At 63.8% G+C, this 57671-nt stretch carries 48 protein-coding genes and 1 pseudogene (2 of these 49 cut by a window edge); 34 read left to right on the top strand and 15 right to left on the bottom strand.

All coding sequences use genetic code 11. The features are described 5' to 3' along the window. The 4 genes and pseudogenes from LU682_RS03105 to LU682_RS29910 all read left to right on the top strand — a co-directional run. Positions 1 to 243, top strand: the 3' portion of a protein-coding gene (locus LU682_RS03105; RefSeq protein ID WP_010951858.1) for a heavy metal translocating P-type ATPase. The gene continues 2157 nt to the left of window position 1, outside the view; only the last 243 of its 2400 coding nucleotides appear in the window; its start codon lies beyond the left edge, outside the window; the stop codon is at positions 241 to 243. Then, entirely contained in the window at positions 240 to 650 is a 411-nt protein-coding gene (gene cueR / locus LU682_RS03100) for a Cu(I)-responsive transcriptional regulator (protein ID WP_004576995.1), read from the top strand. Before LU682_RS03105 ends, cueR begins: the two co-directional genes overlap by 4 nt. 167 nt (positions 651 to 817) lie before the next feature. Continuing rightward, positions 818 to 1855: pseudogene (locus LU682_RS29915) on the top strand (cache domain-containing protein); the annotation flags it as partial. 138 nt (positions 1856 to 1993) lie between these two features. Further along, positions 1994 to 2761: a methyl-accepting chemotaxis protein gene (locus LU682_RS29910; RefSeq protein ID WP_370688781.1), complete on the top strand. Its 768-nt coding sequence runs from the start codon at positions 1994 to 1996 to the stop codon at positions 2759 to 2761. Between the two features lie 68 nt (positions 2762 to 2829). On the opposite strand, the gene LU682_RS03090 is transcribed toward LU682_RS29910, so the two are convergent. Together LU682_RS03090 and LU682_RS03085 are read right to left on the bottom strand one after the other, a co-directional pair. Then, a complete protein-coding gene (locus tag LU682_RS03090; protein ID WP_010951856.1) occupies positions 2830 to 3609 on the bottom strand; it encodes an AraC family transcriptional regulator in 780 nt (259 codons plus the stop codon). 89 nt (positions 3610 to 3698) lie between these two features. Further along, positions 3699 to 4976, bottom strand: a complete 1278-nt coding sequence (locus LU682_RS03085) for an acetyl-CoA C-acetyltransferase (RefSeq protein ID WP_010951855.1) — start codon at positions 4974 to 4976, stop codon at positions 3699 to 3701. Positions 4977 to 5093: 117 nt separating this feature from the next. Between LU682_RS03085 and LU682_RS03080 the strand changes: the two genes are divergently transcribed. The 8 genes from LU682_RS03080 (at position 5094) to LU682_RS03045 (ending at position 11347) form a co-directional block, all read left to right on the top strand. Further along, positions 5094 to 6446, top strand: a complete 1353-nt coding sequence (locus tag LU682_RS03080; RefSeq protein ID WP_049587208.1) for a 3-oxoacyl-ACP reductase — start codon at positions 5094 to 5096, stop codon at positions 6444 to 6446. Positions 6447 to 6448: 2 nt separating this feature from the next. Beyond that, a complete protein-coding gene (locus LU682_RS03075; protein WP_060489223.1) occupies positions 6449 to 7300 on the top strand; it encodes a MaoC family dehydratase in 852 nt (283 codons plus the stop codon). A 77-nt stretch (positions 7301 to 7377) separates the two neighbouring features. Beyond that, complete coding sequence (locus tag LU682_RS03070; RefSeq protein ID WP_003255298.1) at positions 7378 to 7683, top strand: MazG-like family protein; 306 nt, start codon at positions 7378 to 7380, stop codon at positions 7681 to 7683. Further along, positions 7680 to 8429: a methyltransferase domain-containing protein gene (locus LU682_RS03065; RefSeq protein WP_010951851.1), complete on the top strand. Its 750-nt coding sequence runs from the start codon at positions 7680 to 7682 to the stop codon at positions 8427 to 8429. Before LU682_RS03070 ends, LU682_RS03065 begins: the two co-directional genes overlap by 4 nt. A gap of 22 nt (positions 8430 to 8451) precedes the next feature. Next, on the top strand, positions 8452 to 9087 hold the full coding sequence (locus tag LU682_RS03060; protein WP_049587205.1) for a DUF4136 domain-containing protein: 636 nt from the start codon (positions 8452 to 8454) through the stop codon (positions 9085 to 9087). A 19-nt stretch (positions 9088 to 9106) separates the two neighbouring features. Next, entirely contained in the window at positions 9107 to 9676 is a 570-nt protein-coding gene (locus LU682_RS03055) for a DUF4136 domain-containing protein (protein ID WP_010951849.1), read from the top strand. A gap of 305 nt (positions 9677 to 9981) precedes the next feature. Continuing rightward, complete coding sequence (locus tag LU682_RS03050) at positions 9982 to 10452, top strand: A24 family peptidase (protein ID WP_010951848.1); 471 nt, start codon at positions 9982 to 9984, stop codon at positions 10450 to 10452. Between the two features lie 118 nt (positions 10453 to 10570). Further along, on the top strand, positions 10571 to 11347 hold the full coding sequence (locus tag LU682_RS03045; protein WP_010951847.1) for a response regulator transcription factor: 777 nt from the start codon (positions 10571 to 10573) through the stop codon (positions 11345 to 11347). Between the two features lie 72 nt (positions 11348 to 11419). Here LU682_RS03045 and LU682_RS03040 read toward each other — a convergent pair whose 3' ends face one another. Continuing rightward, positions 11420 to 13084: a ShlB/FhaC/HecB family hemolysin secretion/activation protein gene (locus LU682_RS03040; RefSeq protein WP_049587202.1), complete on the bottom strand. Its 1665-nt coding sequence runs from the start codon at positions 13082 to 13084 to the stop codon at positions 11420 to 11422. A gap of 92 nt (positions 13085 to 13176) precedes the next feature. After that, complete coding sequence (gene pbpC, locus LU682_RS03035; RefSeq protein WP_010951845.1) at positions 13177 to 15531, bottom strand: peptidoglycan glycosyltransferase PbpC; 2355 nt, start codon at positions 15529 to 15531, stop codon at positions 13177 to 13179. 77 nt (positions 15532 to 15608) lie between these two features. On the opposite strand from pbpC, the gene LU682_RS03030 reads away from it, so the two are divergent. Further along, complete coding sequence (locus LU682_RS03030) at positions 15609 to 15902, top strand: hypothetical protein (protein WP_004577004.1); 294 nt, start codon at positions 15609 to 15611, stop codon at positions 15900 to 15902. A gap of 151 nt (positions 15903 to 16053) precedes the next feature. On the opposite strand, the gene LU682_RS03025 is transcribed toward LU682_RS03030, so the two are convergent. Beyond that, positions 16054 to 20955 carry an alpha-2-macroglobulin family protein gene (locus LU682_RS03025; RefSeq protein WP_010951843.1) on the bottom strand — a complete coding sequence of 1634 codons (4902 nt, stop codon included), beginning with the start codon at positions 20953 to 20955 and terminating at the stop codon, positions 16054 to 16056. Positions 20956 to 21135: 180 nt separating this feature from the next. On the opposite strand from LU682_RS03025, the gene LU682_RS03020 reads away from it, so the two are divergent. Then, positions 21136 to 22473 carry an MATE family efflux transporter gene (locus LU682_RS03020; protein ID WP_010951842.1) on the top strand — a complete coding sequence of 446 codons (1338 nt, stop codon included), beginning with the start codon at positions 21136 to 21138 and terminating at the stop codon, positions 22471 to 22473. Positions 22474 to 22599: 126 nt separating this feature from the next. Here the strand turns inward: LU682_RS03020 and LU682_RS03015 are convergent, their stop codons facing one another. From LU682_RS03015 to LU682_RS02995, 5 genes are all read right to left on the bottom strand, one after another. Next, positions 22600 to 23055, bottom strand: coding sequence for an REP-associated tyrosine transposase (locus tag LU682_RS03015; protein WP_010951841.1), 456 nt, complete (start codon positions 23053 to 23055; stop codon positions 22600 to 22602). A gap of 166 nt (positions 23056 to 23221) precedes the next feature. Beyond that, positions 23222 to 25135: an arginine decarboxylase gene (gene speA / locus LU682_RS03010; protein WP_010951840.1), complete on the bottom strand. Its 1914-nt coding sequence runs from the start codon at positions 25133 to 25135 to the stop codon at positions 23222 to 23224. A 150-nt stretch (positions 25136 to 25285) separates the two neighbouring features. Then, on the bottom strand, positions 25286 to 25657 hold the full coding sequence (locus tag LU682_RS03005) for a translation initiation factor Sui1 (protein ID WP_003255318.1): 372 nt from the start codon (positions 25655 to 25657) through the stop codon (positions 25286 to 25288). 239 nt (positions 25658 to 25896) lie between these two features. Next, complete coding sequence (locus tag LU682_RS03000; RefSeq protein WP_010951839.1) at positions 25897 to 26430, bottom strand: NUDIX hydrolase; 534 nt, start codon at positions 26428 to 26430, stop codon at positions 25897 to 25899. A gap of 2 nt (positions 26431 to 26432) precedes the next feature. Continuing rightward, positions 26433 to 27500, bottom strand: a complete 1068-nt coding sequence (locus LU682_RS02995) for a DUF2333 family protein (protein WP_049587200.1) — start codon at positions 27498 to 27500, stop codon at positions 26433 to 26435. A 247-nt stretch (positions 27501 to 27747) separates the two neighbouring features. On the opposite strand from LU682_RS02995, the gene LU682_RS02990 reads away from it, so the two are divergent. The 6 genes from LU682_RS02990 to accC all read left to right on the top strand — a co-directional run bounded on the left by LU682_RS02990 (position 27748) and on the right by accC (position 35768). Further along, positions 27748 to 29103: a diguanylate cyclase gene (locus LU682_RS02990; RefSeq protein WP_010951837.1), complete on the top strand. Its 1356-nt coding sequence runs from the start codon at positions 27748 to 27750 to the stop codon at positions 29101 to 29103. A gap of 244 nt (positions 29104 to 29347) precedes the next feature. Continuing rightward, positions 29348 to 31309, top strand: coding sequence for a methyl-accepting chemotaxis protein (locus LU682_RS02985; RefSeq protein ID WP_010951836.1), 1962 nt, complete (start codon positions 29348 to 29350; stop codon positions 31307 to 31309). 117 nt (positions 31310 to 31426) lie between these two features. Continuing rightward, positions 31427 to 33199, top strand: coding sequence for a protein-disulfide reductase DsbD (locus tag LU682_RS02980; protein WP_010951835.1), 1773 nt, complete (start codon positions 31427 to 31429; stop codon positions 33197 to 33199). Between the two features lie 179 nt (positions 33200 to 33378). Next, entirely contained in the window at positions 33379 to 33834 is a 456-nt protein-coding gene (aroQ, locus tag LU682_RS02975; RefSeq protein ID WP_010951834.1) for a type II 3-dehydroquinate dehydratase, read from the top strand. A gap of 99 nt (positions 33835 to 33933) precedes the next feature. Continuing rightward, positions 33934 to 34395, top strand: coding sequence for an acetyl-CoA carboxylase biotin carboxyl carrier protein (gene accB / locus LU682_RS02970; RefSeq protein ID WP_010951833.1), 462 nt, complete (start codon positions 33934 to 33936; stop codon positions 34393 to 34395). Positions 34396 to 34412: 17 nt separating this feature from the next. Next, positions 34413 to 35768, top strand: a complete 1356-nt coding sequence (accC, locus tag LU682_RS02965) for an acetyl-CoA carboxylase biotin carboxylase subunit (RefSeq protein ID WP_003255333.1) — start codon at positions 34413 to 34415, stop codon at positions 35766 to 35768. Between the two features lie 90 nt (positions 35769 to 35858). On the opposite strand, the gene LU682_RS02960 is transcribed toward accC, so the two are convergent. After that, the gene (locus tag LU682_RS02960) at positions 35859 to 37712 is read right to left on the bottom strand and encodes a sigma-54-dependent Fis family transcriptional regulator (RefSeq protein WP_010951832.1); all 1854 of its coding nucleotides are present in this window, start codon (positions 37710 to 37712) and stop codon (positions 35859 to 35861) included. Positions 37713 to 37995: 283 nt separating this feature from the next. Between LU682_RS02960 and LU682_RS02955 the strand changes: the two genes are divergently transcribed. The 7 genes from LU682_RS02955 (at position 37996) to LU682_RS02925 (ending at position 45946) form a co-directional block, all read left to right on the top strand. After that, on the top strand, positions 37996 to 39051 hold the full coding sequence (locus LU682_RS02955; protein WP_010951831.1) for an ATP-NAD kinase family protein: 1056 nt from the start codon (positions 37996 to 37998) through the stop codon (positions 39049 to 39051). Positions 39052 to 39073: 22 nt separating this feature from the next. Then, positions 39074 to 40051, top strand: a complete 978-nt coding sequence (locus tag LU682_RS02950; protein WP_010951830.1) for a thiamine pyrophosphate-dependent dehydrogenase E1 component subunit alpha — start codon at positions 39074 to 39076, stop codon at positions 40049 to 40051. 33 nt (positions 40052 to 40084) lie between these two features. Beyond that, positions 40085 to 41107, top strand: a complete 1023-nt coding sequence (locus LU682_RS02945) for an alpha-ketoacid dehydrogenase subunit beta (protein WP_010951829.1) — start codon at positions 40085 to 40087, stop codon at positions 41105 to 41107. Further along, positions 41104 to 42210: an acetoin dehydrogenase dihydrolipoyllysine-residue acetyltransferase subunit gene (locus LU682_RS02940; protein ID WP_010951828.1), complete on the top strand. Its 1107-nt coding sequence runs from the start codon at positions 41104 to 41106 to the stop codon at positions 42208 to 42210. The genes LU682_RS02945 and LU682_RS02940 overlap by 4 nt, the downstream gene beginning before the upstream one ends. 52 nt (positions 42211 to 42262) lie before the next feature. Further along, positions 42263 to 43327 (top strand): 2,3-butanediol dehydrogenase, encoded by a 1065-nt coding sequence (locus LU682_RS02935; RefSeq protein ID WP_232014146.1) that lies wholly within the window; start codon positions 42263 to 42265, stop codon positions 43325 to 43327. A gap of 213 nt (positions 43328 to 43540) precedes the next feature. Then, positions 43541 to 45274, top strand: a complete 1734-nt coding sequence (locus LU682_RS02930; protein ID WP_049587194.1) for a C13 family peptidase — start codon at positions 43541 to 43543, stop codon at positions 45272 to 45274. 27 nt (positions 45275 to 45301) lie between these two features. Further along, complete coding sequence (locus tag LU682_RS02925) at positions 45302 to 45946, top strand: oxidoreductase (protein WP_010951825.1); 645 nt, start codon at positions 45302 to 45304, stop codon at positions 45944 to 45946. A 107-nt stretch (positions 45947 to 46053) separates the two neighbouring features. Here the strand turns inward: LU682_RS02925 and LU682_RS02920 are convergent, their stop codons facing one another. From LU682_RS02920 to LU682_RS02905, 4 genes are all read right to left on the bottom strand, one after another. Then, positions 46054 to 46341 (bottom strand): YceK/YidQ family lipoprotein, encoded by a 288-nt coding sequence (locus LU682_RS02920; protein WP_003255347.1) that lies wholly within the window; start codon positions 46339 to 46341, stop codon positions 46054 to 46056. Further along, a complete protein-coding gene (ubiX, locus tag LU682_RS02915; protein ID WP_003255348.1) occupies positions 46338 to 46967 on the bottom strand; it encodes a flavin prenyltransferase UbiX in 630 nt (209 codons plus the stop codon). Before ubiX ends, LU682_RS02920 begins: the two co-directional genes overlap by 4 nt. Further along, entirely contained in the window at positions 46964 to 48313 is a 1350-nt protein-coding gene (gene mpl, locus LU682_RS02910; RefSeq protein WP_010951824.1) for a UDP-N-acetylmuramate:L-alanyl-gamma-D-glutamyl-meso-diaminopimelate ligase, read from the bottom strand. The genes ubiX and mpl overlap by 4 nt, the downstream gene beginning before the upstream one ends. 66 nt (positions 48314 to 48379) lie before the next feature. Continuing rightward, positions 48380 to 50395 carry a sigma-54-dependent Fis family transcriptional regulator gene (locus LU682_RS02905; RefSeq protein ID WP_049587192.1) on the bottom strand — a complete coding sequence of 672 codons (2016 nt, stop codon included), beginning with the start codon at positions 50393 to 50395 and terminating at the stop codon, positions 48380 to 48382. Positions 50396 to 50649: 254 nt separating this feature from the next. Between LU682_RS02905 and exaC the strand changes: the two genes are divergently transcribed. The 7 genes from exaC to LU682_RS02870 form a co-directional block, all read left to right on the top strand. Beyond that, on the top strand, positions 50650 to 52170 hold the full coding sequence (gene exaC / locus LU682_RS02900; protein ID WP_010951822.1) for an acetaldehyde dehydrogenase ExaC: 1521 nt from the start codon (positions 50650 to 50652) through the stop codon (positions 52168 to 52170). A gap of 227 nt (positions 52171 to 52397) precedes the next feature. Next, positions 52398 to 53846, top strand: coding sequence for an ethanolamine permease (gene eat, locus LU682_RS02895; RefSeq protein WP_060489218.1), 1449 nt, complete (start codon positions 52398 to 52400; stop codon positions 53844 to 53846). A gap of 46 nt (positions 53847 to 53892) precedes the next feature. Continuing rightward, on the top strand, positions 53893 to 55287 hold the full coding sequence (locus LU682_RS02890; RefSeq protein WP_010951821.1) for an ethanolamine ammonia-lyase subunit EutB: 1395 nt from the start codon (positions 53893 to 53895) through the stop codon (positions 55285 to 55287). A gap of 8 nt (positions 55288 to 55295) precedes the next feature. Continuing rightward, positions 55296 to 56114, top strand: a complete 819-nt coding sequence (gene eutC / locus LU682_RS02885; protein ID WP_010951820.1) for an ethanolamine ammonia-lyase subunit EutC — start codon at positions 55296 to 55298, stop codon at positions 56112 to 56114. 107 nt (positions 56115 to 56221) lie between these two features. Further along, entirely contained in the window at positions 56222 to 56680 is a 459-nt protein-coding gene (locus LU682_RS02880) for a GNAT family N-acetyltransferase (protein ID WP_003255360.1), read from the top strand. 217 nt (positions 56681 to 56897) lie between these two features. Continuing rightward, the gene (locus LU682_RS02875) at positions 56898 to 57545 is read left to right on the top strand and encodes a DedA family protein (protein WP_003255361.1); all 648 of its coding nucleotides are present in this window, start codon (positions 56898 to 56900) and stop codon (positions 57543 to 57545) included. Positions 57546 to 57565: 20 nt separating this feature from the next. Beyond that, a protein-coding gene (locus LU682_RS02870) for a M90 family metallopeptidase (protein ID WP_010951819.1) crosses the window boundary here: on the top strand, positions 57566 to 57671 show its start. It continues 710 nt past the right edge of the window; 106 of the gene's 816 nt are visible here — the first part of the coding sequence; the start codon lies at positions 57566 to 57568; its stop codon lies off the right edge, out of view.

The raw sequence follows: 57671 nt of genomic DNA, 5'->3' as shown, positions 1-57671 counted from the left end.
CGTGGCGACCCGCGCCTGGTGCCCGCCGCGCTGGAAATCAGCCGCAAGACCTACGCGAAGATCCGCCAGAACCTGTTCTGGGCCTTCATCTACAACCTGATCGGCATTCCGCTCGCCGCGCTGGGTTACCTCAACCCGGTACTGGCAGGAGCCGCCATGGCCCTGTCCAGTGTCAGCGTCGTCAGCAATGCACTGTGGCTTAAAACGTGGAAACCCACCAGCAGCACCCAGGAGGCGCCATGAACATCGGCCAGGCCGCCCGCCGCAGCGGGCTCAGCACCAAGATGATCCGTTACTACGAATCCATCGGCCTGCTCAAACCCGCCACTCGCAGCGACAGCGGCTACCGCCTGTACCAGGCGCAAGACTTGCACAACCTGGCCTTCATCAAGCGCTCCCGCGACCTGGGCTTTTCCCTCGAGGAGGTCGGCAAGTTGCTGACCTTGTGGCAGGACCGCCAACGTGCCAGCGCCGATGTGAAGGCGCTGGCCATGCACCACATCGATGAACTGAACCGGCGCATCGAGGAGCTGGTGAGCCTGCGCGACACCCTCGGCGAGCTGGTTTCGCACTGTCAGGGTGACGACCGCCCGGACTGCCCGATCCTCAAAGACCTGGCCAATGGCGCTGCAGGTAGCTGCTGTCACTGAGCTGCCACGCGCCTTTGGCATGCCATAAATGTCCAAACACGACCGAATAGTCACCAACCACGACTTTATCCAATAAATACGGGCGTTTTGGCTTCATAAAACCCGGATGCTGCCGATGCAGTTGCTACCTGCCTCGTGTGTCGAAAACAAAAATTCCGGGAGCGTCGATGAGCATCAAACAGAAATTGACCTGGGCATTCGCGGTCATCGCCGGCTTGCCCATCGTTCTGGTGGCCACCCTGGTGGTCATCAACCTGCGCGGCGAAGCCCGCGACGGATTCCTCGACAGCAGCAGCCGGGAAATCCGCCAGGTCAGCAATGCGATGAACATCTTCTTCCAGGGGATCAACCAGAACGTCGAGTACATGGCTTCCCAGCCAATGGTTGCCGCCACGGGCAGCGAGCTGAACAAGTACATGAGCGCAACCCCGTCCTACGAACTGGGCGAGCAGGCCAGCAAAATTCTCGACTTCATGACTCGCCTGGCCAACTCACATCCCGCCTACGCCTACCTGTCCTACGGGGTGAATGACGGCGGCTACACCGGCTGGCCGGCCGGCCAGAAGTTTGTCAATTATGACCCACGCACGCGCCCCTGGTACCAACTTGCCATGGCCAACCCTGGCAAGACGATGCGTACCGGCGCCTACTACTGGGCCGCCGACGATGCAGTGCTGGTCAGTACCGTGCGCACCGTGGCCAACCAGCTGGGCAACCCCGGCGGCGTGGTCAACATCGACGTGTCGCTCAAGGGCCTGACCGAGATCGTCAAGCAGATCAAACTGGGCGAAAGCGGCTACCTGATGCTGGTGGAAAGCAACGGCAACGTGATGGTCGACCCGCGCGACGCCACCCACAATTTCAAGCAGCTGGGAAGCTTTGGCGACGGTTATGCCAAGCTGGCCAAAGCCGGCAAAGGCCTGGTCGAGGTCGAACTCAATGGCGTGCACTACATGGCCAACGTCTACCCCGACCAGCAGCTGGGCTGGACCTTCATCGGCCTGATCGAACAAAGCGAAGTGATGCAGACCACCACCCGGCTCACCTGGCTGATCGGTGTCATCGCTGTGGTGTTGGCCGCGCTGTTCGCGGTGGTCGGTGCGGCCTTCGCCAAACTGATCGTGCGCCCGATCAACAGCGTCACCAATGGCCTGGAAGACATTGCCCAAGGTGAGGGTGACCTGACCCGCAACCTGGAAATCCGCGGCCGCGACGAAACCGCGCAACTGGCCAACTGGTTCAACCAGTTCCTCGGTGCCATTCGCAGCCTGATCCAGCACATCGGCACTGCTGCCAGCAAGATCCTCAGCACGTCCAGCAGCTCGACCCGCGTCTCCAGTGACATGGCCGAGGCGGCCGGCCGCCAGCGCGAAGCCGTGGACATGGTTTCCACCGCATTCCACGAAATGGTCGCCACCGCCAATGAAGTGGCACGGTCCTGCAGCCAGGCGGCGCAGTCGGCCGATAGCGGCCAGCAGCAGGCCCGCGAAGGGCAGCAGCAGATCGATGCGGCGGTACACAGCGTTGATCGCCTTAGCCACGAAATCGAGCAATCGGCCCAGTCGATCCAACAGCTGGAGCGTGACAGCAACGCCATTCAGTCGATCCTCGGCACCATCCGTTCGATTGCCGAACAGACCAACCTGCTGGCCCTGAACGCCGCCATCGAAGCGGCCCGTGCCGGTGAGCAGGGCCGCGGCTTTGCCGTGGTGGCCGACGAAGTGCGGGCGCTGGCCAAGCGTACTGCCGACTCCACCGCCGAAATCGACGGTTTGCTGGGCAACCTGGCCAGCCGTACTGCCGAAGTGGCCGAGCAGATGCACGCCAGCCTGGAAGTGTCGCAGCAGTCGGTCAGCCGCATTGGCCTGGCCCGCGACAGCTTCGGGCAGATCCGTGAGTCGGTGGACGTGATCCGCGACATGAACACCCAGATCGCCACGGCAGCCGAAGAACAGCATCAGGTGGCTGAGGACATCAACCGGCACATCAGCCAGATTCACGGGGATGCGCAGTTGGTGGCCGAGCTGGCCCAGGCGGCGCGCCAGGACTCCGAGAGCCTGGCCGGGCTGTCCAATGAGCTGGATACGCTGGTGCGCAGGTTCCGCACCTGATGATGCATGGCCTGTGCCGGCCCTTTCGCGGATAACCCCGCGAAAGGGCCGGCACAGGAAACCGAAAATCAGAGCTTCAATTCCCCCGGTGTCGCGCCAAATAGCTGCTTGAATGCCGCAATGTAGGCCGAGGTGGAGTCATACCCACACCCCAGCGCCGCCTCGGTCACATTCTCCCCCGCCTCCAGCAACGCCAGCGACGACAACAGCCGCATGCGCTGGCGCCAATTACGAAAGCTCAACCCGGTCTCCCGTTGAAACAACCGCATCAGCGTCTTTTCCGAACACCCCAGCTCCCGCGCCCACTGCTGCAAGGTCTGCGGCTGGTCTGGTGCAGCGATCAAGCCATTGCACAGCGCCAGCAAACCAGGGTGGCGGGGCAACGGCAGCGAAAAACCGACTTCCGGCAAGCTGCGCAACTGATCGAGCAGCACCGCTACCAGTCGCGCCTCGGCGCTGTCGTCCTCTGGGTAATCCGCCGGGAACAGGCAGAACTGCTTGATCAGCTCGCGCGCCAGCGGCGTCACTTCCAGCACCCGGCATTGTTCCGGCGCCCATGGGCAGGCATCGCGGCGCACGTACAGGCTGCGCATCTCGGCTTGCATCGAGGTGACCACTTCATGCTCGGCATCGGCGGGGATCCACACCCCCCACTGCGGTGGGGCAAAGTAACTGCCGTCGCGTGTGTACACGCCGAGTACGCCGCTGATGGCGTAGGAGAATTGCACCCAGTCGTGCTGGTGGCGAGTGGTCCACGATCCGGCGCCAAGGCTTTCGGCACGGGCGTAGAGGGGTCTGGGCAGGTGTTCCAGCGCGGGGATAGCGCGGGGGTGTCCGATGATCGGCATGGTATTTTCTTTTAGTTCTGACCAGACAAGCCTAACAGCTGGATCATGATCGAGGCACTCGCCGCCTCTGCCGTTACCCTGGAGGTACTTCAGCGCTCGACGATAACGGTCACCCCCTGCCCGCCTGCCGCACAGATCGAAATCAGCCCGCGCCCCTTACCCGCCGTTGCCAACAGCTTGGCCAGGTTGGCCAATATCCGCCCACCGGTTGCCGCAAACGGGTGCCCGGCCGCCAGCGAACTGCCCCTGACATTGAGTTTGCTGCGGTCGATCGCGCCAAGCGGCGCCTCCAGGCCCAACCGTTCACGGCAGTAATCGGCATCTTCCCAGGCCTTGAGCGTGCACAGCACCTGGGCCGCAAAGGCTTCGTGGATTTCGTAGTAGTCAAAGTCCTGCAGCGTCAGGCCATTGCGTGCCAGCAAGCGCGGCACGGCATACACCGGCGCCATCAACAACCCTTCGCGCCCCGTGACAAAATCCACCGCAGCGGTTTCGCCATCGACCAGATAGGCAAGCACCTGCAACCCCTGCTGCTGCGCCCACGCCTCGCTGCCCAACAGCACCAGCGAAGCACCATCGGTCAACGGCGTGGAATTACCCGCCGTCAACGTGCCCTGCCCGCTGCGGTCAAAGGCTGGTTTGAGTCTGGCCAACTGTTCAAGACTCAGGTCGGGGCGCAGGTTGTTGTCCCGTGCCAGCGAAAGAAACGGCGTCAACAGGTCGTCCTGCCAACCCTCGGCATAGGCAGCGGCCAGCTTCTGGTGGCTAAGCAGCGCCAATTCGTCCTGCTCGGCGCGGCCAACGCGCCAGGTGTGGGCCATGCGCTCGCAATGCTCGCCCATCGACAACCCCGTACGCGGCTCGCTATTGCGTGGCAGCTCGGGTTTCAGGTGATGAGGCCGCAGCTTGAGGAAGGGCTTTAACCGTTCGCCAAGGCTTTTGCCACGGTTGGCCTGCAGCAATATATGGCGCAAGCCTTCGTTGACGGCGATCGGCGCATCGGAGGTGCTATCGACACCGCCTGCAATACCGCAGTCGATCTGCCCCAGGGCAATCTTGTTGGCTACCAGCAGCGCAGCCTCCAGCCCGGTACCGCAGGCCTGCTGGATGTCATAGGCCGGGGTCTGCGGTGACAGGCGCGAACCCAAGACGCACTCGCGGGTCAGGTTCATGTCGCGCGAGTGCTTGAGCACGGCACCGGCCACCACCTCGCCCAACCGCAGCCCGTGCAGGCGATAGCGTTCGATCAAGCCTTCAAGCGCGGCCGTGAGCATCGCCTGGTTGCTGGCCGTAGCGTAGGCGCCATTGGAGCGGGCGAAAGGGATCCGGTTGCCGCCCAGGATTGCGACCCGGCGAGTTGAACGCATGCGCGTGTTCCTCCTGAAACAATTTGTTCGGTACAGCCTAGGTGTTTTTACCGCATTCGAACGACCCTGCCGCAAAGTTGGTCCACACTTTCAAGCTTGCCTTTCGGGAGACCCCTCATGAGCGATCGCTACCTCGGTTTTGCCAACTCCAATCTCGGCCGCCGCCTCGTGGATGCCCTTGGCCTGCCACGCCCGGCGCCACTGGAGCGCTGGCAGGCTGGCCGCCTGCGGCCGGTGGAAGGTGCCCTGGTACTGGGTGGCGGGCCACTGGCGAAGCAGGTCGAAGCCATCGCCCCGCGCCTCACGGACGAGGTATACAGCTTCAATGCCGACAACCTGCAGGCTGAAGCCTGGGTGGCCGGCCTGGGGCCGAAAATCAAGGCCGTGGTATTCGATGCCAGTCACTTGTCCGACAGCGATGCACTGAAGCAGTTGCGTGAATTTTTCCAGCCGCTGTTACGCAGCCTGGCCCCATGCGCCCATGTACTGGTGCTGGGCCGTGCACCGGAAGGCCTCGACGACCCACTGGCCAGCGTTGCACAGCGTGCCCTTGAGGGCTTCAGCCGCTCACTGGCCAAGGAACTGCGCAATGGCGCTACTGCCCAGCTGCTGTATGTCGCCCCCGGTGCCGAAGATCAGCTGGAAGGCGCCCTGCGCTTCTTCCTCTCGCCAAAGAGTGCCTTCATCTCTGGCCAGGTACTGCGCCTGCAAGGCTGCACCAGCCAGGTGGAGGACTGGACCCGCCCACTAGGCGGCCGCCGTGCGCTGGTCACGGGGGCTGCTCGCGGTATCGGCGCCGCCATTGCGGAAACCTTGGCACGAGACGGCGCCGATGTGCTGCTGCTGGATGTACCGCAGGCCAGCAAGGACCTCGACGCCCTCGCTGCACGCCTCGGCGGCAAGGCACTGCCACTGGACATATGCGCGAGCGATGCGGCAACGCAACTGCTCGCGGCCCTGCCCGACGGCATCGATATCGTGGTGCACAACGCCGGTATCACCCGCGACAAGACGCTGGTCAACATGACGCCGGAATACTGGGACGCCGTGCTGGCCGTGAACCTCAAGGCACCGCAAGTGCTCACCCAGGCGTTGTATGACAACGGTGCGCTGGGGGAAAACGCGCGCATCACCCTGCTGGCCTCGGTCAGCGGCATTGCCGGCAACCGCGGGCAGGCCAACTATGCCGCGAGCAAGGCCGGGCTGATCGGTTTGGCCCAGGCCTGGGCGCCACGGCTCGCCGAGCGCGGTGGCAGCATCAACGCCATCGCTCCCGGTTTCATCGAAACCCACATGACTGCAGCCATGCCCATGGGCCTGCGCGAGGCGGGCCGGCGCCTGAGTTCACTGGGCCAGGGGGGGAGCCCGCAGGATGTCGCCGAAGCCATTGCGTGGCTCAGCCAGCCAGGCTCCGGGTCGGTCAACGGCCAGGTGCTGCGGGTGTGCGGCCAGGCACTGATGGGGGCTTGAACATGAGCCGACAATGGCACGACCTGCACAACCCTGCCGCCCGCGCCAGCCTGTACCTGCGCGCAGCCAGCAAACGCTCCATCAGCGGCGAACGGCTGCCGGACGATGGCCTGCGCTGTTTCATTCGGGTCCAGCCGGGCAATCTGGGTGCCTACCGAAGGCTTTGCCACTTTCCCGATGATGGCCGCCTGCCGGGGACCTATCCACATGTGATGGCGTTCGCCCTGCAATTGCAGCTGATGACGGCCGATGATTTCCCCTTCCCGCTGCTTGGCCTGGTACACCTGCACAACCGCATCGAAGTGCTGCGCCCGCTTGGTGCTGTCGAAGGACTGCGCTTTGCGGTGTACACGCACAACCTGCAGCGCCATGCCAAAGGTGGCACCTTCGACCTGGTCACCGAGGCTGAAGATGGTATCGGCCTGCTCTGGCGCGAAACCAGCCGCATGTTGGTGCGTGGCTTGGCCCTGGAAGGCGAGGCAAGTGAGCCCGCCGACCCTGAGCCTGATCCGTTGGCCGAGGCCACCCGCTGGTACGCCGACAGTGATATCGGCCGGCGTTATGCCAAGGTGTGCGGGGATTACAACCCTATCCATCTCAGTGCCGTCAGTGCGCGGTTGTTCGGCTTTCCCACGGCCATTGCCCATGGCATGTGGACCAAGGCCATGGCCTTGGCCGCGCTGCGCGGGCACTTGCCGCACAGTGGCTATGCCTTTGAGGTGGACTTCCGCAAGCAGGTGAGGTTGCCTTCGGAGGTGGTGCTCAGTGCCAGTGAAGCGGGCCCTTCGGGCCAACTGCGCCTGGACGGGCACGGGGACGTGCTGCATATGGTCGGCCGTTGGGAGAGCCTGTAGGGCCGGGCCTGTCCTGGCGGATACGCTTGCTTTGCATCGGGCCTGGGCAGAAGCTATGCAGCAATAGGAGACCCCCGATGAACCTGCAAGAACTCACCCAACGCCTGCATCAGATCCGCGATACCAATGACTGGCGCGGCTTCCACAGCCCGAAGAACCTGGCCATGGCCGCCAGCGTCGAAATGGCCGAACTGGTAGAAATCTTCCAGTGGCTGAGCGAGGACGAATCGCGCCAGCTGCCTGCCGACAAACTCGCCCACGCCGGCCAGGAGATCGGTGACGTGGTGCTCTACCTGTTGCTGCTGTGCAGCGAACTGGGTCTGGACATGGACCAGGTGGTGCGTGCCAAGCTGGCCGACAGCGAGAGGCGCTTCGCCCGATGAACGACCGTCATTTCGATGAGCTGGCCACCCGCTTTGCCGAAAAGATCTATGGCGGCGCCAAGGGTGCGATCCGCCTGGCCGTGCTGCAGGCCGACCTGGCCGAAGCGCTACCCGACCGCCCGCTACGCATCCTCGACATCGGCGCCGGGTTGGGCCACATGGCCTTGTGGCTGGCCGAGCGCGGCCACCAGCTGACCCTGGCCGAACCTGCGGCGCCCATGCTCGACGGCGCCAGGGCACGCTTTGCCGAAGCCGGCCAGACCGCGACTTTCATCCAGGCGCCCTGGCAAGACCTCCTCGGCCAACTGACCGAGCGCTACGACCTGGTGCTCTGCCACGCCGTGCTCGAATGGCTGGCCGAACCCGAGAGCATCCTGCCGGTGCTGCACCAGCTCACGGCCCCCGGCGGTTGGTTATCGCTGGCCTTCTACAACCGCGACGCCCTGGTCTATCGCAACCTGCTCAAGGGCCATTTCCGCAAGTTGCGCAGCAACCGGCTGGAAGGTGAAAAGCAGAGCCTGACCCCTCAGAAACCGCTTGATCCACGCGAACTCAAGGCGCAACTTGAGCCTATGTGGCTGGTTGAAAGCGAAAGCGGCGTGCGGGTGTTTCACGACTATATGCCCAAGGAATTCCAGGGCAAGGCCGAGCTGCTCGACCTGCTGGAAATGGAACTGGCCCACCGTCGCCACCCCACCTTCGCCGGGCTTGGCCGCTACCTGCACTGGGTTTGCCGCCCCCGCTAATCCGCCGCGCCGGGAGAAATACATGCCGTACCGTCTGTTGTGCCTGGCCCTGCTGCCCATTGCCCTGGCTGGCTGCCAGGGCAGCAACCCGTATGTGGCCAGCAGCCGCCCGTTACCACCGGCCCCCGCCCAGGCGGCCACCACCTTCGACGCCAGTGCTTACCCTGCGCCCGCTCGTGATTATGGGCACTACCGCAGCTGGAGCTGGCGCAACGGCCAGTTGCCCAGCGGCACTGTCGATGCCGACCCGGCGCAACTGGCCGATGCCGTCAGCGGTGCGCTCGACCAGCATGGCCTGCGCCCCTCTCGCGCAGGCCCTGGCGACTTGCTGGTGAGCGCCGATATGCGCCTGGAAAAACGCTTGCGCCAAGTGCGTGACTACGACACCTACGACCCCTACTACGGGCCGTACCCCTATGGAGGTGTCGGCTATGGCGGCTACCGCCACGGTTATGGAGGCTATGCCAGCGTGCCCATCGTGCGTACCTACGAGGTCGAAGTCCTGGTGGTGCGCATCGACCTGTACGACGCCCGCAGCGGCCAGCCGGTCTGGAGCGCCAGCGCCGAAAGCAGCAGCAACAAGGACTCGCCCCGCGAACGCGAAAGTGCCTTGCGCGACTCTGTGCACAAGGCGCTCAGCGGCTATCCTCCCAGTTAATAGCTAACGGAGAACCATCATGTTGCGCCGTCTCGTTCTACTGTCATTCGCGTTGTTGCTCGCTGCCTGCTCCAGCAACAACGTCCAGCAGGATTTCGATGCCAGCCGCGATTTTGCCGCCTACCGTAGCTGGGCATGGCAGGAGCCAGGCCTGCAGTACCGCCCGGATGACCCACGGATCAAGAGCGACCTCACCGAGCAGCGCATTCGCCAGGCGGTGGCAGACCAACTCGACCAGCGCGGCCTGCGCCCGGTACAAGGCGGAGCGCGGCCCGACCTGACAGTACGCACATACCTGATCGTGGAGCAGCGCCAACAACAGATCACCACCAACTACGGCGGTGGCTGGGGTGGCTACTGGGGCGGCTACTGGGGTGGCCCGATGTACAACGAAACCCGCAGTGTCGACTACAAGGTCGCCACCATCCAGGTCGACATGTTCGATGGGCGTGACGGCAAGCTGGTATGGCGCGGCAGTGCCGAGCAGATCATGAACAACTACCCGCCAAGCCCGGAAGAACGCAACAGCGCAATCCGCAATACCGTGGCCAAGGTGCTGGGCAACTACCCACCGGGCAGCAAAAAATAGCGTTGGAACGCGGCTTTTGCATGCACCGTGGCCCGGCGGGAGCGGGTTTACCCGCGAAGCAATTGGCCCGGTGCATGGCACCGGCTTCGCGGATGTTCGCGGGTGACCCCACGCCTACATAGATGGCGATTACGAGTACGACTGCGTCACCGGCCTGGCCTGTGTCAGCTACGACAAAATCCATTCCACGCACGCCTTTTTTCCGATGCCAACCGCACTCCCCCGCACGTTCCCGTCTATCTTCTTTTAAGGAAACCTGACTGACCGGGTAGAAGTGTTCAACATTTGGGAAAGGCGACCTGCCAATGCAAAGCATTGTTCTCCTGCTGTGGCTTGCCTTGTGCTCCGAACAGGATGTGCGTCAACGCCAGATATCCAACGTGCTGACCCTGGGGGCGGCTGGCTGCGCCCTGGCCTGGCTGTTCAGCACTGGTCACAGCTGGATAGGCGCCGAAGCCAGCGAGGCCGGTTGGGCGCTGGCCATCGTCATGCTGCTGACCCTGCCAGGCTACATGCTCGGCCGCTTCGGCGCCGACGACGTCAAGCTGATGGGCGCCCTGGCCCTGGCCACCAGCCCGCAATATGTGCTCGGCACCTTCATTGGCGCGGGTGTCACTGTACTGGTCTGGCTACTGACCCGCCGCCGCCTGTGGACTCTGCTCAACCCCAAGGTAAAGAAGCGTTTGCAGGCCCTGACCGAAGAAATGGGCGACAAGCAGGCGTTCGTCCCCTATGTGTTATCAGGTTTTCTTCTAACGGCCGTATGGATCCAATAACCCTTCCAGTAGTCCGATGACTTGTACAGACCTTGTACATATTCGCTGAGTGCGACTACTTTTAAGCTGTCAGAGCGTCTGGCACGGGAGCAGGGCGTATAAGAACAGGGAGTTGATCGTGTCCAGATCAGTGAGTGAAGTAAAGGTGTTGGTGGTTGATGACCAACCGGTCATTGTCGAACAGCTGAGTGAATTCCTCGAAACCAAGGGCTATGCCTGCGTTACAGCCCTCTCAACCGACGAAGCCATCGAGCACTATGTGGCAGACCCGACCATCGGCTTGCTCATCTGTGACCTGCACATGCCCGATCGGGATGGCATCGAGCTGGTGCGCGCCTTGAAGGAAATCAACGGCAGCCAGCGCACGTTCGAAGCCATCATGTTGACAGGGCGTGCCGAGAAACAGGACTTGATCCGGGCGATACGCGAAGGTTTTGCCGATTACTACCAGAAGCCGATGGACCTTGATGAACTGCTGGCAGGCGTCCGTCGGCAAGAAGCGGCTTTGCTGGAGCGCCAGCGCAACCTCCGTGATCTGGGTGGGTTGAACCAGCGCTTGCAGGAACTGGCCGAGTCGGTGGACGAACTGTATCAGGACCTGGAAAAAGCCCGTGGCCAAGGCACCCACCGGCGTGCCAGTGATGCAGAAGAAAGCGAAAGCGAGCTGCCAGCAGCGTTCGAGAAACTGTCTCCACGCCAGCTGGAAGTGGCGCGCCTGGTAGGCAAGGGCAAGACCAATTACCAGATCGCCTGCGAACTGGGCATTACCGAAAACACCGTGAAGCTCTATGTGTCTCAGGTATTGCGTTTGACGCATATGCACAACCGCACCCAGCTGGCTCTGGCGCTGACCCCCAGCTCGTCACCCGTGCACCAGCGGTTCACGACCCATTGAGTGAAGGCTCGGCTTACCATCTGGAGCGGCCTCGTGCTGCAAAGGCTGCTCCTGCAAGCCCATAGTTGCCTGCTACAACTGGATCGCCAGGTTCAACGACAGCCGAGGCCCACGGTCCAGGCTATCCAGCGCCACATCCGCCAACGGCTTGGCCACTTCCAGCGCCACATTGAACACATGCCCACCCCCTAACCGAACACCCAGCGCCAGCGAAGCCAGATGGGCGTCCTCCACCGGTCCCCGGTTATGCCAGGCCTGAGCGGTATCCACCACCGCATAGGGTTGAACCTGCGCAAGCCATCTACTGCGCACGCTGTAGTTGAGCTCGTAAGCCACACCCCAGCCCTTGTCACCGTCCGCCTGATCGCGCGGGTAACCGCGCCCGAAATTCTGCCCGCCAAACCCCGCACGCTCGCTGTCGGGCAAGCGATCATCACTCCAGTACAACGCCCCGGACACCACCCCCTGCCAGTTATCCAGCAGCGTGTCGCTCTGCAAACCGGAAAGCCGCAAGCGCAGGAAGTCGAGATCGTAGTCAGCATCGCTGCGTGCCCCCAGGTAGTCCAGACCCTGATGGACCCCGGCACTGACGATACGCAAACGCCCCTGCTCCACCTTGCGCCAGTCACCTTCGAATGACAGCGCCCGCACATAGGTGTCGTATTTGCGAGACGTTGGCTGCTCGGCCATCCGGTCTTCATCATGCTCACTGACCGAGTACAGGTGGCCCTGCACCGCCAGCCACTCATTCGGCCTGACAACCACCGGCTGACGCAGGCCGATCGCATAGCGCTCACTGTCGTGCTCGCGGGTGATATCGCGGCCATCGTCCAAACGTATGCGCGTGCCGGGCTCGCTGCGGTAGCGCGACGCCGACAGCAGCAGTTGGCTACCGGCGGCGTCCAGGTACTGGCTGTAATCGAGGCGCTGGTAATAGACCCGGTCATTGCCAGGGGGCAGCAGCCAGCTGGCCGTGACGCGTTCGCCATGGCGGGTCTGGGCATTGCTGGCTACGGTGATCAGGGCCTGTGCAGCATCACGGCTGGAGTCGGCCACGGTCACAGCGGCGCTGAGCTGCTTGCGCCGCGCATGCACGGTCAGCTGGGCGACACCATCGGCAGCCCGTGCCATTGCCAGTTCGGCCTCTACCACGACCCCTGGCATGCGCGTAGCCAGGCCCAGATAGCGCTCCAGCGTTTCGCGGCTCAGTGGGCGCTCGGCCTCAATGCGCGCCAGCAACTGCTGCAAATACTCATTGGCCGGTCCAATATCGCCTTCCACGTGGTAATCACGTACGTAACCTTCGACCAGCACCACGTCGACCCTGCCATCGGCCACATCCTGAGGAGGCAGGTAGGCATACGACAGCAAGTAGCCCTTCTGCCGGTAGCGTTGGGTCAGGCGCTGGGTGTATTGCTGCAATTCACCCAACGTGGTTTCGCGCCCGATCAGCGGCTGATAGTGTTCGCGCAGGTCGCCCAAGGGGAACACCGTGCCGCCCTCGAAGCGCACTTTTTGCAGCACCAGCCGGGTGTTGGCCGGGGCCCAGTCGGGGTTGTCGATAGCCGCCCCTGCCAACCGTATGCGGGGGCTCACAGGGGCGTAGTCCGTCATCGGCAGGTTGGCGCTGGGCAGACGCCGCTCGTATTCATGGCTGTCGAGAAACCCCGGCAACGGGTCGGCGTGGGCAGCAAGTGCCCAAAGCAGCAACATCAGGGGCACGACCAGAGGACGCATAGGGCACTCCATGTTCCCATGGGTTGCGGGGCACCAGCCGGTCACACCCGTCACTTGCAAGCGTAGGTGCTGGCCCGGCTGTCGTCGAACACCTACTCACTGACCTGGAACGCCACCCGCGCCGTCTGACCGCTTTCGTCCAGCGCGCTGAGTTCGGCCTGCCCGACCTGTGGCAAACGCAGCAACAAGCTGTCCTGCCCCTGGGTTTCACCCAACGGCTGGCCGTTGAGGAACCACCAGCGCCGTCCACCACCACCCAAGGCAGATACCTGCAATTGCAACGGCTCAGTGCTGGTGGCCGGGCGGCGCAGATTGTCGCCTGGGCGCACGCCGACGATCGACAGCGGTGGTGCACTGGCCGGCGCCTGCGGCGGGCAGGCCGGGTCGATGGCCGGCAAACGCGCCATGCGCCGCTCGACACGGGGTAGCCAAGGCTCCAGCGGCGCCGGCCACAGGGCGATGTCACGCGCCTTGGCGCCCGGGCAGCTGCCATCGACCCGCAAGCCCCGCTCGTTGACCCATACTTGTTCGCGCAAACCCAGGCCCAGCGGCTGGTCGGCTGCCTGCAAGGTTGGCGGCGTGGTGCCGTCCAGGGTCCATGCAAAGCGCTGACGCCGACAGTTGGTGTCCTGCTTGCTCATCGGCTGACCCAGCGGCCAACAGATCGCTGCAACGCCGATATTCGCAGGTACCGGCGCTACCGGGACGCTGATGCCGCGTTGGCTGTCGCGATTGCTCAACAGATCGTGCACCTGCAACATCAGCGGCGCCGCCGACGCCAGGCCGAACTGCCCAGGCACCGGTGTACCGTCGGGGCGGCCAATCCATACGCCGATCAGGTAGCGCGGCCCCACGCCAATCGACCAGGCATCGCGAAAGCCGTAGCTGGTGCCGGTTTTCCAGGCCAGTAGCGGGCGCTGCACCAGTTCGGCGTGCGGGTCGCGGTCCGGGCGCGCCTGGCCGCTGAGAATACGCCGGATGATCCACGCCGCCCCCGGTGACAGCAACCGGTGCTCCACCAGGGGGGCCTGTGGCTGCAAGCGCACCTGCGCACTGTTGCCACCCCGCGCCAGCGCCGCGTAGCCGCCGACCAGGTCCTCCAGCCGGCTGCCGGCACCGCCCAGGATCAACGACAGGTTGGGCTCGGCAAGGGGGGGCAGTATCAACGGCATGCCCGCCATGCGCAGTTGTGCGGCAAAGCGTTTCGGGCCGTAGGCCTCCAGCAATTGCACGGCGGGCAGGTTGAGCGACAGGGCCAGCGCCGAGCTGGCCGACACCGGCCCGCTGAACCCCATGGAGAAGTTGCCAGGGCGATAGTCGCCATAGCGTCGTGGAACATCCTGCAACAGCGATTCGGAATGGATCAGGCCATCGTCCAGCGCCATGCCGTAAAGAAACGGCTTGAGGGTGGAGCCGGGCGAACGTAACGAGCGCACCATGTCGACATGGCCAAAGCGGCGCTCATCAGACAAATCTATCGAGCCCAGGTACGCGCGCACCGCCATGCTCTGCGCCTCGACCACCAGAATGGCGGCCGAGGTACGCTCCGGCAGCCGTGCGCGCCAGCCCAGCAGCAAGTCTTCGAGGCGCCGCTGAAGCGCAGCGTCAAGCGTGGTACGGATCAGCGGCGGACTGTCAGCGCTGTTCAGGCGCCGGGCCAACAATGGCGCCAGGGCCGGCTCCTGGCGTGGCGCCAACACCAGCGGCTCCTCGGCCGCCTCGCGAATTTGCTGGGCCGGCCATACCTGGTACTCAGCCAGGCGCTGCAGCACCTTGTCCCGGGCACGCTGGGCACGCTCGGGGTGGCGGTCCGGGCGCAGCCGGCTGGGTGCCTGGGGCAGCACGGCCAGCAGTGCCGCTTCGGCAGGTGTCAGGTGCAGGGGCGACTTGCCCAGGTACGCCCAGCTGGCTGCCGCCACGCCCTGAAGCGTGCCGCCGAAAGGTGCGCGGTTCAGGTAGATCTGCAGGATGTCGCGCTTGGACAAGTGCCATTCCAGCTGCAAGGTGCGCCATAGCTGGCGCAGTTTGCCGACCAGGGTACGGTCGTGCGGGTCGAGCAGCCGTGCCACCTGCATCGACAATGTGCTGCCGCCCGACACAACACGCCCGCCGCGCAGGTTCAGCCAGGCCGCCCGGGCCAATGCCAGCGGGTTGACCCCTGGGTGGTTGTAGAACCAACGGTCCTCGTAAGTCAGCAAAGCCTGCAGGTAAAGCGGCGAAACCTCTTCAGGGCTTACGGGGTAGCGCCACACGCCATCAGCATCGGCAAAGCGCCACAACGGCGTGCCGTCTTCGGCCAGCACTACCCGGGCCAGGTCGTCACCCGGCAGCGGCAACGGCCAGACACGGTCAGCCAGCCAGAACAGGCCGCCGAGCACCAGCAGACTGATCAGCGTGGCACGCAACAACCTGCCCGCTCGGCAGCGTGGTCGCGCTAAGCTTGGCATCGGGAACCGACCTGGCCAGGTAATGGCCAAAGGCTTTGGGACGACAACCTCGCCGATTTTTTCATCAGGAAGCAACTATGCATGTAGAAGGTTTTTTCGAGTGGCTGGGCCAGGCACTGGGGTCGTTGATCCGCTTCATCGTCGACGCATTGAGCGGGTTGTTCAACCTGCTGGCCAATGCCGGTGGCAACTTCATCGATGGCCTGTCGCGCACCTTGGGCATGGACACTTCGCTGCTGAGCATCCTGGCCCTGATCATCGGCCTGATGCTGCTGTACTCGGCAATCCGCGCATTCATGCGCGCCTCGATCATCCTCGGAATCATCTGGCTGGTGCTGGGGCTGTGGGTGATGAGCTGGGTGATCCACTGATCTGCGCGGTCTTTGTGGGAGCGGCCTTGCGTCGCGACAGGGCTGCACAGCAGCCCCAGGCTTTCAGCTTCGCCGCTTGAATTGTCGGGGCCGCTTTGCGGCCCTATCGCGACGCAAGGCCGCTCCCACACTTTCCGCGTAGAGCGGGTCTCTAGCGGGCTTTCACCGTCATCTCCCCTTGCCCATCGCCCACGGCCTGCAGGTTCGGCCGGTACATCGATTCGACCTGCGGCGGCGGCACGCGGTAGGTGCCCGGGGTCACTGCTCGCGCCAGGTACAGCAGGTGGGTGGTGCCATAGCCGTCAAGCTTGAGCGCGGCAACATAACGGTCATCACGGTACTCCTGATGCACCACGCTGGCGTTCTGCATCGACTCGCGCCACGCCTTCACTGCACTGCTGGCGTTGTCCAGGCTGGCGGCGCTTTGAGCCAGGTTCTGGTTTTCCAGCTCCAGGCCGGCCGGCAGCAGGTCCACCACCAACGCATCCGGCACGCGGTCCTCAGCCTTGAGCGCCAGGTGCACGAGCACAAGGTCGCCACTGCGCAGGTTGTGCAGGTCCAGCGGCTGGCCATTCATACCCAGGTACTCTCTGTGAATCTGCATGCCATTGCCGCCTGCCGCAGGTGCCTGGCGCGGGTAGCCGGACAAGGTCAGCTGCTGATAGAGCGTCTCACTGCCTTGGTTCTGCACGCTCAGCGGTGAAGCCAGCAACGGGCCCTCAAGCTTCATACCGGCCTCGGCATTGTTCAACTCGCGCACTTCACCCGCGCTGTCCAGGCGTGCCTGCCACTGGCCTTCCGGCTTGCCCAGCAGGCCACGGCCAGCGAGGAACAGTGCATTGCGCTCTTGGGTCGACAGCCAACGGTTGGCTGCCAGTTCATCCGACAAGGCGAACAGGCGCTGATCGACCTGGCTGCTGGCCAGGTTGCTTTCCTGCAGCAGCGCCAGGATCAGTGCCTGGTCACGCAGGGCGCTGCCATAATCGGCCAGCCAGCCTTTGCCACGGCTAATGCCCAGGCCCGCCTGCAAGGCTTGCTCGGCACGCGGTTTGTCGCCCATTTTGTCCAGCGCCACTGCCAGTTGTACCAGCGGCAGACCGGAGCGGGCATCGGCGCGACGTTCGAACAGCCCGCGCAGGGCACCCAACGGCGCCTGCTGGCTGCGCGACAGCACCAGCGCCGCGTAGGCCTGCACCGCAAAGCGCGTGTGGTCGGCATTCTCGCTGTAGTCGACTTCGATCAGGTTGCGTTCCTGCAGGTAACGCAGCAGGCGCTCACTGGCCTTCTTCAGTGCCTCGGCGGGCACGCCGTACCCTTGGTCACGGGCACGCAGCAGGAAGTCAGTCACATAGGCGGTCAGCCAGTACTCTTCCTCGCTGTCCGAACTCCACAGGCCAAAGCTGCCGTTGTAGCGCTGCATCCCCAGCAAGTGCTCGATGCCCATTTCGATCTTGCGCTTGCGCACATCCGCCGGCTCGCCCTTGATGCCCAGGCGCTTGAGGCTGTCGGCATCGGCGTACAGCGAAGGGTACAGGCCACTGGTGGTCTGTTCGAGGCAGCCATAGGGGTAGGCTTGCAGCGCGCGAATTTGCTCGGCAAGGTTCAGCGGCGGCCGGCTCGACAAGGCCAGGCTGGCTTCCAGGCCAGCGGGCTCGAAGGCGGCCAGGTCTGCTTCGGGCAGAGTCCACGGCTGGTCCTTCAAGGCCACACGGTAGTGCTTGAGCATTGCCGGGTAGGCCGGGCGCACGCCCAGCGTCCACTCACGTTCGAACGCATTGACCGGCTCGTTCGGCAGTTGCAGGCCCGTCACCCGGACATGCACCTTGCCCTGCCCCAGCCCTCCCTGGGCCTGCACCGGAATCATCAGCGTCGAACGCTGCCCTTCGGCCAGGTTAACGCTCTGCACGGCGTTGGCCGCCAGGCTCAGTTGCCCATCCGTGGTGATTTCGACGCTCAGTTGCTGGGCGCGGCCGGACAGGTTGGCCAGGTCCAGTGCCAGGCTGGTACGGTCGCCACCGGCCAGGAAGCGCGGGGCCGAAAGCTCGGCAATCAACGGCGCGGCGACCACGGTCTTGCCTTCGGCCATGCCGAAGTGCTCTTCGGTCCAGGCCTGCGCCATCAGCCGCAATTCGCCGTTGAAGTCGGGGATGTCGACCGTAGCCTGGCCCTCACCCTTGTCGTCCAGCGTCACCGGCAGGCTCTGCTGGGCGACTATGGTTACCGTAGTGTTGGGTCGCTTGCCCCCCTTGGCCATCGCCGCATCGCCACCGAACGCCAGGCTGGCCAGGCGGCCTTGGCCGGCCTCGATCAACTGGCCGTAGATGTCCAGTTGATCGGCACCATAGGCCTTGCGCCCGAACAGGCTGGCGAACGGGTCGGGGGTTTTGAAATCGGTGATGTTGAGGATGCCCACGTCCACCGCCGACAACAACACATGCACCTGCTTGGGCACACTGCCATCGGCGTTGGCGGCCTTTACCTTCACTGTCAACGGCTGTTTCGGGCGCATTTTCTCCGGCGCCTGCAGGCTCAGCGCAAGCTTGCGCTCGGCGCGGTCCAGCGGCAGGTGCAGCACGCCCACGGCGCGCTTGGGCGTGGCATTGGCCTTGCGCTCACCAGGGCGGATAACCAACGCGCTGATGTACAGGTCGTGACGGGCCCAGGCCTTGTCCAGTTGCACGTCAAAGGTCTTGCCCTCGGCGGGCACATCGATCTCCTGCCACCACAGCGGGCCATCGCTGGACTCGATCATCAGGTAGCCGCTGCCCGCAGCGGGCGGAGTGACGGTGACCTTGGCGGTAGCGCCATCGGTGTAGGAGGGTTTGTCCAGCGCCAGCTTGACCTGGTCCGGCCGCACCGCGCCGCCCTCAGCGTTGTCCTGGGCACGGTAGCCGGCCCAGAAGCGCTCACTGGACACCAGACCGGTCTGCGGGTCTTCGACCTCGACGCGGTACGGGCCCCACTCAACCTGGAAGCTGAGTTTGGCGGTGGAACCTGCCTTGACGCTGATCGTCTCTTCGTTCTGGGTCAGGAACTTCTCGTTGTAGGCGTAGCTCCAGCCGTCGCTTTGCGAGTAATTCCAGTAGTAATCGCGGCGTTCGCGAACAAGGCGCACCTTGAGCGCGTCGGCCGCCAGTTTGTTACCGTCGCGGTCGGCCACCAGGAACTCGAATTCCACGGGCCCGTCGCTATCGGTCTCCTCACCTTCGAACAGGCCTCGCAGGCCCGGCAGGCGCTCAGCCGGCCAGATAGGCTGCTCCAGGCGCCGGGTGATCGGCCGGCCACCCGACTCCTGCAGGCTGGCCTGCACGGTCAGTTGCAGCGGAGAGCGGGCTTCGGCCCAACGGCTTTCGATATCGACCACCGCCTTGCCGGCCTGGTCAAGGGTGACTTCGTCCAGTTCCAGGTCCTGGTTCAGATCGGTTTCGGTGACCGAGCCGAATTGGTAGCCAGGCAACGCCGGTACGGCCTCGCGCAGCGGGCGTACATAGGCCTGACCGCTCAGGCGGTTGCCGGCGGCCGGCGCACCATAGAGGTAACGGCCATTGACCTGGATACGCGCATCTTCATCCGGCGAAAGCGGTGTGCTGCTGCCCTTGAGCTCCAGCGCCAGGCGCTCGGGCAGGAAGTCTTCAACGAGGAATTCATAGACCTGCTTGCGCCCGCCACCCAGGTCGAGCAGCAACTGCCAACGGCCAGTCGGGGCCTCGGTGGCCAGTTGCAACTGGTATTGGTACAAGCCATTGCTGTCGGCTTCCCAGACGAACTTGCGGCTCACCTGTTCATCCGGGCGACGCACTTCCACGCTCACCGGCTGGGCTTTGACCGGCTTGCCGTCCTGGTCGCGCAGCAGGCCGTTGAGCAGCACCGTCTCACCCGGGCGGTACAGGTCACGCGGACCGAAGATGAAGAACTGCAGCGGGTTGGCCTGAGGCCCGGTAATGTCGAATTCGGCCAGGTCCAAGGCTGCGGTGTTCAGGCGCAGCAGCGTGGTATGCACGCCCTGGGTGGCGATCAGGGTATCGGCCTTGGGCGTGATCGGCAGCTGGGCATGCCCCTTGCCATCGCTGGTGGCCTGGGCCAGCAGCTTGCCCTTCTCGTCATGGATTTCCAGGTTGACGCCGCTAAGCGCCTTCCCGCCTTCCAGGGCTTGAGCAAACACGTCGATGCGATCGCGGTAGCGGTGGGCCGACACGCCGATGTCGCTAAGGGTGAACAGGGTTGCCGGCTGAGAATAATCGTAGGTACCCGAGGCGCGCATCACTGCCAGGTACACGCCTGGCGCCTGCAACGGCTTGATGCCGGCAATCGGCAGCAACACGGTCTCGCGCGTGTTGCGCGCCGGGTTGAGATCGAAGCGGCCGCTGTAGACCAGCTCGGCCATGTCCAGGGTTTCCTTGGACTGGTAGTAGTACAGGCTGCTGTTGCGTCCCCAGTTGGCCAGGAAGGTCGAGAGCATGTCTGGCTTGATGCGGAAGAACTCGACATCCACTTTGTCGACGTTCAGGGCAATCACCGGCAGGCCTTCGGCCAGGCGCGTAGGCAGCAAAGAGCCGCGGCTGGCAAAGCCGATGGTCGGCTGCATGTCGCGGGTTTCCAGGCGGGTGATCGACTCGCTGTCCAACTGCTTGCCGTTGACTGCCAGCAGCCCCTTGTCGACGGTCAGCACCAGCTTGCGCTGCGGCTCCAGGTGGCGCAAGCGCAGCTCCATCTGGTTGTCGGAGAGTTCCCAGGCACCGTCGAGCTTGCCTTTGACGGTGTCTACCAGGTGCACCTTGGTGGTGAAGTCCTGCTTGGCATCCAGCGGTACGGAGAAGCTGATCGACAGCGTTGCCGCGCCATCGAGCTGCACTTCCGATACGTCCAGCACCGTGAGTTCGCGGCCCTCGTAGCGCTTGGCGAGCATGGCCGGGTCCTCACGCTTGGGGGCGGAGGCTTCGGCGGGCGCGGGTGTCATAGACTTCTCGACCGGTGCTGGTTTACCCGGCGTGGAAGAGTCACAGGCACTGAGCAACGCCAGCGCGCAGGCCAGCAACAATCCTTTGTTGAACATGAGATAGGAACTCTTGGGCAGCGTGTACGTGAGGGCAGCAACTATAGCTCAACGTCAGGTGCAGCACCCGGCGTTGCGCGCCAGGTCAGACCATGGTCGCGCTAAATGGTTGCCTGGTCGTTACACTGTGGCCATTCGTTAAAGGGGCACACAGCGGCCCCAAAATCTCATGGAATGCACATGCCCCAACTCGCTGCCGACTGGCGCCACCGCCCCACCCACCGCAAGGTCTGGGCGCTGGCCGCGCCGATGATCCTGTCCAACATTTCGGTACCGCTGGTGGCGCTGGTCGACAGCACGGTCATCGGTCATCTCCCGCACGCCCACCAACTGGGCGCCGTGGCCGTGGGCGCCACCTTGTTCACCTTCATGGTCGGCCTGATGGGCTTCCTGCGCATGGGGTCCACCGGCTTCGCTGCCCAGGCCGCCGGCCGTGGCGACGGTGCAGCGCTACGCCAGGTCCTGGTGCAAGGGCTGCTGCTGGCGGTCGGCTTCGCCCTGTTGATCGGCCTGCTGGCCCTGCCCTTCAGCCAGCTGGCACTCCATGCGATGCAACCCAGCGCAGCCCTGCAGCAATCCACCGAAGACTTCTTCCACACCCGCCTGCTTGGCCTGCCTGCGGCGCTGGCCAGTTACGCGCTGGTCGGCTGGTTCCTCGGCACGCAGAACGCCAGGGCTCCACTGGCCATCCTGCTGACCACCAACCTGCTGAACATCGCCTTGAACCTATGGTTCGTGCTGGGCCTGGACTGGGGTGTACTGGGCTCGGCGCGGGCGTCGGTAATTGCCGAATGGAGTGCCGCCCTGCTCGGCCTGGCCCTGACCCGCCCGGCTCTGCGGGCATACCCGGGGCAGATCGTGTGGGCAGCGCTCAAGCGCTGGCAGGCCTGGAGGCCACTGCTGGCGGTGAACCGCGACATCTTCCTGCGTAGCCTGGCACTGCAACTGGTGTTCCTGCTGATTACCGTGCAGGGCGCGCGTCTGGGCGAAGCGACCGTGGCGGCCAACGCCCTGTTGCTCAATGGCCTGCTGCTGACGGCCTATGCGCTGGATGGGCTGGCCCATGCGGTGGAGGCCTTGTGCGGCCATGCCATTGGTGCCCGTGACCGCGACACCTTGCGCCGCTCGCTGGTGGTCGCTTGTGGTTGGTCACTGATCACCAGCCTGGGCTTTGCCGGGCTGTTCCTGCTGGGTGGGCACCTGTTCATCGACTTGCAGACCGACATCGAAAGTGTGCGGGCGGCGGCTTATCCGTATTTGCCCTACCTGGCGTTGCTGCCGCTGATCGCGGTGTGGAGTTACTTGCTGGATGGCTTGTTCATCGGCGCGACCCGGGCGCGGGAAATGCGAAATGCAATGCTGGTTTCGGTGTTGATTGCGCTGCCGGTGGCAGTGGCCATGAGCGGGTTGGGCAACCATGGGTTGTGGATGGCGTTTCTTGGGTTCATGGGGTTGCGGGCGGTGACGTTGGGGTGGGTTGGGTGGCGGTTGCAGCAGAGAGACCTGTGGTGTCGCTGATTGGGGCCGCTTTGCGGCCCATCGCGACGCAAGGCCGCTCCCACATGGGATAGCGGGTCGGCCTGCTTTCGCGGTCACTGTGGGAGCGGCCTTGTGTCGCGAAATGAGGGCGAAGCCCTCACATGCTCACAGCCATACACAGTCCCAATGGGGATACTCGCCAGCCCGCCGCACGAGGCCCGCCCGAATGGGGTTGGCGATGATGTAGCGGGCCACCGCTCGCACATCCTCCTCGCGACGCAAAGCCCGGTCATGAAAGCTGGTTTGCCAGATATGCCGTCTTTCAGCACCGGCCTTGTACAAGGCACAGCTGCTTCTGGATTTGAACTCGCACATCAGCCTACCCAGGCTCACTGGACCCAGCTCGATAAGCCAGTGAAGGTGATCCGGCATCAACACCCATGCCAGCGATCGACAAGCCTTGCGCTCATCGCTGAACCGCAACTGCTGGATCACGGTCCTGGCGAATCGGAAGTCTTTGAACAACGGCGTTCGGTCACGAGTGGTTGTGGTGAGCAGATAAAAGCGCCCGGATTCAGACACTCGACCGCCACGTAAACGATGGGAGCCTGGACGTTGCATATCGTCCTCCTTTGAACATTGCATTCAAAGGTAGCGGCATTGGTGCGATGGACCAGGGCCGGATATTTACCGGTTGTGACGCTGGTGAGGGCTTCGCCCTCATATCGCGACGCAAGGCCGCTCCCACAAAAGGCAGCACAGGCTTTTGCAGGAGCGGCCCCGTCAATTACGACGACAGGTACGAAGACCGGGTCAAGCCCAGGCGCAAGGCATCCAGATACTGGGTCCGCTCACGCGCAGTGATCTTGGCGCTGGCAACCTTGTCGCGGTAATGCGTCATCAACTCTTCCGGCGACAGGTGCACGTAGCGCAGCATGTCTTCGATGGTGTCGTGGGTTTCGATACCGGCGTGGTACACGCTGCCGTCGGCATTCTGGTAGATGTTCACCGAATCGGTGTCACCGAACAGGTTGTGCATGTCACCCAGGATTTCCTGGTAGGCACCCACCAGGAACACGCCCAGCAGGTAATCCTCACCCTCCTTCACCGCATGCACCGGCATGCTGGTTTCGATGCTCTGCTCGTCAACGTACTGGTTGATCTTGCCGTCGGAATCGCAAGTCAGGTCCTGCAATACCGCACGCCGCATCGGCTCTTCGTCCAAGCGGTGCAGCGGGATGATCGGCAGGACCTGGCCGATGGCCCAGGTGTCTGGCAGGCTCTGGAACACCGAGAAGTTGCAGATGTACTTGTCGGCCAGCTTGTCGTTCAGCTCGTCCAGCACCTGGCGGTGCGAGCGCTGGCGGGCTTTCAGCGAGTTGTGCAGGCGGCGGCACACGGCGAAATAGCACTGCTCGGCCAGGGCCTTCTCGCCCAGGCTCAGCTTGCCATCGGCGTACTGCGCGGCCACATCACCCATGTAGTGGGTGGCGCGCCAGTAGGTCTCGGTGACCATCTCGATGTCGGTCGGGCCAAGCAGGTCGACCAGCCACTGCACGGTCTCGGGCAGGGCTTCCTTGTTCTCGATGGTCGGTACGTCGTCGTTGTGTTTCTCGACGTCGGTCACCTGGATCACCAGCATGGCGTGGTGCGCGGTCAGCGAACGGCCACTCTCGGAGAAGATGTGCGGGTGCGGCAAGCCCTGCGCGTCGCAGAACTCCTTGAGCATGCCCACCACCACGCCGGCGTAGTCGTCCATGTCGTAGTTGATCGAGCTGGCATTGCGCGAGTGGGTGCCGTCGTAGTCCACACCCAGGCCGCCACCCACGTCGATGTGGTCGACCGGCAGGCCCAGCGCACGCAGTTCGCCGTAATAACGGATGGCTTCCTTGAAACCGTGCTGGTAGTCAGCCAGGTTGGCAATCTGCGAACCCATGTGGAAGTGCAGCAGGCGGATGCCCTGATCCAGGCCCGCATCGCGGAAGCGCTGCACCACCGAAAGCAACTGGGCGGCGGACAAACCGAACTTGGACTTCTCGCCACCGGTGTCGGCCCACTTGCTCGAGGCCAACGACGACAGGCGAACGCGCAGGCCAACCTGTGGTTTCACCTTGAGCTCGGCGGCCTCTTCGATCACCAGGGCCACTTCCGACTCTTTCTCGATGACGATGAACACATTGTGGCCAAGCTTCTGACCCATCAGCGCCAGGCGAATGAACTCACGGTCCTTGTAGCCATTGCAGACGATGGTGCCGCCCTTCGGCGCCAGCGCCAGCACTGCCAGCAACTCGGGTTTGGAGCCGGCTTCCAGGCCGATGGAAACGTTTTGCGTGGCGATGATGTTTTCCACCACCGCTTCCTGCTGGTTGACCTTGATCGGGTACAGCGCGGTGTACTGGCTCTGGTATTCCAGGCGCGCGATGTTGGCGTCGAAGGCACCGGTCAGCTGGCGCACACGGTCCTGCAAAATGTCAGGGAAGCGTACCAGCAAGGGCAGCGACAACCCGCTCTGGCGCAGTTCGTCGACCTGTTCGAACAGGTCGATCGGAGCGCTTTGAGGGCCGTTGGGGCGTACTTCGACGCGCCCGGCTTCATTGATGGCGAAATAGCCAGCGCCCCAATGGCGGATACCATAAACACTGCGGCTGTCGGCCACGGTCCATTGGCTACCATCGTCTTTGCGTGTGCGTCGTACGGACATTCAAGTCCCCTATAGATAAGTCGAAGACACTGCCCGCAGGCAGCGGGGCGAGTGTAAAAGCTGAAAATGACGATTCATCCGTGCTCAGGCATAGACTCTGACCACGGGAACGAGTTTAGAAAGCGCTGGGCAAAAAATCGCGCGATGGCCTCAGCCGCCGGACTTTTTCGCCTTGAAACCCTGTTTGGTCAGCTCGCCGATCAACAGCTCGACATGGTCGCCCTGGATCTCGATAACCCCGTCCTTCAAGGCGCCGCCGGTACCGCAGCGGCGCTTGAGCGTGGTCGCCAGCTCTTTGAGCTGATCGGGCGGCAGCGGCACGCCGGTGACGGTGGTCACGGTCTTGCCGCCACGGCCTTTGCTTTCGCGGCGCACGCGGGCAATGCCGTCGCCTTCGGGGATGATTTGCTGCTTGCAGGTGCAGGCGTCCACCGGCTGGCCACAGTCGGGGCAGTGCCGACCGGCGTCGGTGGAGTACACGAGACCGCCAAGGGCGGAAAAGGAAGAAGCTTTCTTGGCCACTTTTGTTCCTCGGTGCTGAGGACAAAAACTGGTCGTGCCTTGGGGTTGAGGCCGACCGCGAAGCCCCACTCTGGCAGGGGCGGCGCTACTGCTGCAAGAATTGCGGCAGCCCGAAAAGGGCGCGCAGTGTAACGATAAATACGCCGGTTGTGTAGAAGCGGATTTACCCGCGAACAAGGGCAAAGCCCTTGCCCTGGGAAACGGGTGTCTGGGCCGGTATTTCGCGGGCAAACCCGAGCCTACAAAGTGGCCTTGTAGCGCTGCAACGCCGCCAACGAGTCCGGGCAATAAGGCTTGCTCAGGCTTTCCTGCTCAGCCTGTTCCAGACCGATGAAGCGCGCTTCAATAACCTCTTCCGGCTGCAACCGCAACGGCGCATCCGACACCGCCGAATACACCGCGCACCACAAGCGGTTATCCGGCTGGTCGAAATAGAACCGCTCGTGAAAGCGCAGCTCGGCGCCCTCGATGCCCAGCTCTTCGGCCAGCTCGCGCGCGGCCGACTCGGCATACGCTTCGCCAGCCGCGACCATGCCGCCCGCTGCCACATCCCAATAGCCGGGGTACAGCGCCTTGCTCAGCGTACGCCGGTGTACACACAATTCACCGGCACTGTTGAACAGCAGAATGAACGTGCAACGACCGATCAGGCCACGCTCGCGCAGCTCGGCACGGGGCAAGGCGCCCAGTACCTGGTCGGTTTCGTCCACCCAGGTGACCAGCTCGCGGTCGGAAGCCGCCCGATGGGCGGCCTCGGTTGGGCTGATAGCCATCATCAACCCTGCGACAGCAGCTGACGCAGATCGATAACCGCAGCGTTGGCCCGGGAAATGTAGTTGGCCATGACCAACGAGTGGTTGGCCCACATGCCGAAGCCACTGCCGTTGAGCACCATCGGGCTCCACAGCGACTCTTGCGAGGCCTCCAGCTCACGGATGATCTGACGCACGCTGACGGTGGCATTCTTCTTCGCCAGCACGTCGGCGAAGTCCACCTCGATGGCACGCAGCAGGTGCGACAGCGCCCAGGCTTGGCCACGGGCTTCATAGAACACGTTGTCGATCTGCAGCCATGGGGTTTCCACCAGCTCCTCATCCACCTGCGGCGCCTGGCCGGCAACGACCGACTCGGTCTTCAGCGTGGTGTTGAGCTTGACCCGGCCAACGCTGGCCGACAGGCGCTGCGACAGCGAGCCCAGACGGGTGGCGACGTCACCCAGCCAGTTGTTCAGGTTGTCGGCGCGGGTATAGAAGATAGCGCCCTTGTCGCCGGCAGCCAGACGGGTCTGGTAGCGGGTCAGCGACTTGATGCCCTCTTCGAACTCCGACTCGCTCGATGGCAGGATCCAGCTCTTGTTGTCGAAGTTGAAGCGCGGCTCGGCCTTGGCCAGGTCGGCGTCTTCGGTGGACTGCGACTGCGAACGGGCGAAGTCTTTACGCAGGGCACGGGACAGGTCGCGGACCTGGACCAGCACGCCATATTCCCAGCTTGGCATGTTGTCCATCCACAGCCCTGGCGGGAAGCGGTCGTTGGAAATGTAGCCGCCCGGCTTGTTCAGCAAGGTGCCGGCCACGGTCTTGAGGGTTTCGACGGTGGTATAGCCCACCACCATCTGCTGGCCAGTACGTTCGGCTGCTGCCTGGGCGTTTTGCTGCACCGGGAACAGAGCAGGCTCCTGGCTCCAGTACCAGCCCAGGCCGATACACACCAGCAGGTACAACCCGATCAGGGTCCCCAGGGCACGGCTCCAAAGGCCGCCAAGGTAGCTACGGGCGGCAGCGCCGCGCCCGTCGACACGCTCACGGGGCTCGGCTTTGGCCTCGCGGTTTTTCCAGTCCAGCATGGCTTTGTCCTTATCAGTCACGACGGTTCAGGGGCTTTGACCACAGGCCTGCGCTAGCGTGCCACGGGAAGCCCGAATGGCTGCACTATAAAGCAGACACCACCGTACGCATAAGCGACCATTCAGTCAGCAACTGAATATTCGTTCTGCCCGCTTTGTTGACGCAGGGCACTCACTCACGTGAAAAGAGCTGCTAGCATAGAGCCATCATTGCCCCTGCACATCCCAACCTATAAGTAGCCAGGACATGAGCCAAGCAGTCGAGCCGAGCCCGCAGTGCCCCGTCCAACAGTTGACGCGTAACGGCCTGCGCAAGGACGACCCGCTCGACCAACTGCTGCTGCCCGTGCGCAAACCGGTGTACATCCTGCTGCAGGACCACGAGCGCGCCCAGCGCCTGGCCCAGCAACTGGAATTCTTTGGTCTGGTGGTGCAGGCGTTGCCCAGCGCCGCAGCGTTTCTCGCCTCGATCAGCGAGTACCCGCCGTCGGCCATCATCATGGATGTCGACTTCACCGGCGCCGGCCTGGGCTTGCTGCTGGCCGCTCAGGTGCAGCAGGGCCTGGCACGCTCCATTCCGTTGCTGTTCTTCAGCCATCACGAAGCCGACACCCCTACCCGCCTTGCCGCAGTGCGCGCCGGCGGTCAGGACTTTCTCACCGGCAGTCTGGAAGCTTCCAGCCTGCTGGAAAAGGTCGAACTGCTGACCAACACCGCCCCTCACGACCCGTTGCGCGTGCTGATCATCGACGATTCGCGCACACAGGCCATGTACACCGAGCGTGTACTGGCCGGCGCCGGCATGCTCACCCGCAGCCTGACCGACCCGATCCGCACCATGGCCGAGCTTGCCGACTTCCAGCCCGACCTGATCATCCTCGACCTGTACATGCCGGCCTGCACCGGCCCGGAGCTGGCCAAGGTAATCCGCCACAGTGACCGTTATGTGAGTGTGCCGATCATCTACCTGTCTGCCGAGGACGACCTGGACAAGCAACTGGATGCCATGAGCGAAGGCGGTGATGACTTTTTGACCAAGCCGTTTCGCTCACGCCACCTGATCACTACCGTGCGCAACCGCGCCGCCCGCGCCCGCCATTTGAAGGCACGCATGGTCCGCGACAGCCTGACCGGGCTGTACAACCACACTCATATCCTGCAGCTGCTGGAAGACTGCAGCTTCCGCGCCCGCCGTGAGCAGCAGCCGTTGAGCTTTGCCATGCTCGACATCGACCACTTCAAGAAGATCAACGACCGCCACGGCCACCCCATGGGCGACCGAGTGATCAAGAGCCTTGCCCTGTTCCTCAAGCAGCGCTTGCGCAAGACCGACTTCATTGGCCGCTACGGTGGCGAGGAGTTCGCCATCGTCATGCCCAATACCGCGCTGGATGCCGCACACAAGGTGCTGGACGAAATTCGCCGGCGCTTTGCCGAAATTCTCTACCCGGCGCAGCCGCGGGATTTGCAGTGCACCTTCAGTGCCGGGGTGGTGCAACTGGACGAGGGGCTGGATGCACTGACCATGGCCAGTGCAGCGGACGAGGCGCTGTACCGGGCCAAGCATGCAGGGCGCAATTGCGTCGTTCGTGTAGAGCCCTGAAATTCGCACTCACGGTGCCGGCTTCTTCACAGGCTCGCCCGCTTCCCCAGGCATTTCACATACCTCAAGTCTGGAGGTAAACCTGTGGGAGCGGGCAAGCCCGCGAAGAGGCCAGTGCCGGCCACACCAATGGAGGCACTGTGCCACTTTTTTTCTGACACCAAGCCCCTGGCGTCATCACCCCGTCACAAAATCGCAATAACTTCAGGCGCCTACCTCTCCCCTGCGCAGGAAGTTCGCGGCTATGCGCCTGAAGTGGCTGACCAATTTCAACACGCTGTTGCTGGTGACCGTGTGTATCGCCTTGGGCGCCACCCTGTGGTGGTCACAGCGCGCCCTCGAACGCCCCTACCAGCTGATGGAGCGCTATCTGGGCCTGTCCCAGCAGTTCCAGAACCAGGCGGCGCGCAATATCCAGGCCTACCTGGGCAGCGGCGACGCCCTGCGCCAGGCCGCCGCCATGGAGGCGAACCAACAGTTGCAGGCCGCACTGACGGACTGGCCGGTAGAGCTGGCCGAGAAGTTGCGCCCCAGCCTGGATAGCCTGCAGGCCTTCACCGCCAACGAACTGCTGGCCGCCGGCAAGCTGGCCGGCGACCCACAAGCCCTGCTGCTGCAAGCCGAGCGGGAGCTGGGGGCGAACTTCGAGCAGATGGCCAGCTACGCCCGCGACAGTGGCAACGCCGAGGCCAATCGCTACTTGCTGCCCTTGCTAGACGCCACCCTGCATCTGGGGCGGCTGTCATTGGCTCGCGACAAGCTGGTCAGCAGCGGCCGCCCAGAGCTGGCCGACGAGGTGGAGCGCGAGCTGCAACTGATCCGCGCCCAGGCCCAGACGGTCGACGGCCTGCCACTGCTCGGCGTAACCCGCACGGCCGAATCCGGAGCCGACGACTTCGCTGCGATGATGGGCCTGGAATCCCAGAGCAGCGCCCAGCAGGAAGACATTGCCGTGGGCCTCAAGCGTGAATTGCAAAGCCTGCTCAACCGCTACCCGGCCGAACTGCAACGCACCCGCGAACAGATCGAGCGCCGCGCCGAACTGGCCGCCACCACCGGCCAGCGCCTGGAAGCCGTACAACAGGCCATCGCCGCGCTGGAACCCGAAGTACGCGGCCAGCATGCGAAAATCGCTGCCGAGGTGCGCATCATCCAAGGCCTGATGATCGGCCTGATCCTGCTGATCGCCCTATTGATCGACACGCTGCAACGGCGCCTGGCCCGGACCCTGACCGGACTGGCCCCGGCCCTGTCACGCTGGGCCGAGGGCGATTTCGCCCAAGCCATCGCCCTGGGCAAGACCAACCGCGAACTGCACGACATCCAGGAGTCGCTCAACCGCCTGCGTCAGTACCTGGTGGAGCTGGTCGGCACCATCCGTCATAATGCCGAGCAGGTGGCCGGCAGCAGCCATGCCCTGGCCGGCATGAGCGCTGCGCTGCACGGCGGCGCCGAGCGACAGGCCGGCGATACCGGACAGATCCGCGATGCCTTGGGCGAGCTGGAAGCAACCATTCAACAAGTGGCTGGTGATGCCAGCGCAGCCGCCGAGGCCAGCCGCGATGCCGGGCGTGCGGTGGAACAAGGCCAGGCGGTAATCGGCCAGAGCCTGTCGGGCTTGCGTGAGCTGGTCGATGAAGTGCAAGGCAACGCCCGCATGATCGAACAATTGGCGGAAGAGTCGGCCACCATTGGCGGGGTACTGACGGTGATCCGCGCGATTGCCGAGCAGACCAACCTGCTGGCACTGAATGCCGCGATCGAAGCGGCCCGTGCCGGCGAGATGGGCCGTGGCTTTGCCGTGGTCGCCGATGAGGTGCGCTCACTGGCTCAGCGCACCACGGGGGCTACCGGCGAGATCCAGGCGTTGATCGACCGCCTGCAGCAGGCCGCCAGAAGTTCGGTGGCGGGGATGCGCGCGCAACTGGAACATGCCGAGGCCACGGCCAACCAGGCCCAGGCGGCGGATGGGGCACTGGATGAGATTGTCTGTGCCATTCGCACCATTTCCGATACAGCGGTGCGGATTGCCGATGTAACGGCACAGCAGAGTGGCGCGGTGAGCGAGATTCGTGACCACAGCGAGCGGATTCACGAACTGGGTGAAGACAACCTGCAGCGCATTGGCGAGGGGCGTAAACAGGGTGAACAGCTGCTGAGCCTGGGCGGTGAGCTGAACCGGGCGGTGCGAGCGTTCAGGGTCTGAGATCGAGCGCCGCCCGCGCGGCGCTTCGCGGGTAAACCCGCTCCTACGTTTGTTTCGGGCCAATTATTCCTGCGCATCCGTTATCATGCCGGGCACGTTCCACCTCGCGAGTCCGCCATGCGCCGCCTGTTTTTCATGCTGTTCCTACTGCTGGCCAGCCCGGCCTTCGCCGCAGGCCTGCTCGACAACCGCCCCAGCGCCACCCTTGGCGCCGCTTCGCTGGCCAACAACGCCGACTTCCTGCCGGTACACGAGGCCTTCAAGCTCAACCTGGTCCAGGCCGATGCGCAAACAATCAAGCTGCGCTTCGTTGCCACCGATGGCTACTACCTTTACCGCCACCGCTTCCAGTTCCGCACGGAACCGGCCGATATCACCCTGGGCACACCGAACATCCCCAAGGGTGAGGCCAAGCACGATGAATTCTTCGGCGACGTCGAGGTGTACCACGGCGTGCTCGATATCGAGTTGCCACGTAAAGACCCGCGCGCCTTCACCCTGCTGGTGGGCTACCAGGGTTGCGCCGACAAGGGCTTGTGCTACCCGCCGGAAACCGCACGCCTGAGTATCGATGGCGAAGGCGTTGCAAACACGCCAGCCACCCGCGAACACGGCTGGAACTGGAAGTCGCTGCTGCTGTTCTTCCTCGCTGGGGTCGGCCTGACCTTCACCCCCTGCGTGCTGCCGATGTTGCCGATCCTTTCCGGTGTCGTGCTGCGCGGCCAGGTTGGCGGCGTGCGCGGCCTGGCGCTGTCGCTGGCCTACGTGCTGCCAATGGCCGCCAGCTTCGCGGTGCTCGGCGCACTGATGGGCCTGTTCGGCGCAAGCCTGAACCTGCAGGCGCGCCTACAGTCGGCCTGGGTGCTGGTACCTTTCGCGCTGTTTTTCGTAGTGTTCGCCCTGGCCATGTTCGGCCTCTTCGAACTGAGGCTGCCCCAGGCCCTGAGCAACCGCCTGAACAACGTCGCCAACCACACCCGCGGCGGCTCGCTGCTGGGCGCAGCTGTGCTCGGTGTGCTCTCCAGCTTGCTGGTTTCTCCGTGTGTATCGGCGCCCCTGGCCGGTGCCTTGCTCTATATCAGCGCCAGCGGCGATGCCCTGGGTGGCGCGCTAAAGCTGTTCGCCCTGGGTTTGGGCATGGGTGCACCGCTGCTGCTGGTAGCCACCGGTGGCGCGGCCTGGCTGCCCAAAAGCGGCCCATGGATGAACACGGTGAAAAACGCCATTGGCGTACTGCTGCTGGGGCTGGCCATCGGCTTGCTCAGCCGTGTACTGCCGGGCCCTGCGACCTTGCTGCTGGTCGGTTTCCTCGCTGCGGGTGTGGCACTGTTCCTCGGTGCGCTGGAATTCGTCGTCAAGACGACGGCCCAACGCCTGGCGCAACTGGTCGGTCTGGCCTTGCTGGTCTACGCGCTGGCTTGCTGGTACGGCGCCCTCACTGGCCAGGGCGACCCACTGCGCCCACTGCCGGGGGCGTCACTGGCCGCCAGCGGCAGCCTGCCGGCAGCAAACGCCGATACCTGGCAGACCATCACCACACCTGATGCTCTGGACGCGGCCCTGGCGCAGGCCCAGGCCACCGGCCAGCCAGTGCTGCTGGACTGGTACGCCGACTGGTGCATCAGCTGCAAGGTGATCGAGCATGAGGTGCTCAATGCACCGCAGGTGCAAACACAGCTGGCCGGCTTCAAACTGCTGCGGTTCGACATCACCGAAAGTAATGCCGAGCAACGCAAGCTGCTCGACCGCTATCAGCTGTTCGGCCCACCTGCCCTGCTGTTCTTTGCTGCGAACGGCAGCGAAATTACCGCTGATCGGGTGATTGGCGAGATAAATGCCGGTGAATTCGCGCAGATTCTGACGCGCGTGCGCGGCAAAGTCGGTCTATAACTTCCCGCGAGCTCGGAAAAATCCTGAAATGAGTGACCGGATTTAAATATCCGGTCACATACTTCGCGCGAACCTCGGACATCGTGCTGGCTATTGCCGGGAACTGGACACTTGCCGTTGCTTTACGGCACACTCGCCGCGCTGTGTCGAATTGCCCTACAAATCCAAGGAATCCGCAGATGGCAACGCTACTGGTGCTCCACGGCCCAAACCTCAACCTGCTCGGTACTCGCGAGCCAGGCCACTACGGCGCCGTGACCCTGGCTCAGATCAACCAGGACCTGGAGCAACGTGCCCGCGCCGCAGGCCACCATCTGCTGTACCTGCAGAGCAATGCCGAATACGAACTGATCGACCGCATTCACGCCGCACGCAACGAGGGTGTGGACTTCATCCTGATCAATCCGGCTGCTTTCACCCACACAAGCGTCGCATTACGTGACGCATTGCTTGCGGTGAGCATCCCATTCATCGAAGTGCACCTGTCCAACGTGCACAAACGCGAACCGTTCCGTCACCACTCCTACTTTTCCGATGTTGCCGTAGGGGTGATCTGCGGTCTGGGCGCCAGCGGTTATCGCCTGGCCCTGGAGTCCGCGCTGGAACAACTGGCTGCCAACGCACAGCCCAAATGATGAAAACCCTGGCCTAAGTGGGCCGGGGTTCGAGAGAAACGTTTCAGATACGTTTTTTGTATTTCGCCCCCTGACCGAACCTTTGGGAGTTGATGATTAATGGATATCCGTAAAGTCAAGAAACTGATCGAGCTGCTGGAAGAGTCTGGCATCGACGAACTGGAGATCAAGGAAGGCGAAGAGTCGGTCCGTATCAGCCGTCACAGCAAGACCCCAGCTGCCCAGCAGTTCTACGCACCGGCGCCTATGGCCGCCGCCCCTGCCGCTGCGCCGGTTGCCGCTGCTGCGCCAGCCGCCGAAGCCACTGCTGCCGCCCCGGCCCTGAAAGGCACCGTGGTCCGTTCGCCAATGGTAGGTACCTTCTACCGCAAGCCTTCGCCGACCTCGCCTAACTTCGCTGAAGTTGGCCAGTCCGTGAAGAAAGGCGACACCCTGTGCATCGTCGAAGCCATGAAGATGATGAACCACATCGAAGCCGATATTGGCGGTGTCATCGACGCCATCCTGGTAGAAGACGGCCAGCCGGTTGAGTTCGACCAGCCGCTGTTCACCATCGTTTGAATCGCGGAGAGCCAACGATGTCTGGGAAGCTCGAAAAAGTCCTGATCGCCAACCGCGGGGAAATTGCCCTGCGGATCCTGCGTGCCTGCAAAGAGCTGGGTATCAAGACCGTCGCCGTGCACTCCACTGCCGACCGTGAACTGATGCACCTGGGCCTGGCAGACGAGTCGGTCTGCATCGGCCCTGCATCGTCCAAGGATTCCTACCTGCATATCCCCGCGATCATCGCTGCCGCCGAAGTGACTGGCGCCACTGCGATTCACCCGGGTTACGGCTTCCTGGCGGAAAACGCCGACTTCGCCGAACAGGTGGAAAAATCCGGTTTCGCCTTCATCGGCCCGAAAGCCGACACCATTCGCCTGATGGGCGACAAGGTTTCGGCCAAGGACGCGATGATCAAGTCGGGCGTACCGACCGTACCGGGCTCCGATGGCCCACTGCCAGAAGACGAAGAAGTTGCCCTGGCGATTGCCCGTGACGTCGGCTACCCGGTGATCATCAAGGCCGCCGGTGGCGGTGGTGGTCGCGGCATGCGCGTGGTGCACAAGGAAGAGGACCTGATTTCCTCGGCCAAGCTCACCCGTACCGAAGCCGGTGCAGCCTTCGGCAACCCGATGGTTTACCTGGAGAAGTTCCTGACCAACCCACGCCACGTGGAAGTACAGGTACTGTCCGACGGCCAGGGCAACGCCATTCACCTGGGCGACCGCGACTGCTCGCTGCAGCGCCGTCACCAGAAAGTACTGGAAGAAGCACCAGCCCCGGGCATCGATGAGAAAGCCCGTCAGGAAGTGTTCAAGCGCTGCGTCGATGCGTGCATCGAGATCGGCTACCGTGGTGCCGGTACTTTCGAGTTCCTGTACGAAAACGGCCGCTTCTACTTCATCGAGATGAACACCCGCGTGCAGGTTGAGCACCCGGTGTCGGAGATGGTCACTGGTATCGACATCGTCAAGGAGATGCTGAGCATCGCCGCTGGCAACAAGCTGTCGTTCCGCCAGGAAGACGTGGTGATCCGTGGCCACTCGCTGGAGTGCCGGATCAACGCCGAAGACCCGAAGAAGTTCATCCCGAGCCCAGGCAAGGTGAAGCACTTCCACGCCCCGGGCGGCAACGGCGTACGCGTCGATTCGCACCTGTACAGCGGTTATTCGGTTCCGCCGAACTACGACTCGCTGATCGGCAAGCTGATCACCTACGGCAAGGACCGCGACGAGGCCATGGCGCGCATGCGCAATGCCCTGGACGAGATCGTCGTCGACGGCATCAAGACCAACATCCCGCTGCACCGCGACCTGGTGCGTGATGAAGGCTTCTGCAAAGGCGGCGTCAACATTCACTACCTCGAGCACAAACTGGCCAACCAGGAGTGATCGTGTAGTGTGATGTACCAGAACCCCGGCCCTGTGCCGGGGTTTTTTATTGCCTGCCAGAATCTGGGGCCGCGTCGCGGCCCCAGGGCTCTACCCCTTCATCCGCGGCATGTCGATGCGGTGCTCATGCACTCGCCGATAAAGCGTCGCCCGCGAAATGCCCAAAGCCCGTGCCGCATCAGCCGGCTTCCAGCGATGGCGGATCAGCGCGTCCAGCAACAGCTGCCGGGCCGGGCACGACACTCCGCTTTCAGCCGAGCCAACCGCTTCACCGCGCACCTCCTGCGGCAGATCCTGCAGCCGCACCTGCCCGCCCTCACTCACCGCACAGGCATACCGCAACACCTGCCGCAGCTGGCGCAAATTGCCCGGCCAGCGATAAACCAGCAGCGCCTGCAGCGCGTCATCCGCCAACACCACCTCCACCCCGCAGGCCGCAGCCTCTTCGGCCAGCAACTGGTGAATCAGCCCCAGCCGGTCATCACGCTCACGCAAGGGGGGGAGCTCAAAGCGGGCATTGGCCAGGCGGAAGTACAAGTCTTCACGAAATCGCCCGTCCTCCACCATCGCCGCCAGATCGCGATGGGTCGCACAGATCACCTGAATATCCACCCGCTCCCGCCGCGCGGCCCCCAGCGGCGCCACCTCGCCCTCCGCCAGCACCCGCAGCAGGCGGGTTTGCAGGTTCAGCGGCATGTCCCCGATCTCGTCGAGGAACAGCGTGCCGCCATCGGCCTGCTGCAACAGCCCTTGCATGCCTTTGCTGGAAGCCCCGGTGAAGGCCCCGGCCACATAGCCGAACAACTCGCTCTCGATCAGGCTTTCCGGGATGGCCGCGCAGTTCAGGGTAACGAACGGGCCATCACAGCGCTGGCTTTGCTGGTGCAACTGGCGGGCGAATACCTCCTTGCCGGCCCCGGTCTCACCCAGTACCAGCACCGCCAGGTTGCAGTCCTTGACCCGCGTGGCCAACCGCAGGTGTTGCTCGATACGGGTGTCCTGGGCCTGGCGCAAAGGCTGCGCACGCTGGCGTTGCTGCGGTGCGCTGACCCGGCCATACAAACCGCCCAGACCAGGCAGGCGCTGGGCGGACGACGCGCTCACCCGGCGCAGTTGGTCGATGTCGAACAGTTCGCCAATATGCTCGGGCAAGCGCCCCAGGCGTTCCACCAAGCGCTGCCGCGCCAGGCTGTTGATCGCCTGCAAGCGGCCATCGGCATCCCAGGCCAGCAGGTAGTCGGGCTGGCTCTCCACATAGCCCGGCGTACCATGGGCGCGCATCACCCAGTGGCCCTGGGCGCTGTGCATGAAGAAGGCGTTTTCGATCTCGCGGGCCGTTTGCTCGACCAACTGGCGGATCAGGTGCTGGCTGCGCCGATCGTCCGGCGACTGCAAGGCCGACACATCTACCACGCCCAACAACTCACCCAACGGGTCGAACACCGGCGCCGCTGTGCAGGTCAGGCCGATGAAGGCGGCGCGAAAGTGATCGCGCTTGTGCACCGTGACCGGAGCCTTGCTGGTCAGCACCGCCGCCACGCCGCATGTGCCCTCCTCGCCCTCCGACCAGCAGGTCCCCAGATACAGCCCGGCCTTGCGACAGTCGTTGCGGATGGCCGACTCGACCCGGTAATCGATGGTGCGCCCCTGGGCATCGGTAAGCAGCACGCAGTAGTCAGCGCCGCGCACCCGCTCATGCAAGCGCGCCACGGCATCGCTGGCGATGCGCAGGAACAGCTCGGCGCGTTCGCGGCATTCGTTGAGCAGGCTTTGGGAAAGGATACGCGGCCCCTGCTGGGAACCGGGGTCGAGGCGGTACACATCCATGGAGCGGCGCCATGAATCGAGGATCAGCGGTGGTACCGGCGCCTGCGGCAGGCGGTCGGCATTCTTCAACACCCTGCTGACGCAGTCCACATGGGCTCGGGAGTTCGCGGCAAGCATTCAGGCCCTCCGGTTCTCGTTACTGTTTTTATCGTTGTCCGGCCATTAAGCGCCTCTGGGCATGCCCCGACAAGCACTGTGTGATTACCGGCTGGCTTGAGACGCAGCGTCTCAGTGTCTCGGCAACGCAGGCCCGGCGCTGGCACCCGGCGTCTCGCCACCCTACCCGTGAAAACCTGCCCGAACACGACCAGAGCCCTCTAGCCCGGCCACTTCAGCCATCGCGAAGAAAGCTGGCACCCCGCTTGCTCCTGCCCTTGCAAACAAAAATACGAGGTGCGCCATGCCGCTACCCGCCCCGATTGTCGGGATCATTGCCAACCCTGCCTCTGGCCGCGACCTGCGCCGCCTGACCGCCAATGCCGGGCTCTATTCGAGCACCGACAAGGCCTCGGCTATCCAGCGCCTGCTGGCCGCTTTCGGTGCCACCGGCATTGGCCAGGTGTTGTTGCCCAGCGACATGACCGGCATCGCTGCCGCCGTGCTCAAGGCCAGCCAGGGCCCGGGGGCCCGTGACCAGCACTGGCCGGCCATCGAAATCCTCGACCTGCCACTGAGCCAGACCGTGGCCGATACCCGCCTGGCTACCCGGCACATGGTCCAGCGCGGCGTGGCGATGATCGCCGTGCTGGGCGGTGATGGCACCCACAAGGCGGTCGCCGCCGAGGCCGGTGACGTGCCGCTGCTGACCCTGTCCACCGGCACCAACAACGCCTTCCCCGAACTTCGCGAAGCCACCAGCGCGGGCCTGGCCGGTGGCCTGCTTGCCAGTGGCCGGGTACCGGCCAGCATCGGCTTGCGCCGCAACAAACGCTTACTGGTGAACGTGCCTGAACAACAGCTGGCCGAGTGGGCCTTGGTCGAGGTGGCCGTGTCGCCGCAGCGCTTCATCGGTGCCCGTGCACTCAGCCGCAGCGAGGACCTCTGCGAAGTCTTCGCCTGCTTCGCCGAGCCCCACGCCATCGGCCTGTCGGCCCTGTGCGGTCTGTGGTGCCCGGTGTCACGGCAAGATCCGCACGGCGCCTGGGTACGCCTGGCCCCCGACGCCGAACAGGCGCTGTTGGCGCCGTTGGCGCCCGGGCTGCTGCAAGCCTGCGGCATCACTGCCTGCGGTCCGCTGACACCCGGCGTCGCCCAGCGCCTGAGCCTGACCAGCGGCACCTTGGCGCTGGATGGCGAACGCGAAATCGAATTTGCCGAGCATGACACGCCCACCATCACCCTCGACCACCAAGGCCCACTCAGCGTGGACGTCGAGGCCGTGCTGGCGCATGCCGCCCGCCACCACCTGCTGGCCGTCCCGCGCGGCCACCGGCTGCACCCTGCAAACCCGTGTTGAGACAACCCCGGAGAACAACAAGATGTCCAATCAACTCAGTACTGAACAACTGCTGCATGCCTATGAAGTCATGCGGACCATCCGCGCCTTCGAAGAACGCCTGCATGTGGAGTTCGCCACCGGCGAAATTCCCGGCTTCGTCCACCTGTATGCCGGCGAAGAAGCCTCTGCCGCCGGGGTCATGGCCCACCTGCGCGACAGCGACTGCATCGCCTCGACCCACCGCGGCCATGGCCACTGCATCGCCAAAGGCGTGGACGTGTACGGCATGATGGCCGAGATCTACGGCAAGAAGACCGGCGTGTGCGGTGGCAAAGGCGGCTCGATGCACATTGCCGACCTGGAAAAGGGCATGCTCGGTGCCAACGGTATCGTCGGCGCCGGCGCACCACTGGTGGCCGGGGCGGCGCTGGCGGCCAAGCTCAAGGGCCGCGATGACGTGTCGGTAGCCTTCTTCGGCGATGGGGCATCCAACGAGGGCGCCGTATTCGAGGCCATGAACATGGCGTCGATCATGAACCTGCCCTGCATCTTCGTGGCCGAGAACAACGGCTACGCCGAGGCCACTGCCTCCAACTGGTCCGTAGCCTGCGACCACATTGCCGACCGCGCTGCCGGCTTCGGCATGCCAGGCGTCACCATCGACGGCTTTGACTTCTTTGCCGTATACGAGGCCGCCGGCGCTGCCATCGAGCGCGCCCGCTCCGGGCAAGGGCCGTCGCTGATCGAGGTCAAGCTCAGCCGTTACTACGGCCATTTCGAAGGCGATGCGCAAACCTACCGCGCCCCTGATGAAGTGAAGAACCTGCGCGAATCCCGCGACTGCCTCATGCAATTTCGCAACAAGACCACCCGCGCCGGCCTGCTCACGGCCGAGCAACTGGACGCCATCGACGCCCGCGTCGAGGACCTGATCGAAGACGCCGTTCGCCGCGCCAAATCCGATCCCAAGCCACAGCCCGCCGACCTGCTCACCGACGTCTACGTCGCCTACCCCTGAGCCGCGGATTACAAGAACAACAGGAGAACCACCATGGCAAGAAAGATCAGCTACCAGCAGGCCATCAACGAGGCCCTGGCCCAGGAAATGCGCCGCGACAGCACAGTATTCATCATTGGCGAAGACGTCGCCGGCGGTGCCGGTGCGCCCGGCGAGGATGACGCCTGGGGTGGCGTGTTGGGCGTGACCAAAGGCCTGTATCACCAATTCCCCGGCCGCGTGCTTGACGCGCCGCTGTCGGAAATCGGCTACGTCGGCGCGGCCGTCGGTGCTGCCACCCAGGGCCTGCGCCCGGTGTGCGAACTGATGTTCGTCGACTTCGCCGGCTGCTGCCTGGACCAGATCCTCAACCAGGCCGCCAAGTTCCGCTACATGTTCGGCGGCAAGGCAGTGACCCCGCTGGTGATGCGCACCATGTATGGCGCCGGCCTGCGCGCGGCTGCCCAGCACTCGCAGATGCTCACCTCGCTATGGACGCACATCCCCGGCCTGAAGGTGGTGTGCCCATCCTCGCCTTACGATGCCAAGGGCCTGTTGATCCAGGCGATCCGCGACAACGACCCGGTGATCTTCTGCGAACACAAACTGCTGTACAGCATGCAGGGCGAGGTGCCGGAAGAGGTGTACACCGTACCGTTCGGCGAAGCCAACTTCTTGCGCGATGGCGACGACGTGACCCTCGTTACCTACGGGCGCATGGTGCATGTGGCGCTGGAGGCCGCCAACAACCTGGCCCGCCAGGGCATCGACTGCGAAGTGCTGGACCTGCGCACTACCAGCCCGCTGGACGAGGACAGCATTCTGGAAAGTGTGGAGAAGACCGGCCGCCTGGTGGTGATCGATGAAGCCAACCCGCGCTGCTCGATGGCCACCGACATCAGCGCGCTGGTGGCACAGAAGGCTTTTGGCGCACTCAAGGGCCCGATCGAAATGGTCACCGCGCCGCATACCCCGGTGCCGTTCTCCGACGCCCTGGAAGACCTGTACATCCCTGACGCGGCGAAGATCGAAGCCGCCGTGCGCAAGGTGATCGAAGCCGCAAGGAGTGCCGCATGAGCCAGATCCATACCCTGACTATGCCCAAGTGGGGCCTGTCGATGACCGAGGGCCGGGTGGACACCTGGCTCAAGCAGGAAGGTGACGAAATCAGCAAGGGCGACGAGGTGCTGGACGTCGAGACCGACAAGATCAGCAGCAGCGTCGAAGCGCCTTTCAGCGGCGTGCTGCGCCGCCAGGTAGCCAAGCCGGATGAAACCCTGCCCGTCGGCGCACTGCTGGCGGTGGTAGTCGAAGGCGAAGCAGAGGAGGCCGAGATCGATGCCGTGGTACAGCGCTTCCAGGCCGAGTTCGTCGCCGAAGGTGGCGCCGACCAAAGCCAGGGGCCGGCCCCTCAGAAGGCGGAAGTAGGCGGGCGCCTGCTGCGCTGGTTCGAGCTGGGTGAAGGCGGTACACCGCTGGTGCTGGTGCACGGGTTTGGTGGTGACCTCAACAACTGGCTGTTCAACCACCCGGCGCTGGCTGCCGAGCGGCGGGTCATCGCCCTCGACCTGCCGGGCCACGGCGAGTCGGCCAAGGCCCTGCAGCGGGGCGACCTGGATGAGTTGAGCGAAACCGTGCTCGCCCTGCTCGACCACCTGGACATCGCCAAGGCCCACCTGGCCGGCCATTCCATGGGCGGAGCCGTCAGCCTCAACGTGGCGCGCCTGGCCCCGCAGCGGGTGGCCAGCCTGAGCCTGGTGGCCAGCGCCGGCCTGGGCGAAGCGATCAACGGGCAGTACTTGCAAGGCTTCGTCACTGCGGCCAACCGCAATGCACTCAAACCGCAGATGGTGCAGTTGTTTGCCGACCCGGCGCTGGTCACCCGGCAAATGCTGGAGGACATGCTCAAGTTCAAGCGCCTGGAAGGTGTGGACCAGGCCCTGCAGCAACTGGCAGGGGCGCTCGCCGACGGCGACCGGCAGCGCCATGACTTGCGCGGGGTCCTTGGCAATCACCCGGCACTGGTGGTGTGGGGTGGCAAGGATGCGATCATCCCGGCCAGCCATGCCGAGGGCCTGGAAGCCGAAGTACAGGTGCTGCCAGAGGCCGGCCACATGGTGCAGATGGAGGCGGCCGAACAGGTCAACCAGCAACTGCTCGCATTCCTGCGCAAGCACTAAGCCCTTTTCGTGAGCCTGGAGAACAACAATGAATGACCTGAGCCACACCCACATGCGCGCGGCCGTCTGGCATGGCCGCCACGATATTCGTGTCGAACAGGTACCTTTGCCGGCCGACCCTGCGCCGGGCTGGGTGCAGATCAAGGTGGACTGGTGCGGCATCTGCGGCTCCGACCTGCACGAATATGTTGCCGGCCCGGTGTTCATCCCGGTAGAGGCCCCGCACCCGCTGACCGGCATTCAGGGCCAGTGCATCCTCGGCCACGAATTCTGCGGCCACATCGCCAAGCTTGGCGAAGGCGTGGAAGGCTATGCCGTAGGCGACCCGGTGGCGGCAGACGCGTGCCAGCATTGTGGTACCTGCTATTACTGCACCCATGGCCTGTACAACATCTGCGAACGCCTGGCGTTCACCGGCCTGATGAACAACGGTGCCTTCGCCGAGCTGGTCAACGTGCCCGCCAACCTGCTCTACCGGCTGCCGCAGGGCTTCCCTGCCGAAGCCGGGGCACTGATCGAGCCGCTGGCGGTGGGTATGCACGCGGTGAAAAAGGCCGGCAGCCTGCTTGGGCAAACCGTTGTAGTGGTTGGGGCCGGCACCATCGGCCTGTGCACCATCATGTGCGCCAAGGCTGCAGGTGCGGCACAGGTCATCGCCCTTGAGATGTCCTCTGCGCGCAAAGCCAAGGCCAAGGAAGCGGGCGCCAACGTGGTGCTGGACCCCAGCCAGTGCGATGCCCTGGCGGAAATCCGCGCACTGACTGCTGGGCTGGGCGCCGATGTGAGTTTTGAGTGCATCGGCAACAAACATACGGCCAAGCTGGCCATCGACACCATCCGCAAAGCAGGCAAGTGCGTGCTGGTGGGTATTTTCGAAGAGCCCAGCGAGTTCAACTTCTTCGAGCTGGTGTCCACCGAGAAGCAAGTGCTGGGGGCGTTGGCGTACAACGGCGAGTTTGCTGACGTGATTGCCTTCATTGCTGATGGTCGGCTGGATATTCGCCCGCTGGTAACCGGCCGGATCGGATTGGAGCAGATTGTCGAGCTGGGCTTCGAGGAACTGGTGAACAACAAAGAGGAGAACGTGAAGATCATCGTTTCACCAGGTGTGCGCTGATTGCACCTTGAAGGCAACGTGGCACCTGTGGGAGCGGGTGGGCCTGCGAACAATGCAACATGGTGGAGGACACCGGCTTTGCCGGTGTTCGCGGCTGAAGCCGCTCCTACAGGGTACTGGCAAGGTTCCAAGGCTGTGCGCTGGCACAGGGGCTCGCTGTCTCAGGATCCCATTCTGCGTCATACTCGGCAGACCTATTGCCCGGTCCTCGCCATGCGTCCACTGCTCCCCATTACCCTGGTCCTGCTGCTCGCCGCCTGTGGCGATGGCGAATCGCTGCTCCCGCCCGACGCACGGCTGCCTGACGGTGGGCGTTACCGGGGGCAGGTAGTCGATGGCCTGCTGCAGGGTGAGGGCCGGATCGACTACCCCAACGGCAGCTGGTACGCCGGCAGCTTCAAGGACGGCCAGTGGCACGGCCAGGGCGAATGGCATGGCCAGAACGGCGAGGTCTACCGCGGCCAGTTCGCCGAGGGGCTGTTTCAGGGCCTGGGTGACCTGATCACCCCAGGCAGCCACTATAGCGGCACCTTCCGCCACGGCCGCCGCGACGGCGAGGGCACCCTCAAGCAAGCCGACCAGACATACCGCGGCCAGTTCAAGGACGACCTGTACGACGGTGCAGGCCAACTGGAACTGGCCGACGGCAGTCGCTACCAAGGCCTGTTCGCCAAGGGCAAGCCCAACGGCGCCGGGGTGCGCAGCGATGCCAGCGGCAACCAGTTCAGCGGCCACTTCGTCAACGGCCAGCTACAAGGCGCTGGCACCTACGACAGCGTTGATGGCGAGCAGTACATCGGCGAATTCAAGGACAACCGCCTGGAAGGCCGAGGCCGCTACGAAAATGCCGATGGCGACGTGTGGATCGGTGAATTCAAGGACGGCTCGCTGATCGGCGAAGGGGAGTTGCTGGGCAGCGATGGCAGCCACTACAAGGGCGAGTTCGCCGACTGGCGTCTGTCGGGCCAAGGCAGCCTGCAACTGGCCGACGGCAGCAAGTACATCGGCGGTTTCCTCAACGATGCCTACCATGGCCATGGGCGGCTGATTCTGCCCAGTGGCAAGGTCGAAAGCGGAACATGGGCCAACGGCGTGCGCGTGCGCGACCAGAACGGCAAGCTGCTGCCAGACCCACTGGACCTAGCGTTGCTCAACCAGGGCCGGCTGCTGGACGAGGCGCTGGTTCGGGTACCTCGCTCGGCGCCACCGATCCAGCTGTATAGCCTGGTAGTGGCCGGCGATGGCCAGCAAAGCGTATTCCTGCGCGAAGCCGACTACGTCAGCCGCATGCTCAAGGTGCGCTTTGGCGCCCGTGGCCAAGTGACCCTGGTCAACCACCGCGACCACATGGCCACGCGTCCCATGGCCACCCGCGAAAACCTCTCCCGCGCTGCCGCCACCCTGGCAGAGCGCAGCGGCCCCGAAGACCTGGTGTTCATCTACCTCACCAGCCATGGCAGCCAGGACCACCAGCTGGTGCTCGACCAGCCCCGTCTGCAACTGGCCGACCTGGCCGCTGACGAGCTGGCCACTGCCTTGGCGCCGCTGAAGGATCGCGACAAGGTCATCGTCATCTCCGCCTGCTATTCAGGGGGCTATATCGCTCCGCTCAAAGACGAGCGCACGCTCATCATGACCGCTGCCCGGGCCGACCGCGTCTCCTTCGGTTGCTCGGAGGAAGCCGACTTCACCTACTTTGGCGATGCCCTGTTCGCTGAAGCGCTGAACCAGACCGACGACCTGAAACAGGCGTTTGAACTGGCGCGTGCCAGCGTTGCCGAAAGAGAACAAAGGGAAGGCTTCGAGGCCTCCGAGCCGCAGTTGTGGGCACCGCCGGCCGTGCTTGAGCACTGGCACCAGCTGCGCCAGCAACAAGCCGAAGAAGCGTTGCGTAACGCCACACAGGCCAACGTGAGCAAGCAGGCAAAAATGCCCGGCACTCACTAGACTTGAGTGTAACAAGGGAGAGACATCATGTACTTGACGCCTCAGCATGTCCTGCTTGCCGGAGCCACCGGTCTGACCGGTGAACACCTGCTAGACCGCCTGCTCAACGAGCCCACCATCACCCGTGTCCTGGCGCCTACACGCCGGCCATTGGCCGAGCACCCGCACCTGGAAAACCCGGTGGGCGACCCGGCGGTATTCCTTCCGCAACTGGCCGGGCGGGTCGACATCGCCTACTGCTGCCTGGGCACCACGCTGAAGCAGGCGGGTTCCGAATCGGCTTTCCGCGCAGTGGATCTGGACATGGTGGTCGCCTTCAGCAAGCGTGCCCGGGAAATGGGCGCACGGCATCTGCTGGTGATCAGTGCAGTGGGCGCCGACCCTAAGTCGTCAATTTTCTATAACCGGGTCAAGGGCGAGATGGAAGAAGCGCTCAAGGCTCAGGACTGGCCACAGCTGACCATCGTGCGGCCCTCGTTCCTGCTGGGCGAGCGACTGGAGCCACGGCTGACTGAACAGCTAGTTGCGCCGTTTTCTCGGTTCATACCCGGGAAATACCGGGGAATCGAGGCTTGTACCCTGGCGCGGGCGCTGTGGCGGCTGGCGCTGGAGGAAGAAGACGGCGTGCGGGTTGTGGAGTCGGATGAATTGCGCAGGTTGGGCAGGATCTAGGCTTCGCTTGTGCTGGCCTCTTCGCGGGCACGCCCGCTCCCACAGGGTCTCCATAATCTTCCAGTGACTACTCACCAATAGGAATGGGCGTGCCGGCGAAGAGGCCATCACAGGCCGCCGCTAGCCTGGAAGCCTATGCCGGCCGCTGTCAGCAAAGACAACGGCAGCAGCAGGGTATCAAGCAACATGCTCCCCGGCAGATCCAGGCGCGGATACGCCGGAGCGTCCGCCCCGTAATGATCCCGTGGGCAACACCCGCCATTGATCACATACAAATCCAGCCGGGTACCGGCATACACCACCGGTGCGCCGGGCTTGTTGGCATCCAGCGTGCGCACCGTGGCGCAGCCACCCAGCATCACCAGCGCCAGCAACCCCGCCAGTGCTCGTTTCAATCATCCACCCCGAAGTGGTGCTCGCCCCAACGCGGCAACATATCCTGGGGGATGTTCAGCAGGTTGAGGATACGCGCCACGACAAAGTCGACCAGGTCGTCGATGGTCTGCGGCTGGTGATAGAACCCCGGTGCCGCCGGCAGGATCACCGCGCCCATTTGCGACAGCTTGAGCATGTTTTCCAGGTGGATGGTGGAGAATGGCGCTTCGCGTGGCACCAGGATCAGCTGGCGACGCTCCTTGAGGGTAACGTCGGCAGCACGCTCGATCAGGTTGTTGCAGGCGCCAGTGGCAATGGCCGACAAGGTGCCAGTGGAACAGGGGACCACCACCATTGCCGCCGGGGCGCCAGAACCCGAGGCTACCGGCGACATCCAGTCTTCCTTGCCATACACACGGATCTGCCCGTCGGCCGCGCCGGTGTATTCGGTCAGGAAGGCCTGCATCGCCTGGGGCTTGGCCGGCAACACAACATCCGTCTCGGTGGCCATCACCAACTGTGCGGCCTTGGAAATCAGGAAGTGCACCTCGCGGTCTTCGCGTACCAGGCAATCGAGCAGGCGAAGGCCATACTGGGCACCCGAGGCGCCCGTCATGGCCAGGGTGATGCGTTCCGGCCCGTTCACTTCAGCGCCTCGGCCAGCTTGCCGTGCAGGCCGCCGAAGCCGCCGTTGCTCATGATCACCACCTGGGTGCCTGGGCGAGCCTGACCTTTGACCCGCTCGATGATCGCTTCGAGGCTATCGGCCACCACGCTCGGCACCTTGCACTGCGCAGCGGTGGCGGCCAGGTCCCAGCCGAGGTTGGCCGGCGCATACCAGATCACCTGGTCAGCGTCGTTGACGCTTTCTGGCAGGCCGTCACGATGGGCGCCGAGCTTCATCGAGTTGGAGCGTGGCTCGATCACCGCGATCACAGGCGCCTCCCCCACCCGCTTGCGCAGGCCGTCGAGCGTGGTGGCAATGGCGGTCGGATGGTGGGCGAAGTCATCGTAGATGGTCACACCTTGTACTTCGGCAACCTTCTCCATGCGCCGCTTGACGCTCTTGAACGCACTCAGGCCGTCGATGCCCATGGCCGGTACCACCCCTACATGACGCGCTGCTGCCAGGGTAGCCAAGGCATTGGCGACGTTGTGCTGGCCGGTCAGCGCCCAGTCCACCACACCCTGCACTTCGCCCTCGAACAGTACTTCAAAGCGCGAGCCATCTGGGCTGAGCAGGCGGGCTTGCCACTGGCCGCCCTCACCGGTGGTTTGCACAGGGGTCCAGCAGCCCATGCCGATCACACGCTCCAGCGCTTGCTCGGTGGTCGGGTGGATGACCAGGCCTTCGCTGGGGATAGTCCGCACCAGGTGGTGGAACTGCCGCTCGATCGAGGCCAGGTCCGGGAAGATGTCCGCGTGATCGAACTCAAGGTTGTTGAGGATCGCGGTACGCGGGTGATAGTGGACGAACTTCGAGCGCTTGTCGAAGAAGGCGCTGTCGTACTCGTCGGCTTCCACCACAAAGAACGGCGTGTCGCCCAAGCGGGCCGACGCCGAGAAGTTCTGCGGCACGCCGCCAATCAGGAAGCCCGGGCTCATGCCGGCGTGCTCCAGCACCCAGGCCAGCATGCTGCTGGTGGTGGTCTTGCCGTGAGTACCGGCAACGGCCAGCACCCAGCGGCCTTGCAGCACGTGGTCGGCCAGCCACTGGGGGCCGGAGACGTAGGGCAGGCCCTTGTTCAGCACGTATTCAACCGCTGGGTTGCCGCGCGACATGGCGTTGCCGATGACCACCAGGTCTGGCGCCGGATCCAGCTGGGCCGGGTCATAGCCTTGGGTCAGTTCGATACCCTGGGCTTCGAGCTGGGTGCTCATCGGGGGATAGACGTTGGCGTCAGAGCCGGTGACGCGGTGGCCAAGTTCCTTGGCCAGCACCGCCAGCGAACCCATGAAAGTGCCGCAAATACCGAGAATGTGAATATGCATGGTCGACCTCGCAAAACATCGAGGCAGGGTAGCCCAGGGCGCGACAAATCGCACCCGCTGTTTCGCTCAGTCGCCCCTGGTAATGCCGTGTTTGCGCAGTTTTCGATACAAGGTATTGCGGCTGATGCCCAAGTGCTCGGCAACGCGGGTGAGATGCCAGTGTTTTGCCTCCAGGACCTCCTTCAGCGCTTGCCGCTCCGCGTCGAGCAGAACCTCGGTCCCTGCAGATTCACCCTCAATCTCTGCGGCACCGCCGGACCTGTGGGAGCGGGCTTGCCCGCGAACGAGGGCAACGCCCTCGCCCTCCATTTCCTGGTCGGACATCTTCGCGGGCTCGCCTACCCCCGCGAGAGGTGGGCTGGTGCGGATGACTGCGGGGAGGTCCGCAAAGGTAATGCGGGCATCTTCGCAAAGCGCCACCAGGGTACGCAGCACATTGCGCATCTGCCGCACGTTCCCTGGCCAGTTAAATGCGAGCAGCGCCTGCCGCGCCCGGGGCTCGATGTCTATCCATTGCCCCTGCGTCTCCTGACGCAGCAGAAAGTCCAGCAACTGCGCCTTGTCACTGCGTTCGCGTACCGCCGGCAGCGCGACCTCCAGGCCATTGAGGCGGTAATACAGGTCCTCGCGGAAACTGCCCTGTTCAACCCGTTCCAGCAGGTCACGGTGCGTAGCGCTGACGATGCGCACGTCCACCGCCTGCGGCTCTCCCCCGATCGGCACCACCTGGCGCTCCTCCAGCACCCGCAGCAGTCGGGTTTGCAGGGCAAGCGGCATATCGCCGATCTCGTCCAGCAGCAAGGTGCCGCCGTCGGCCTGCAACAGCTTGCCGCGCATGCCCTCCTTGCGCGCGCCGGTAAAACTGCCGCCGCGGTACCCGAAAAGCTCACTCTCGATCAGGCTTTCCGGGATAGACGCGCAGTTGATGGCGACGAACGGCTTGCCGCGCCGCTCACTGGCCTGATGCACAGCCTGGGCGAAGGCTTCCTTGCCACAGCCGGTCTCGCCGCGCAGCAGCAATGGCACATCGCGCTCGAACACCCGCACGCTGCGGCGGAAATCATTTTGCAACGCAGGGTCAAGCAGACAGACCAGCGGCTCCACTTCACCTGCGGGCCGCGGCTGGGCGGCCGGCACCGACCACACCGGCGCCCGGGCCTGCCCCCGCAGGCTGGCGAACACCTGGCGACCGTCCAGGGTGCGCAGCGGCCAGACAGCACTGCCGCCGGGCGTGGCACGGCTGAACATTTCGTCATGGCTGCACGCGAAAAAGCACTCCAACGGTTTGCCCAGCACGCCACCCCGTACCGTACCCAGCAGGTTCAGTGCGCTTTGGTTGGCAGCGCAAATGCGCCCATCGCCGTCGAACGCCAGCAAGCCTTCGCTGAACAGGCCGACCGACTCGGCTTGCAGGTGAAAACGCAATAACCATTGCTGCTCGAAATGGCGCAGGAAATAGCAGCTTTCGATCATCTTCGCCGACAGGTTGACCAACGCCATGGTGTGGAACTGGCTTTGCCGCGATACGTCGGGGCGCGCAGAGGACACGTCGAGCACCGCCAGCAGGTCGCCATGCGGGTCGAACACCGGGCTGGCCGAGCAGGTCAGCCCGGTGTGACGGCCACGGAAGTGCTCGTTCTGATGGATGGTCAGCGCCTGGCGCTCGACCAGACATGTGCCGATGCCATTGGTGCCCTCGCGCGCCTCGCTCCAGTCAGCGCCCAGCCACAGCCCGGCACGCTCGAAGCTGCGCCGCTCGGCGGGGGCACTGACGCAATTGAGGATCACCCCGCGGGCGTCGGTCAGCAGCACCGCGTGGCCTGCGCCGGAAAGCTGCTGGTGCAGGCTGTTCATTTCATGGTCGGCAATTTGCAGCACCTGGTGCAGGCGCTCGCGGCTTTCCAGCAGGCGCCCATGCTCAAGCACCACCGGCGCTTCGATCACCGCCGGGTCGAGGTGGTAATCCTCCAGGCAGCGCAGCCAGGAACGGGCGATGGACGGATCACTGCCGCCCTCCCCGGCCCCGCCATGGGCAACGCTATGGACCTGCCGGGCATGGCGAGTGAAGTGATTGCTCTGCATTGTTGTAATTCTCCGCAGATAGAGCGTCAGCCCAGCATCCTCCACCCGGTTAGGCTTTGCAATGCACACGCCTGTGATGTGTCGCAAACGGCACAAAATGTCACCCCAGGCGTACCGGCGCCGGCACAGCGGTCCTTGAACAGGCCCGTAAAAATGACCCAAGTCATTGATTTGCCTGGGACCGCCAACACTGGCCCAACCCTTGCTCTATGCTTTTCAACTCCCTAAAAAGCACAATACCAAGGAGACACACCATGCGTTATGCACATCCCGGTACCGAAGGCGCGAAGGTTTCCTTCAAGAGCCGCTACGGCAACTACATCGGTGGTGAGTTCGTTACTCCGGTAAAGGGGCAGTACTTCGAAAATACCTCCCCGGTGAATGGCAAGCTGATCGCTGAGTTCCCCCGCTCTACTGCCGAAGACATCGACAAAGCCCTGGATGCCGCCCATGCTGCGGCCGACGCCTGGGGCCGCACTTCAGTGCAGGATCGTTCCAACGTGCTGCTGAAGATCGCCGACCGCATCGAGCAGAACCTCGAACTGCTGGCCATTACCGAAACCTGGGACAACGGCAAGCCGATCCGCGAAACCCTCAACGCCGACATTCCGCTGGCGGTCGACCACTTCCGCTATTTCGCTGGCTGCATCCGCGCCCAGGAAGGCGGCGCTGCCGAAATCAATGAAGGCACCGTGGCCTACCACATCCACGAGCCACTGGGCGTGGTCGGGCAGATCATCCCCTGGAACTTCCCGATCCTGATGGCTGCCTGGAAGCTTGCCCCGGCACTGGCAGCTGGTAACTGCGTGGTGCTCAAGCCTGCCGAACAGACGCCGCTGGGTATCACCGTACTGCTCGAAGTCATTGGCGACCTGTTGCCACCTGGCGTGCTCAACGTAGTGCAAGGCTATGGCCGCGAAGCCGGTGAAGCCCTGGCCACCAGCAAACGCATCGCCAAGATCGCCTTCACCGGCTCTACCCCGGTGGGCTCGCACATCATGAAATGCGCCGCCGAGAACATCATCCCGTCCACCGTCGAACTGGGTGGCAAGTCGCCGAACGTGTACTTCGAAGACATCATGCAGGCCGAACCAAGCTTCATCGAGAAGGCGGCAGAAGGCATGGTGCTGGCGTTCTTCAACCAGGGTGAAGTGTGCACCTGCCCGTCGCGTGCCCTGGTGCAAGAGTCGATCTATCCGCAGTTCATGGAAGTGGTGATGAAGAAGGTGCTGCAGATCAAGCGCGGCGACCCGTTGGACACCGACACCATGGTCGGCGCCCAGGCCTCGCAGCAGCAGTTCGAAAAGATCCTCTCGTACCTGCAGATTGCCCAGGAAGAAGGCGCCGAGCTGCTCACCGGCGGCAAGGTCGAGAAGCTGGAAGGTTCGCTGGCTACCGGTTACTACATCCAGCCGACCCTGCTCAAGGGCAACAACAAGATGCGCGTGTTCCAGGAAGAAATCTTCGGCCCGGTGGTCAGCGTCACCACCTTCAAGGACGAAGCCGAAGCGCTGGCAATTGCCAACGACACCGAGTTCGGCCTGGGCGCCGGCGTGTGGACCCGCGACATCAACCGTGCCTACCGCATGGGCCGGGGCATCAAGGCTGGCCGTGTGTGGACCAACTGCTACCACCTGTACCCGGCGCATGCCGCGTTCGGCGGGTACAAGAAGTCGGGGGTTGGGCGTGAGACGCACAAGATGATGCTGGATCACTATCAGCAGACCAAGAACCTGCTGGTGAGCTACGACATCAATCCGCTGGGCTTCTTCTAGACCGCGTCGCCTTCTTCGCGGGTAAACCCGCTCCTACAGGTTCACCGTTGGTTCCAGAGCCGGTGCGGTACCTGTGGGAGCGGGCAAGCCCGCGAAGAGGCCGGACTTGCTTTACACAAAACCCAGGGCGGTAACCGTGCACCAACCGCTCTGGCTCGCTTCCTGCAGCACCCATCACCATCGGCCCGGAACCCTTCCGGCCACCAAGAAAAAAAACAGGTGAATCTATGCCAAGCGAACATTCCGCCGGATCGCCGGCAGGCTCCTCCGTCGACTTCGAGAAAGTCGGCTCTGACTATTTCCAGCAACGTGAACTGAAAAAAGGCGCCGCCGGCTGGGTACTGCTGGTCGGCCTGGGCGTGGCGTACGTCATTTCCGGCGATTACGCCGGCTGGAACTTCGGCCTGGCGCAGGGTGGCTGGGGCGGCATGTTCCTGGCCACCTTGCTGATGGCAACCATGTACCTGTGCATGTGCTTCTCGCTGGCCGAACTGTCGTCGATGATCCCCACCGCTGGCGGCGGCTACGGCTTTGCCCGCAGCGCGTTCGGACCGTGGGGCGGCTTTTTGACCGGCACGGCGATCCTGATCGAATACGCCATCGCCCCAGCCGCCATCGCGGTGTTCATCGGCGCCTACTGCCAATCGCTGTTCGGTATCGGCGGCTGGATGATCTACCTGGCGTTCTACATCGTGTTCATCAGCATCCACATTTTCGGCGTGGGTGAGGCACTGAAGCTGATGTTCATCATCACCGCCATCGCCGCCATTGCCCTGGCCGTATTCCTGATAGGCATGGTGCCCCATTTTGATGCAGCCAAACTGTTCGACATCGCCAAAACGGACGCCGTCGGCGCCAGCAGCTTCCTGCCGTTCGGCTATGTCGGCGTGTGGGCAGCCATCCCTTACGCCATCTGGTTCTTCCTTGCCGTCGAAGGCGTGCCGCTGGCCGCAGAAGAAACCAAGAACCCCAAGCGTGACCTGCCACGCGGCCTGATCGGCGCCATGCTGGTACTGCTGGCCTTCGCCTTGCTGATCCTGGTGGTCGGCCCAGGCGGCGCAGGCTCCGAGGCGCTGAAGGCCTCCGGTAACCCGCTGGTCGAAGCCCTGTCGAAGGCCTACGGCGGCTCCACCTGGATGGGAGGCTTCGTCAACCTGGTCGGTCTGGCCGGGCTGATCGCCAGCTTCTTCTCGATCATCTATGCCTATTCCCGGCAGATCTTCGCCCTGTCCCGCGCCGGTTACCTGCCGCGCAAACTGTCGGAAACCAACAAGAGCAAGGCCCCGGTACTGGCCTTGGTCATCCCCGGCATCATCGGGTTTGCCCTGTCGCTGACGGGCCAGGGTGACTTGCTGATCCTGGTGGCAGTGTTTGGCGCTACCCTGTCTTACGTGCTGATGATGGCTGCGCACATCACCCTGCGCATCCGCCGGCCAAAGATGGAGCGCCCCTACCGCACCCCGGGTGGCATCTTCACATCCGGCCTGGCGCTGGTGCTGGCGTGCATCGCCGTGGTCGCCGGATTCCTGGTTGACCCGCGGGTAGTCATTGGCGCTGCAGTGATCTATGCGGTATTAATTGCCTACTTTGCTTTCTACAGCCGCCACCACTTGGTTGCGGGCACACCGGAAGAGGAATTCGCCGCGATCCAGAAGGCCGAAGAGGCCCTGCACTGATCGCCGCCACCCGCCGCGGGGCAACCCGCGGCTCTGGAGATTCTGTATGGCAAGTTTCGTACACACGGTCGGCCATCTGGTCTACCGCTTCGACAGCCTCAAGGAAGTGATGGCCAAGGCCAGCCCGGCACGCTCCGGGGACTGCCTGGCAGGCGTGGCGGCCAGCAACGACGCCGAGCGCGTCGCCGCGCAGATGGCGTTGGCCAACATTCCGCTGACGCACTTTCTCAATGAAGCACTGATCCCTTACGAAGCAGATGAAGTGACCCGCCTGATCATCGACACCCACGATGCCCAGGCCTTCGCCCCGGTCAGCCACCTGACCGTGGGTGGCCTGCGTGACTGGCTGCTGAGCGAGGAAGCCAACGAAGACAGCCTGCGCGCCCTGGCGCCCGGGTTGACCCCGGAAATGGCCGCTGCCGTGTCGAAGATCATGCGCGTGCAGGACCTGGTGCTGGTGGCGCAGAAAATCCGCGTGGTCACCCGGTTCCGCGGCACCATGGGCCTGCGCGGGCGCCTGTCGACCCGGCTGCAACCCAACCACCCGACAGACGAACCGGCCGGTATTGCCGCCAGCATTCTCGACGGCTTGCTGTACGGCAACGGCGACGCCATGATCGGCATCAACCCGGCCACCGACAGCATCGCTTCGATCTGCGCCCTGCTGGAAATGCTCGACGCCATCATCCAGCGCTACGACATCCCCACCCAGTCCTGCGTGCTGACCCACGTCACCACCTCGATCGAAGCGATCAACCGCGGCGTGCCACTGGACCTGGTGTTCCAGTCCATCGCCGGCACAGAGGCGGCCAACGCCGGCTTCGGCATCAACCTGAACGTGTTGCAGGAAGGCTACGAAGCAGGGCTGTCGCTGAAACGTGGCACCCTCGGGCAGAACCTGATGTATTTCGAAACCGGCCAGGGCAGCGCGCTCTCGGCCAACGCCCACCACGGCGTCGACCAGCAGACCTGCGAAACCCGCGCCTATGCCGTGGCTCGTCACTTCAAGCCGTTCCTGGTCAACACCGTGGTCGGTTTCATTGGCCCGGAATACCTGTACAACGGCAAGCAGATCATCCGCGCCGGCCTCGAAGACCATTTCTGCGGCAAACTGCTGGGCGTGCCGATGGGTTGCGATATCTGCTACACCAACCATGCCGAAGCCGATCAGGACGACATGGACACCTTGTTGACGCTGCTGGGGGTGGCCGGCATCAACTTCATCATGGGCATCCCCGGCTCCGACGACATCATGCTCAACTACCAGACCACCTCGTTCCATGACGCGTTGTACGCGCGCCAGACCCTGGGCCTGAAGCCCGGGCCGGAATTCGAGGCATGGCTGGCCCGCACCGGTATCTTCACCCAGGCCGATGGCCGGGTGCGCTTCGGTGACAACCTGCCGCCGGCCTTCCGCCAGGCCTTGGCACAGCTTGCATAGGGATGACCATGGACCACCGCACGCCTACCCCCGACAACCCTTGGCTGGCCCTGCGCAACCTGACCCCGGCGCGCATCGCCCTGGGCCGCACCGGCACCAGCCTGCCGACCGGGGCGCAGCTGGACTTCCAGTTCGCCCATGCCCAGGCACGAGATGCCGTGCACCTGGCTTTCGACCACGCCGGCCTGGCCAGCCAGCTGAGTGACCGCGGGCGCGAAAGCCTGGTGTTGCACAGCGCTGCCAGCGACCGCCACCAGTACCTGCAGCGCCCGGACCTTGGGCGGCGGCTGAACGAAGACTCGATTGCGACCCTTCGCCAGCACGCCCAGGCCAACCCCGGCGGCGTCGATCTGGCCATCGTGGTGGCTGACGGCCTCTCGGCACTGGCCGTGCATCGCCACACACTGCCGTTCCTGACCCGCTTCGACGAACAGGCTGCCGCCGACGGCTGGACCTGCGCCCCGGTGGTGCTGGTGCAGCAGGGCCGCGTGGCAGTGGCCGATGAGGTCGGCGAGCTGCTGGGCGCTCGGATGACGGTGATGCTGATCGGCGAGCGCCCGGGGCTGAGCTCGCCCGACAGCCTTGGCCTGTATTTCACTTACGCACCCAAGGTCGGCCTGACCGATGCCTACCGCAACTGCATTTCCAATATCCGCCTGGAGGGACTGAGCTATGGCATGGCGGCGCACCGCCTGTTGTACTTGATGCGCGAAGCCTGCCGGCGCCAGCTTTCCGGGGTGAATCTAAAGGACGAAGCCGAGGTCCATAGCCTGGAGAATGAAGACAGCGCCAACCAGAAAGGTAACTTCCTGCTCGGCAAAGGGTAAAAAATCTGTCACGGAAGGCGGATTGCACTCGTACCGTGCATTGGGCAGCATGCCCTTGAACGCTGCTGGCATTCCGCTGTTTCCCAAATGGACTCTGAGGGCCGCACATGCGCATCATCAAAGCAACCCTGGAACACCTCGACCTGCTCACCCCGTTGTTCGTCAAATACCGTGAGTTCTACGGGCAACTGCCCTACCCCGACAGCTCGCGCAGTTTTTTGGAAAAGCGCCTGAAGCGGGACGAATCGGTGATTTACCTGGCACTTCCGGATGATGACGACGGCAAACTGCTGGGCTTTTGCCAGCTGTACCCGAGCTACTCGTCGCTGTCGTTGAAGCGGGTATGGATTCTCAACGATATCTATGTAGCCGAGGACTCCCGGCGCATGCTGGTCGCCGACCACCTGATTCGCGAAGCGAAGAAAATGGCCAAGGAGACCAATGCCGTGCGCATGCGCGTGTCAACCAGCGCGAACAATGAAGTGGCGCACAAGACTTACGAATCCATCGGGTTTCGTGAGGATACCGAGTTCAAGAGCTACATCCTGCCAATCAGCCAGGATTGACTGGCACCGCCCGCTTCCACAAGCAAGGTAGTGATCCTTGTGGGAGCGGGCGTGCCCGCGAAGCGGTTGGCAAAGGAATACCCCTCTACCGTAACCCCCCGCTACAAACTCTCCGGGCATGTTCCTGACTTAGCCGTATAATGGCTCACCTGTCATGTGTGAAAATTTACCCTCCCCCCGGTAACCAAGCCTACGCCCAAGAACACAGGTGCTGTACATGGATTTCAACCCGCTGGACCTTATCCTGCATCTCGATGCCTACCTCGATCTGCTGGTCACCAATTACGGTCCCTGGATCTACGCCATCCTGTTCACCGTGATCTTCTGCGAAACCGGCCTGGTAGTGATGCCATTCCTGCCGGGCGACTCGTTGCTGTTCATCGCCGGCGCCGTTGCGGCGGGTGGCGGCATGGACCCGGTACTGCTGGCCGGCCTGCTGATGGCCGCTGCAATCCTGGGCGACAGCACCAATTACGTGATAGGCCGAACAGCCGGCGAGCGCTTGTTCAACAACCCCAACTCCAAGATCTTCCGCCGCGACTACCTGCAACGTACCCACGATTTCTATGAACGCCATGGCGGCAAGACCGTGACCATGGCGCGCTTCCTGCCCATCTTGCGCACCTTCGCACCGTTCGTCGCGGGCATTGCCCACATGCACTACCCACGCTTCCTCGGCTTCAGCGTTGCCGGTTCGCTGCTTTGGGTCGGCGGCCTGGTCACCTTGGGCTACTTCTTCGGCAACGTGCCATTCATCAAGCAGCACCTGTCGCTGATGGTGGTGGGCATCATCATCCTGTCGCTGGTGCCGATGATTCTCGGCTTGCTGCGTGGGCGCCTGGGCCGTACGGCCAAGGCTCACTGAACAGGTAAAGAACGAACGGCATGTGGTCATTCAGCGCCTGGCGGCGCAAGCGTACTCTGGCGCGTTACCCGATCACGCCACAGCAATGGCAGGCCGTACGCGAGCGGCTGCCAATGCTGGACGGCA

Source organism: Pseudomonas alloputida (assembly GCF_021283545.2).
Lineage (GTDB): Bacteria > Pseudomonadota > Gammaproteobacteria > Pseudomonadales > Pseudomonadaceae > Aquipseudomonas > Aquipseudomonas alloputida.
The sequence above is the reverse complement of the archived record's forward strand: the minus strand, read 5'-3'. Positions and strand labels throughout refer to the sequence as shown.

Coding starts and splice junctions, on each gene's coding strand:
- cueR (WP_004576995.1), top strand. CDS start 240: ATGAACATCGGCCAGGCCGCCCGCCGCAGCGGGCTCAGCACCAAGATG.
- LU682_RS29910 (WP_370688781.1), top strand. CDS start 1,994: ATGGCCGAGGCGGCCGGCCGCCAGCGCGAAGCCGTGGACATGGTTTCC.
- LU682_RS03090 (WP_010951856.1), bottom strand. CDS start 3,609: ATGCCGATCATCGGACACCCCCGCGCTATCCCCGCGCTGGAACACCTG.
- LU682_RS03085 (WP_010951855.1), bottom strand. CDS start 4,976: ATGCGTTCAACTCGCCGGGTCGCAATCCTGGGCGGCAACCGGATCCCT.
- LU682_RS03080 (WP_049587208.1), top strand. CDS start 5,094: ATGAGCGATCGCTACCTCGGTTTTGCCAACTCCAATCTCGGCCGCCGC.
- LU682_RS03075 (WP_060489223.1), top strand. CDS start 6,449: ATGAGCCGACAATGGCACGACCTGCACAACCCTGCCGCCCGCGCCAGC.
- LU682_RS03070 (WP_003255298.1), top strand. CDS start 7,378: ATGAACCTGCAAGAACTCACCCAACGCCTGCATCAGATCCGCGATACC.
- LU682_RS03065 (WP_010951851.1), top strand. CDS start 7,680: ATGAACGACCGTCATTTCGATGAGCTGGCCACCCGCTTTGCCGAAAAG.
- LU682_RS03060 (WP_049587205.1), top strand. CDS start 8,452: ATGCCGTACCGTCTGTTGTGCCTGGCCCTGCTGCCCATTGCCCTGGCT.
- LU682_RS03055 (WP_010951849.1), top strand. CDS start 9,107: ATGTTGCGCCGTCTCGTTCTACTGTCATTCGCGTTGTTGCTCGCTGCC.
- LU682_RS03050 (WP_010951848.1), top strand. CDS start 9,982: ATGCAAAGCATTGTTCTCCTGCTGTGGCTTGCCTTGTGCTCCGAACAG.
- LU682_RS03040 (WP_049587202.1), bottom strand. CDS start 13,084: ATGCGTCCTCTGGTCGTGCCCCTGATGTTGCTGCTTTGGGCACTTGCT.
- pbpC (WP_010951845.1), bottom strand. CDS start 15,531: ATGCCAAGCTTAGCGCGACCACGCTGCCGAGCGGGCAGGTTGTTGCGT.
- LU682_RS03030 (WP_004577004.1), top strand. CDS start 15,609: ATGCATGTAGAAGGTTTTTTCGAGTGGCTGGGCCAGGCACTGGGGTCG.
- LU682_RS03025 (WP_010951843.1), bottom strand. CDS start 20,955: ATGTTCAACAAAGGATTGTTGCTGGCCTGCGCGCTGGCGTTGCTCAGT.
- LU682_RS03020 (WP_010951842.1), top strand. CDS start 21,136: ATGCCCCAACTCGCTGCCGACTGGCGCCACCGCCCCACCCACCGCAAG.
- LU682_RS03015 (WP_010951841.1), bottom strand. CDS start 23,055: ATGCAACGTCCAGGCTCCCATCGTTTACGTGGCGGTCGAGTGTCTGAA.
- speA (WP_010951840.1), bottom strand. CDS start 25,135: ATGTCCGTACGACGCACACGCAAAGACGATGGTAGCCAATGGACCGTG.
- LU682_RS03000 (WP_010951839.1), bottom strand. CDS start 26,430: ATGGCTATCAGCCCAACCGAGGCCGCCCATCGGGCGGCTTCCGACCGC.
- LU682_RS02995 (WP_049587200.1), bottom strand. CDS start 27,500: ATGCTGGACTGGAAAAACCGCGAGGCCAAAGCCGAGCCCCGTGAGCGT.
- LU682_RS02990 (WP_010951837.1), top strand. CDS start 27,748: ATGAGCCAAGCAGTCGAGCCGAGCCCGCAGTGCCCCGTCCAACAGTTG.
- LU682_RS02985 (WP_010951836.1), top strand. CDS start 29,348: ATGCGCCTGAAGTGGCTGACCAATTTCAACACGCTGTTGCTGGTGACC.
- LU682_RS02980 (WP_010951835.1), top strand. CDS start 31,427: ATGCGCCGCCTGTTTTTCATGCTGTTCCTACTGCTGGCCAGCCCGGCC.
- aroQ (WP_010951834.1), top strand. CDS start 33,379: ATGGCAACGCTACTGGTGCTCCACGGCCCAAACCTCAACCTGCTCGGT.
- accB (WP_010951833.1), top strand. CDS start 33,934: ATGGATATCCGTAAAGTCAAGAAACTGATCGAGCTGCTGGAAGAGTCT.
- accC (WP_003255333.1), top strand. CDS start 34,413: ATGTCTGGGAAGCTCGAAAAAGTCCTGATCGCCAACCGCGGGGAAATT.
- LU682_RS02960 (WP_010951832.1), bottom strand. CDS start 37,712: ATGCTTGCCGCGAACTCCCGAGCCCATGTGGACTGCGTCAGCAGGGTG.
- LU682_RS02955 (WP_010951831.1), top strand. CDS start 37,996: ATGCCGCTACCCGCCCCGATTGTCGGGATCATTGCCAACCCTGCCTCT.
- LU682_RS02950 (WP_010951830.1), top strand. CDS start 39,074: ATGTCCAATCAACTCAGTACTGAACAACTGCTGCATGCCTATGAAGTC.
- LU682_RS02945 (WP_010951829.1), top strand. CDS start 40,085: ATGGCAAGAAAGATCAGCTACCAGCAGGCCATCAACGAGGCCCTGGCC.
- LU682_RS02940 (WP_010951828.1), top strand. CDS start 41,104: ATGAGCCAGATCCATACCCTGACTATGCCCAAGTGGGGCCTGTCGATG.
- LU682_RS02935 (WP_232014146.1), top strand. CDS start 42,263: ATGCGCGCGGCCGTCTGGCATGGCCGCCACGATATTCGTGTCGAACAG.
- LU682_RS02930 (WP_049587194.1), top strand. CDS start 43,541: ATGCGTCCACTGCTCCCCATTACCCTGGTCCTGCTGCTCGCCGCCTGT.
- LU682_RS02925 (WP_010951825.1), top strand. CDS start 45,302: ATGTACTTGACGCCTCAGCATGTCCTGCTTGCCGGAGCCACCGGTCTG.
- mpl (WP_010951824.1), bottom strand. CDS start 48,313: ATGCATATTCACATTCTCGGTATTTGCGGCACTTTCATGGGTTCGCTG.
- LU682_RS02905 (WP_049587192.1), bottom strand. CDS start 50,395: ATGCAGAGCAATCACTTCACTCGCCATGCCCGGCAGGTCCATAGCGTT.
- exaC (WP_010951822.1), top strand. CDS start 50,650: ATGCGTTATGCACATCCCGGTACCGAAGGCGCGAAGGTTTCCTTCAAG.
- eat (WP_060489218.1), top strand. CDS start 52,398: ATGCCAAGCGAACATTCCGCCGGATCGCCGGCAGGCTCCTCCGTCGAC.
- LU682_RS02890 (WP_010951821.1), top strand. CDS start 53,893: ATGGCAAGTTTCGTACACACGGTCGGCCATCTGGTCTACCGCTTCGAC.
- eutC (WP_010951820.1), top strand. CDS start 55,296: ATGGACCACCGCACGCCTACCCCCGACAACCCTTGGCTGGCCCTGCGC.
- LU682_RS02880 (WP_003255360.1), top strand. CDS start 56,222: ATGCGCATCATCAAAGCAACCCTGGAACACCTCGACCTGCTCACCCCG.
- LU682_RS02875 (WP_003255361.1), top strand. CDS start 56,898: ATGGATTTCAACCCGCTGGACCTTATCCTGCATCTCGATGCCTACCTC.